Origin of the sequence: Kribbella sp. NPDC050820 (assembly GCF_040653975.1) — a bacterium.
In the GTDB taxonomy this organism is placed as follows: Bacteria; Actinomycetota; Actinomycetes; order Propionibacteriales; family Kribbellaceae; genus Kribbella.
Genome location: NZ_JBFAHB010000058.1, coordinates 1 through 56964, shown reverse-complemented (window position 1 = coordinate 56964; position 56964 = coordinate 1). Strand labels below are relative to the sequence as shown.

General features: G+C 69.8%; 54 protein-coding genes (1 of these 54 only partly in view). 43 read left to right on the top strand and 11 right to left on the bottom strand.

Annotated features, from left to right (window positions below):
• Both AB0H36_RS35385 and AB0H36_RS35380 read right to left on the bottom strand, forming a co-directional pair.
• A protein-coding gene (locus tag AB0H36_RS35385) for a GxGYxYP domain-containing protein (RefSeq protein WP_360533990.1) crosses the window boundary here: on the bottom strand, positions 1-1237 show its 5' portion. 350 nt of this gene lie to the left of the window's left edge; the window shows 1237 of its 1587 coding nt (coding positions 1-1237); its start codon is at positions 1235-1237; the stop codon falls past the left edge of the window.
• A gap of 76 nt (positions 1238-1313) precedes the next feature.
• A complete protein-coding gene (locus tag AB0H36_RS35380; protein WP_360533987.1) occupies positions 1314-1913 on the bottom strand; it encodes an HAD-IA family hydrolase in 600 nt (199 codons plus the stop codon).
• A gap of 160 nt (positions 1914-2073) precedes the next feature.
• Between AB0H36_RS35380 and AB0H36_RS35375 the strand changes: the two genes are divergently transcribed.
• From AB0H36_RS35375 to rpmB, 5 genes are all read left to right on the top strand, one after another.
• Positions 2074-3351, top strand: a complete 1278-nt coding sequence (locus AB0H36_RS35375; protein ID WP_360533984.1) for an extracellular solute-binding protein — start codon at positions 2074-2076, stop codon at positions 3349-3351.
• Position 3352: 1 nt separating this feature from the next.
• On the top strand, positions 3353-4345 hold the full coding sequence (locus AB0H36_RS35370; protein WP_360533981.1) for a sugar ABC transporter permease: 993 nt from the start codon (positions 3353-3355) through the stop codon (positions 4343-4345).
• On the top strand, positions 4335-5162 hold the full coding sequence (locus AB0H36_RS35365; RefSeq protein WP_360533978.1) for a carbohydrate ABC transporter permease: 828 nt from the start codon (positions 4335-4337) through the stop codon (positions 5160-5162). The genes AB0H36_RS35370 and AB0H36_RS35365 overlap by 11 nt, the downstream gene beginning before the upstream one ends.
• Before the next feature lie 24 nt (positions 5163-5186).
• Positions 5187-7169 carry an aldo/keto reductase gene (locus AB0H36_RS35360; protein WP_360533975.1) on the top strand — a complete coding sequence of 661 codons (1983 nt, stop codon included), beginning with the start codon at positions 5187-5189 and terminating at the stop codon, positions 7167-7169.
• 95 nt (positions 7170-7264) lie between these two features.
• Complete coding sequence (rpmB, locus tag AB0H36_RS35355; RefSeq protein WP_131355194.1) at positions 7265-7486, top strand: 50S ribosomal protein L28; 222 nt, start codon at positions 7265-7267, stop codon at positions 7484-7486.
• A 56-nt stretch (positions 7487-7542) separates the two neighbouring features.
• On the opposite strand, the gene AB0H36_RS35350 is transcribed toward rpmB, so the two are convergent.
• Positions 7543-8538 (bottom strand): SAM-dependent methyltransferase, encoded by a 996-nt coding sequence (locus AB0H36_RS35350; protein ID WP_360533972.1) that lies wholly within the window; start codon positions 8536-8538, stop codon positions 7543-7545.
• A gap of 35 nt (positions 8539-8573) precedes the next feature.
• On the opposite strand from AB0H36_RS35350, the gene AB0H36_RS35345 reads away from it, so the two are divergent.
• The 10 genes from AB0H36_RS35345 (at position 8574) to smc (ending at position 20163) form a co-directional block, all read left to right on the top strand.
• Entirely contained in the window at positions 8574-10196 is a 1623-nt protein-coding gene (locus AB0H36_RS35345) for a DAK2 domain-containing protein (protein ID WP_360533969.1), read from the top strand.
• A complete protein-coding gene (gene recG / locus AB0H36_RS35340; RefSeq protein ID WP_360533966.1) occupies positions 10193-12439 on the top strand; it encodes an ATP-dependent DNA helicase RecG in 2247 nt (748 codons plus the stop codon). The genes AB0H36_RS35345 and recG overlap by 4 nt, the downstream gene beginning before the upstream one ends.
• Complete coding sequence (gene rsmD, locus AB0H36_RS35335; protein ID WP_360533964.1) at positions 12436-13020, top strand: 16S rRNA (guanine(966)-N(2))-methyltransferase RsmD; 585 nt, start codon at positions 12436-12438, stop codon at positions 13018-13020. The genes recG and rsmD overlap by 4 nt, the downstream gene beginning before the upstream one ends.
• On the top strand, positions 12989-13459 hold the full coding sequence (gene coaD, locus AB0H36_RS35330) for a pantetheine-phosphate adenylyltransferase (RefSeq protein WP_360533962.1): 471 nt from the start codon (positions 12989-12991) through the stop codon (positions 13457-13459). The genes rsmD and coaD overlap by 32 nt, the downstream gene beginning before the upstream one ends.
• 130 nt (positions 13460-13589) lie before the next feature.
• Positions 13590-14111 carry a YceD family protein gene (locus AB0H36_RS35325; RefSeq protein WP_360533959.1) on the top strand — a complete coding sequence of 174 codons (522 nt, stop codon included), beginning with the start codon at positions 13590-13592 and terminating at the stop codon, positions 14109-14111.
• Positions 14112-14179: 68 nt separating this feature from the next.
• On the top strand, positions 14180-14371 hold the full coding sequence (rpmF, locus tag AB0H36_RS35320) for a 50S ribosomal protein L32 (RefSeq protein ID WP_360533956.1): 192 nt from the start codon (positions 14180-14182) through the stop codon (positions 14369-14371).
• 14 nt (positions 14372-14385) lie between these two features.
• Positions 14386-15114: a ribonuclease III gene (gene rnc, locus AB0H36_RS35315; RefSeq protein ID WP_360533953.1), complete on the top strand. Its 729-nt coding sequence runs from the start codon at positions 14386-14388 to the stop codon at positions 15112-15114.
• A 1-nt stretch (position 15115) separates the two neighbouring features.
• Positions 15116-15970, top strand: a complete 855-nt coding sequence (mutM, locus tag AB0H36_RS35310; RefSeq protein ID WP_360533950.1) for a bifunctional DNA-formamidopyrimidine glycosylase/DNA-(apurinic or apyrimidinic site) lyase — start codon at positions 15116-15118, stop codon at positions 15968-15970.
• Positions 15971-16156: 186 nt separating this feature from the next.
• Positions 16157-16312 (top strand): hypothetical protein, encoded by a 156-nt coding sequence (locus AB0H36_RS35305; RefSeq protein WP_233712037.1) that lies wholly within the window; start codon positions 16157-16159, stop codon positions 16310-16312.
• Between the two features lie 290 nt (positions 16313-16602).
• A complete protein-coding gene (gene smc / locus AB0H36_RS35300; RefSeq protein ID WP_360533996.1) occupies positions 16603-20163 on the top strand; it encodes a chromosome segregation protein SMC in 3561 nt (1186 codons plus the stop codon).
• Between the two features lie 11 nt (positions 20164-20174).
• On the opposite strand, the gene AB0H36_RS35295 is transcribed toward smc, so the two are convergent.
• Both AB0H36_RS35295 and AB0H36_RS35290 read right to left on the bottom strand, forming a co-directional pair.
• Positions 20175-21032: a hypothetical protein gene (locus AB0H36_RS35295; protein ID WP_360533947.1), complete on the bottom strand. Its 858-nt coding sequence runs from the start codon at positions 21030-21032 to the stop codon at positions 20175-20177.
• A gap of 46 nt (positions 21033-21078) precedes the next feature.
• Positions 21079-21402, bottom strand: coding sequence for a nuclear transport factor 2 family protein (locus AB0H36_RS35290; RefSeq protein ID WP_360533944.1), 324 nt, complete (start codon positions 21400-21402; stop codon positions 21079-21081).
• An 87-nt stretch (positions 21403-21489) separates the two neighbouring features.
• Between AB0H36_RS35290 and AB0H36_RS35285 the strand changes: the two genes are divergently transcribed.
• The 5 genes from AB0H36_RS35285 (at position 21490) to AB0H36_RS35265 (ending at position 25093) form a co-directional block, all read left to right on the top strand.
• Entirely contained in the window at positions 21490-21996 is a 507-nt protein-coding gene (locus tag AB0H36_RS35285) for a hypothetical protein (RefSeq protein WP_360533941.1), read from the top strand.
• Between the two features lie 46 nt (positions 21997-22042).
• Positions 22043-22576, top strand: a complete 534-nt coding sequence (locus AB0H36_RS35280) for a sigma-70 family RNA polymerase sigma factor (RefSeq protein ID WP_360533938.1) — start codon at positions 22043-22045, stop codon at positions 22574-22576.
• Positions 22573-23256 carry a zf-HC2 domain-containing protein gene (locus AB0H36_RS35275; RefSeq protein ID WP_360533935.1) on the top strand — a complete coding sequence of 228 codons (684 nt, stop codon included), beginning with the start codon at positions 22573-22575 and terminating at the stop codon, positions 23254-23256. Before AB0H36_RS35280 ends, AB0H36_RS35275 begins: the two co-directional genes overlap by 4 nt.
• Positions 23257-23287: 31 nt before the next feature.
• Positions 23288-24376: a beta-eliminating lyase-related protein gene (locus tag AB0H36_RS35270; protein ID WP_360533932.1), complete on the top strand. Its 1089-nt coding sequence runs from the start codon at positions 23288-23290 to the stop codon at positions 24374-24376.
• Positions 24377-24532: 156 nt separating this feature from the next.
• Positions 24533-25093: a dihydrofolate reductase family protein gene (locus AB0H36_RS35265; RefSeq protein ID WP_360533929.1), complete on the top strand. Its 561-nt coding sequence runs from the start codon at positions 24533-24535 to the stop codon at positions 25091-25093.
• Here AB0H36_RS35265 and AB0H36_RS35260 read toward each other — a convergent pair.
• Positions 25086-25991 (bottom strand): M56 family metallopeptidase, encoded by a 906-nt coding sequence (locus AB0H36_RS35260; RefSeq protein ID WP_360533926.1) that lies wholly within the window; start codon positions 25989-25991, stop codon positions 25086-25088. The genes AB0H36_RS35265 and AB0H36_RS35260 overlap by 8 nt on opposite strands.
• Positions 25988-26374: a BlaI/MecI/CopY family transcriptional regulator gene (locus AB0H36_RS35255; protein WP_360533923.1), complete on the bottom strand. Its 387-nt coding sequence runs from the start codon at positions 26372-26374 to the stop codon at positions 25988-25990. Before AB0H36_RS35255 ends, AB0H36_RS35260 begins: the two co-directional genes overlap by 4 nt.
• An 83-nt stretch (positions 26375-26457) precedes the next feature.
• Here AB0H36_RS35255 and AB0H36_RS35250 point away from each other — a divergent pair, with 83 nt between their 5' ends.
• From AB0H36_RS35250 to AB0H36_RS35215, 8 genes are read left to right on the top strand one after another with little or no spacing between them, the layout of a single operon-like run.
• Positions 26458-27879, top strand: coding sequence for a cytochrome ubiquinol oxidase subunit I (locus AB0H36_RS35250; protein WP_360533920.1), 1422 nt, complete (start codon positions 26458-26460; stop codon positions 27877-27879).
• Positions 27880-27892: 13 nt separating this feature from the next.
• On the top strand, positions 27893-28903 hold the full coding sequence (cydB, locus tag AB0H36_RS35245; RefSeq protein ID WP_360533917.1) for a cytochrome d ubiquinol oxidase subunit II: 1011 nt from the start codon (positions 27893-27895) through the stop codon (positions 28901-28903).
• The gene (gene cydD, locus AB0H36_RS35240; protein WP_360533914.1) at positions 28900-30525 is read left to right on the top strand and encodes a thiol reductant ABC exporter subunit CydD; all 1626 of its coding nucleotides are present in this window, start codon (positions 28900-28902) and stop codon (positions 30523-30525) included. The genes cydB and cydD overlap by 4 nt, the downstream gene beginning before the upstream one ends.
• A complete protein-coding gene (gene cydC, locus AB0H36_RS35235; protein WP_360533911.1) occupies positions 30522-32144 on the top strand; it encodes a thiol reductant ABC exporter subunit CydC in 1623 nt (540 codons plus the stop codon). Before cydD ends, cydC begins: the two co-directional genes overlap by 4 nt.
• A 43-nt stretch (positions 32145-32187) precedes the next feature.
• Positions 32188-33372 (top strand): signal recognition particle-docking protein FtsY, encoded by a 1185-nt coding sequence (gene ftsY, locus AB0H36_RS35230; protein ID WP_360533908.1) that lies wholly within the window; start codon positions 32188-32190, stop codon positions 33370-33372.
• 40 nt (positions 33373-33412) lie between these two features.
• Entirely contained in the window at positions 33413-34714 is a 1302-nt protein-coding gene (locus AB0H36_RS35225) for an NAD(P)/FAD-dependent oxidoreductase (RefSeq protein ID WP_360533905.1), read from the top strand.
• Between the two features lie 33 nt (positions 34715-34747).
• Complete coding sequence (locus AB0H36_RS35220) at positions 34748-35158, top strand: YciI family protein (protein ID WP_360533902.1); 411 nt, start codon at positions 34748-34750, stop codon at positions 35156-35158.
• Positions 35155-36366, top strand: a complete 1212-nt coding sequence (locus AB0H36_RS35215; protein WP_360533899.1) for a sigma-70 family RNA polymerase sigma factor — start codon at positions 35155-35157, stop codon at positions 36364-36366. The genes AB0H36_RS35220 and AB0H36_RS35215 overlap by 4 nt, the downstream gene beginning before the upstream one ends.
• On the opposite strand, the gene AB0H36_RS35210 is transcribed toward AB0H36_RS35215, so the two are convergent.
• Positions 36338-37297 (bottom strand): asparaginase, encoded by a 960-nt coding sequence (locus AB0H36_RS35210; RefSeq protein WP_360533896.1) that lies wholly within the window; start codon positions 37295-37297, stop codon positions 36338-36340. The genes AB0H36_RS35215 and AB0H36_RS35210 overlap by 29 nt on opposite strands.
• Positions 37298-37335: 38 nt before the next feature.
• Positions 37336-37911, bottom strand: a complete 576-nt coding sequence (locus AB0H36_RS35205; protein WP_360533893.1) for an XRE family transcriptional regulator — start codon at positions 37909-37911, stop codon at positions 37336-37338.
• 80 nt (positions 37912-37991) lie between these two features.
• Here AB0H36_RS35205 and AB0H36_RS35200 point away from each other — a divergent pair, with 80 nt between their 5' ends.
• Genes AB0H36_RS35200 through AB0H36_RS35190 form a run of 3 tightly spaced genes read left to right on the top strand, consistent with a single transcriptional unit; the run spans position 37992 to position 40644 of the window.
• Positions 37992-38936, top strand: a complete 945-nt coding sequence (locus tag AB0H36_RS35200; RefSeq protein ID WP_360533890.1) for an NAD(P)/FAD-dependent oxidoreductase — start codon at positions 37992-37994, stop codon at positions 38934-38936.
• Between the two features lie 26 nt (positions 38937-38962).
• Entirely contained in the window at positions 38963-39415 is a 453-nt protein-coding gene (locus AB0H36_RS35195; protein ID WP_360533887.1) for a sigma factor-like helix-turn-helix DNA-binding protein, read from the top strand.
• Positions 39412-40644 (top strand): hypothetical protein, encoded by a 1233-nt coding sequence (locus tag AB0H36_RS35190; protein ID WP_360533884.1) that lies wholly within the window; start codon positions 39412-39414, stop codon positions 40642-40644. The genes AB0H36_RS35195 and AB0H36_RS35190 overlap by 4 nt, the downstream gene beginning before the upstream one ends.
• Here the strand turns inward: AB0H36_RS35190 and AB0H36_RS35185 are convergent, their stop codons facing one another.
• Entirely contained in the window at positions 40645-41244 is a 600-nt protein-coding gene (locus tag AB0H36_RS35185; protein ID WP_360533881.1) for a TetR/AcrR family transcriptional regulator, read from the bottom strand.
• A gap of 256 nt (positions 41245-41500) precedes the next feature.
• Between AB0H36_RS35185 and AB0H36_RS35180 the strand changes: the two genes are divergently transcribed.
• The 4 genes from AB0H36_RS35180 to AB0H36_RS35165 are packed head-to-tail and all read left to right on the top strand — an operon-like array spanning position 41501 to position 46520.
• Positions 41501-42847: an ammonium transporter gene (locus AB0H36_RS35180; protein ID WP_360533878.1), complete on the top strand. Its 1347-nt coding sequence runs from the start codon at positions 41501-41503 to the stop codon at positions 42845-42847.
• Positions 42844-43182, top strand: coding sequence for a P-II family nitrogen regulator (locus AB0H36_RS35175; RefSeq protein ID WP_360486332.1), 339 nt, complete (start codon positions 42844-42846; stop codon positions 43180-43182). The genes AB0H36_RS35180 and AB0H36_RS35175 overlap by 4 nt, the downstream gene beginning before the upstream one ends.
• A 13-nt stretch (positions 43183-43195) precedes the next feature.
• Positions 43196-45463 (top strand): [protein-PII] uridylyltransferase, encoded by a 2268-nt coding sequence (locus tag AB0H36_RS35170; protein WP_360533875.1) that lies wholly within the window; start codon positions 43196-43198, stop codon positions 45461-45463.
• 10 nt (positions 45464-45473) lie between these two features.
• Positions 45474-46520 (top strand): DUF2332 domain-containing protein, encoded by a 1047-nt coding sequence (locus tag AB0H36_RS35165; protein ID WP_360533872.1) that lies wholly within the window; start codon positions 45474-45476, stop codon positions 46518-46520.
• 10 nt (positions 46521-46530) lie between these two features.
• Here the strand turns inward: AB0H36_RS35165 and AB0H36_RS35160 are convergent, their stop codons facing one another.
• Positions 46531-47415: an arginase family protein gene (locus AB0H36_RS35160; RefSeq protein ID WP_360533869.1), complete on the bottom strand. Its 885-nt coding sequence runs from the start codon at positions 47413-47415 to the stop codon at positions 46531-46533.
• Positions 47416-47545: 130 nt separating this feature from the next.
• Here AB0H36_RS35160 and ffh point away from each other — a divergent pair, with 130 nt between their 5' ends.
• From ffh to AB0H36_RS35120, 8 genes are all read left to right on the top strand, one after another.
• Complete coding sequence (gene ffh / locus AB0H36_RS35155) at positions 47546-49111, top strand: signal recognition particle protein (RefSeq protein WP_360533866.1); 1566 nt, start codon at positions 47546-47548, stop codon at positions 49109-49111.
• 128 nt (positions 49112-49239) lie between these two features.
• Positions 49240-50589, top strand: a complete 1350-nt coding sequence (locus AB0H36_RS35150; protein WP_360533863.1) for a lytic murein transglycosylase — start codon at positions 49240-49242, stop codon at positions 50587-50589.
• Positions 50590-50850: 261 nt separating this feature from the next.
• The gene (locus AB0H36_RS35145; protein ID WP_360533860.1) at positions 50851-52008 is read left to right on the top strand and encodes a lytic transglycosylase domain-containing protein; all 1158 of its coding nucleotides are present in this window, start codon (positions 50851-50853) and stop codon (positions 52006-52008) included.
• Positions 52009-52032: 24 nt separating this feature from the next.
• Positions 52033-53136, top strand: coding sequence for an amidohydrolase family protein (locus tag AB0H36_RS35140; RefSeq protein ID WP_360533857.1), 1104 nt, complete (start codon positions 52033-52035; stop codon positions 53134-53136).
• 324 nt (positions 53137-53460) lie between these two features.
• Positions 53461-53739, top strand: coding sequence for an SH3 domain-containing protein (locus AB0H36_RS35135; protein ID WP_360533854.1), 279 nt, complete (start codon positions 53461-53463; stop codon positions 53737-53739).
• Positions 53740-53799: 60 nt separating this feature from the next.
• On the top strand, positions 53800-55035 hold the full coding sequence (locus tag AB0H36_RS35130) for a histidine kinase (protein WP_360533851.1): 1236 nt from the start codon (positions 53800-53802) through the stop codon (positions 55033-55035).
• On the top strand, positions 55023-55661 hold the full coding sequence (locus AB0H36_RS35125; RefSeq protein ID WP_360533848.1) for a response regulator transcription factor: 639 nt from the start codon (positions 55023-55025) through the stop codon (positions 55659-55661). The genes AB0H36_RS35130 and AB0H36_RS35125 overlap by 13 nt, the downstream gene beginning before the upstream one ends.
• Before the next feature lie 86 nt (positions 55662-55747).
• Complete coding sequence (locus AB0H36_RS35120) at positions 55748-56863, top strand: S1 family peptidase (protein WP_360533845.1); 1116 nt, start codon at positions 55748-55750, stop codon at positions 56861-56863.
• Positions 56864-56964: the final 101 nt, after the last annotated feature.

Sequence of the window (56964 nt, the reverse complement as noted above, 5' to 3'; positions counted from 1 at the left end):
AGAGTCGCTTGTCGTGGAAGGAGTCGAAGTCGATGATCTGGACGGCCGACAGGTCCGCACGTTCCATGGACTTCGCCAAGGTGGCTGTGTGCTTGGTCAGCGCAGCGGTGGGGTAACGGCTCGGGTACATGTAGCCGCCGCCGGAGGGGCCTACGACCCAGCGGTCCTTGGCGGATTGGTCGTAGTACCAGCGCATGACCGAGGGTGCGAGGTCGATCAGGGACGGGGAGATTCCCCAGCCGAGGTCGACCTGGCCGCGCAACGGGCTGCCGAACCAGCGTTTGTCGGTGGGGAAGTCGCCGAGCATCCACTGGATGTTGTCGCCGTCGGTGATCAGAAAGGTCACGTAGTGGGCGTTCGGATCCGGTTCGGGGACCCTCCCCCCACCCCCTCCGCCCTGACTCAACCGGTCTTCGCGGATCCCGGACAACACCGACAGGTTCCGGGCATGGTCGGCAGGGATCGCCTTGGCGCCCGCGTCGGAGTTCGGCCCGATGAACTTGTCCTCGCCCTGGGCAGCATCGCCCCAGCCGATCACCGTCGCGTCGTCGTCGAGCGCGCCGACCACCTCGGCCCGGAAGTCCGAGTTGCCGTCGAAGAAGGCGAGCGTCCCCGCCATCGTGACGTAGTCCCGCAGTCGTTCCGCAATGTCTGCTCGCTGCTCGATCGCGACGTCGTGCCGCAACCGGGACCAGTAGTTGTCCAGCACCCAGCGGTCGTCCTTGTCCCGCAAGTCCAGGACCTTGCGCAACCCGTTCTGGATCGCGAGTGCCTCCAAGCTCTCCTCGATAGCCACGGCACCTGTCAGCCCGGCGAGCGTGGTCGCGACGTTGACCGACGGGGTGCCTGTTCGAAAGAGAACATATCCGCCGATGCGCGACCGGGTGACGGTTTTCCACAGGTCGCCGGGGCGCACCTCCACGCCGTACCGGGAGACGAGGTCGTCGAGCCAGAACTGGTAGCCCAGCGAGGGGATGTTCAGGTAGAGCGTCTCGCTGCCGCGCCGGGCCAGCAGCCCCTGCAGCGTGGTCGCGAGCGTGCGCTCGGGCAGGCTCAGGGCCGACTCGTCCAGGACGTTCAGCAGCCGTGGCCGCTGACCTTTGGGGTACGCCGAGACCGTGCCGGCGAAGGCCGGAGGAACGAAGGAAGGTGCGATGGAAGGAGCGAGAGAGCCGAGGCCCACGCCGGCGGTCAGGCCGAGGGCATGGCGGCGGGTGAGACGTCGTCGATCGGACATGCGGTGCCTCCAGGAGCGGCTGGTGACTGTCCTACGTTGTCATCTGCCGGGCGACGATGCCACAACCGTGCAGACATCACAAGAGTTCGTACTGGCGAAGCAGCGCAATCAACGTGTCGACGCCGGACGAGAGGTCGTAAACCTCGGCGTGCAACCCGACGCTCCGGGCGCCCGCCACGTTGCTTTCGTTGTCGTCGATAAACAGCACCGAGGAGGCGGGCACGTCCAGCGTGCCCAGGATGGCCCGGAAGTACGCCGGATCCGGCTTGGCCAGCCCGAGATCGCACGAGTAGAAGGTCTGGTCGAACCACTCGCCGTACCCGCGCTCGTCCTGCATGATCGCGCGCCGGTACGCCTGCTGGTTGGTGGCGAGGTGGCAACCCACCCCCGAAGCGCGCAGCTCGGCGATCAACGACACCACCGCCGGCTCGGCCGCGAACGAGTGCCACGGCTCCAGCGCCTCCTCCAGCGACACCGGCGAGTCCCACCGCCGAAGGACCTCGGCGACCGCGTCCCGGAAGTCGCCCTTCCCGACCAGGCTCGGCTTCTCGGCCGCCATCAGGTCGGCGACGAACGCGGAGCCGTCGGAGGGGACGAACGACGTCAGCCGGGACCACCAGTCGATGGTCGGGCGCTGGATGACGCCGTCGGCGTCGAAGAGCACGGCGGAGATCATGCCGCCATCCTGTCAGGCCCCCGAACCTGGCCGGGTTGGCCGGAGGCGTCAAGGGTGGGCCCTTGACCGGTTCAGCGGTATGCGCTTACCTAGTCGGTGCCTGAACAATTATGGACAACTTCCGGCGGAAATGAACACAGAAAGCGCCAGGTGAAGGCGTATGACAGTGAGCAGAAGGAAGTTCCTGGCGCTGGGCGCCGCCACGACCGCGGCCGGCCTCACCGGCTGCGGGTCCCGAAGTTCGCTCGGCGGGTCCGACGAGCTCAGCATGTGGACCTGGGTCGGCTCGGTGAACGACGACCTGATCGGCCAGGCCGAGAAAGGCATCCCCGGGTACGACGACATGCGCCTGGCGATGACCCGGATCGGCACCAGCTACAAGACCAAGGTGCTCACCTCGCTGGCCGGCAAGTCGCTGGTCCCGGACATCGTCGCGATCAACGACGACGTCGCGACGTACTTCCCGAACGCCGACCAGTTCGTCGACCTCAAGAGCCTCGGCGCCGGCGACCACGAGTCCGACTTCCTCGCCTGGAAGTGGAAGCTCGGCATCACGCCCGAGGGCAAGATGATGGCCTACCCGATGGACACCGGGCCGACCGCGTTGTTCTACCGCACGGACATGCTCCAGAAGGCCGGCATCGACACCGATCCCGCCGCGGTCGCGGAGCTGGCGCCGACCTGGGACGCCTACATCGAGCTGGGCAAGAAGCTGAAGGCCGCGGTGCCGGGCTCGGCGATCACCGACAACATCACCGGCATCTACAGCTACGCGCTGGCGCAGCAGTCCAAGCGCTACATGACCGAGGACGGCCAGTACATCGGCGACCAGGACCACATCCGCGCACAGTTCGACCTCGCGATCCGGGTGGTCAAGGAAGGGCTGTCCGCCAACGCGCAGCAGGACACCACCGACGCCGACGCCGTCGTCACCAACGGCAAGCTCGTCGCCTACAACGCGGCCGTCTGGTGGGCCCAGCTCGGGCCGAAGAACGCCGCGCCCAAGACCAAGGGACTCTGGCGAGTGACGGCAGCTCCTGGTGGGGCCGGCAACCGGGGCGGGTCCTTCCTGGCGATCACGAAGTACTGCAAGAACCCCGAGGCCGCCTTCGCCTTCATCAGCTGGCTGGAGTCGTCCAAGAACCAGGCCCAGGCCTTCCTGGACCCGGTGCTGTTCCCGTCCACGCCGGCCAGCTACACCGACGAGCGGATGACGGCGCCGGACCCGTTCTTCGGCGGTCAGCGGATCGTCGACGTCTTCGGCGCGTCCGCCAAGAAGTACCCGGGCGCCTACTTCAGCCCGTACGACTCGATCATCGGCTCGCCGATCGCCGCCGAACTCGTCAACGTCGAGACCGCCGGCAAGTCGCCCGACCAGGCGTGGGCCGATGCGCAGCGGCAGGTCGAGCGCGAACTCACCCGAGCGGGGGCGATCTGAGATGGCAGTGACCAGCAAGACACTCCCGGCCACGATCAGCACCACCAATGACCCCGGCCAGAAACCACCCGGCAAGTACCGCCAGGCACTGCCGCAGTACGCCGCGATCTCGCCGTTCTTCATCCTGTTCGCGGTGTTCGGCGCCTTCCCGGTGCTGTTCTCGATCTGGATCTCGTTCCACTCCTGGGACGGCATCGGCCAGATGACGTGGGTCGGGCTGGAGCAGTACAACTACCTGCTCGGCGACCCGAAGTTCTGGCAGTCGATCGGCAACACTCTGATCATCTGGGTGCTCTCGACCGTGCCGATGCTGCTGCTGGCGCTGGTGATCGCCAACGCGCTGCACAACGCGACCCGGTTCCGCAGCTTCTACCGGATCGCGTACTTCGTCCCGAACGTCACCTCGATCGTCGCTGTCACGATGGTGTTCGGCTCGATCTTCAGCAACAACTTCGGCCTGCTGAACGCCTTCCTGCAGTCCATCGGGCTGACCAAGATCGAGTGGCTCACCCAGCCGTGGGGGATCAAGATCGCGATCGCCACCATCGTCACCTGGCGCTGGGTCGGCTACAACGCGATCATCTTCCTGGCCGGCCTGCAGGCGATCTCGAACGACGTCTACGAGGCCGCCAAGGTCGACGGCGCCTCACCACGGCAGACGTTCTGGCGGATCACGGTTCCGCTGCTGCGCCCGGTGATCCTGTTCACCGCGGTCACCTCGACCATCGGCGGCCTGCAGATCTTCACCGAGTCCCAGGTGCTGCTGGGTGACACCGGCGGCCCGGGCGGAGCCGGGACGACGATCGTGTCGTACCTGTACGAGAGCGCGTTCCTGGACAACCAGTTCGGGTACGGCGCCGCGATCGGCTGGGCGCTGTTCATCCTGATCGTGCTGTTCAGCATCATCAACTGGCGGCTGATCGGCGGTGGCGAGGACCGGATCGGCCGGCGCGTCGCCCGCCGCAACGCGAAGGAGAACGCCGATGCGAGCTGACCGGACCCGCAACATCGTCAGCCACGTCGTGCTGATGTTCGGCGTCGTGCTGTCGATCTTCCCGTTCTACTGGATGGTCGTGATGGCCTCCAACACCACACCGGACATCTTCAGCTACCCGCCGAAACTCGTGATCGGCTCGCACCTGTTCGAGAACATGGGCAAGGTGCTCGACAACATCGACTTCTTCGGCTCGATGCTGATCACGCTGATCGTCTCGCTGGCGGTCACCGTGCTGGTGCTGTTCTTCGACTCGCTGGCCGCCTTCGCGTTCGCCAAGTACGAGTTCCCCGGCCGCAACTGGCTGTTCGGGTTGCTGCTGGCAACGTTCATGATCCCGGCCCAGCTGTCGCTGGTGCCGCAGTTCGTGACGCTGGCCGAGTTCGGCTGGATCGGGTCGCTGAAGGCGCTCATCATCCCCGGCGCGGCGAACGCGTTCGGCATCTTCTGGATGCGCCAGTACGCCAAGGGCGCCATCCCCGACGAGCTCATCTCGGCCGCCAAGGTCGACGGCGCCGGCTTCTTCCGCCAGTACCTCACCGTCGGCATCCCGGTCCTGCGCCCCGGCCTGGCGTTCCTGGGCATCTTCACCTTCATCAACGTCTGGAACGACTACCTGTGGCCGTTGATCGTGATGACCGACCCGAACAAGCTGCCGCTCCAGGTCGCCCTGCAGCAGCTGAACGGGATCTACGGAACCGACTACTCCATGGTGATGGCGGGTGCTTTGATGAGTGTGATCCCACTCATCGGCGTCTTCATCATCGGTGGACGCCACTTCATCGCCGACATCGCCGCCGGCGCCATGAAGTTCTGACCCCTCAACCGAACGGGACACCTCTTGACTGACACCACCCTCCGCTGGGGAATCATCGGGACCGGGAACATCGCGTCCCGGTTCGCGAGCCAGGTGCCGACGTCGGCGGCCAACACGGTCGTCGCCGTCGGCAGCCGCTCCATCGACTCGGCAGGAGCCTTCGCGGACAAGTACGACATCCAGAACCGGCACGGCTCGTACGACGACCTGCTCGCCGACGAGACCGTGGACGCGGTGTACATCGCCACGCCGCACCCGATGCACCCGGAGTGGGCGATCAAGGCCGCCGAGGCCGGCAAGCACGTGCTGTGCGAGAAGCCGCTGGCGATCAACAAGGCCTGGGCCGAGGCGATGATCGAGGCCGCGGTCGCCAACGACGTCTTCCTGATGGAGGCGTACATGTACCGCTGCCTGCCGCAGACCAAGCTGATCGCCCAGCTGGTCCGCGACGGCGAGCTCGGCACCGTCCACCAGATCCAGGCCACCTTCGCGTTCGCCTCGTCGTACCGGCCGGAGAGCCGGATCTTCGCCGACGAGCTGGCCGGCGGCGGCATCCTCGACGTCGGCGGCTACCCGGTCTCGATGGCCCGGCTGATCGCCGGCGCCGCCACCGGGCAGCCGTTCGCCGACCCGGCCGCGGTGACCGCGGTCGGGCACGTCGGCGAGACCGGCGCCGACGAGTGGTCGGTCGCCACGCTGTTCTTCGAGGGCGGCGTGACCGCCCAGGTGAGCACCGGCGTCCGGCTCCGCGACGCCAACCAGATCCGGATCTACGGCAGCGAGGGCTACCTCGTCGTCGAGGACCCGTGGTTCGGCGGCGACGGCGAGCCGACCCACGTCACCCTGCACAAGGTGGGGGAGGAGCCGCGCGAGATCTCCGCCGACCCCGCCCTCATCTACGCCGCCGAGGCCGAGGCGGTCGCGGCCGCGATCGAGCTCCGGCAGGCGCCCGAGATGAGCTGGGCCGACACGCTCGGCAACCTGACCGTCCAGGACGAGTGGCGCAAGGCGATCGGGCAGCAGTACGCGAGCGAGCGGGACGACGCGATCATCCCGACCGCGACCGGACGGCCGCTCGCCAGACGCGCCGACGCCCCGATGAAGTACGGCCGCGTGCCCGGCCTGGACAAGGACGTGTCCAGGCTCGTCATGGGCGTGGACAACCAGCAGACGCTGACCCACGCCGCGGCGATGTTCGACGACTTCGTCGAGCGCGGCGGTACGACGTTCGACACCGCCTACATCTACGGCGGCGGACGCGGCGAGAAGCTGCTCGGCCAGTGGATCACCTCGCGCGGCAACCGCGACCAGGTCGTTGTCATCGGCAAGGGCGCGCACACCCCGCACTGCGACCCCGAGTCGATCACCCGGCAGTTGCACGAGAGCCTCGAGCGGCTGCAGACCGACCACGTCGACCTCTACCTGATGCACCGCGACAACGAGCAGATCGCGGTCGGCGAGTTCGTCGACGTCCTGGACGAGCACTTCAAGGCCGGCCGGATCAAGGCGTACGGCGGTTCCAACTGGTCCACCGCGCGGTTCGACGAGGCCAACGCGTATGCCGAGGCGAACGGCAAGCAGCCGTTCACCCTGCTGAGCAACCACCTCAGCCTCGCCCGGGCGTACGACGTACCGTGGAAGGGCTGCCGGCACGTCGCCGACGACGAGTCGCAGGCGTGGCTGCGGGACCGGCAGGTCGCGCTGTTCCCGTGGTCCAGCCAGGCCCGCGGGTTCTTCACCGGACGGGCCAAGCCCGAGGACCGCTCGGACGAGGAACTGGTCCGCTGCTTCTACTCCGACGAGAACTTCCAGCGGCTCGACCGCGCCCGCGAGCTCGCCGCCGCCAAGGGCGTTGAGCCGACCGCGATCGCGCTAGCCTGGTTGCTGCACCAGCCGTACCCGGTGTTCCCGCTGATCGGGCCGCGGCACATCAGCGAGACCAGGACCTCGATGCCGGGGTTGTCGGTGGACCTCACCGACGAGGAAGTGGCTTGGCTCACAGCCTGAACCAGCAGCCGAACTACGTCCTGAGCCGAATTGGTCGTGCGCAGACGCCCATGTAACATGGTCTGTCGGTGTCACGACCCTGAACACGGAGAATCATGTCTAAGAAGTGCGATGTCTGCGGCAAGCAGCCGACGTTCGGCAACAACGTTGCCCGCCTGGGTAAGGGCGCGATGATCCGCCGGGTCAAGGCTCGCACGCCCCGGCGGTTCAACCCCAACATCCAGCCGGTCCGGGCGCTCATCAAGGGCACCCCGACCCGCCTGAAGGTCTGCACGTCCTGCATCAAGGCCGGCAAGGTCCAGCGCGTCGTCGGCTGACCCCCAGCTTTCTCCGTTGTAGGGCCTGAACAGGCGCCCGGGATCATCCCGGGCGCCTATTCGTGTCTGGCCACCACCGTGATCTCGTTGCGGTTGTGATGCAGCTGCCGAGCATGCAGTACGGCGTACTCCTGCCGCAGCACGTCCATCCCACGCCTCGCCCCGTCCAGCGGGTTCTTCCCGCCACCCTTCAGCGTGACCACCGCGAGCCCGCCCCGGCGCAGGTGCGCCGCCGCGTCGACCATCATCCGGGCGCTCATCACCTGATCCATCCGCATGTCGTTGACCACGACGTCGAAGCGGACCCGGTTCTCCGCGAAGAACCGCCCGGCCGTCGTCGCCGCATGGTGGATCCGGCGGTCGCCGCGCAGCCGCGGGTCCAGCGCGCCGGGGTCCACCGACCACACCTCCTGCCCGTGCAGCCGCAGAATCCGGGTCCAGCCGCCCGGCGAGGCGCCCAGATCCACCGCCTTCCCGCCGGCCGGCAGCTCCAGCCCGAAGGTGGCGATCGCCTCCTCCAGCTTGAACTCCGAGCGCGATACCCGGTCGTCCGAGCGAGCCAGCCGCATCCGGCCACCCGGCCAGTCCGACAGGCTGTGCTCGAGGCGATTGACGCCCAGCAGAATGCCCCGGCGGCCCGCGAAGCAGGAGATGACCACCTCCTGACCGGATCGGGTGACCGTCACCCCACGGTCCGCGAGCGCGTCGTGCAGCCGGTGGTAGTAGGAGCCGCCGGTGCCCGATCCGTCGGTCCAGGCCTGAACGGCCAGCGCCTTCGGGTAGTCGGGCAGCTCGCCCAGCACCAGGTCGGCGAGCTCGTAGTCGGGCGGCAGCTCCTCGAAGCTCGCGACCTCCGTGGTCAGGTGCCGGACGAAGATGATCCGGCCGGCGTCGCACGCCGCGGCCAGCTCCGCGACCGGCGGTCCGGCGACCCGCCCGAGGTCGCCGCTGACCCGCTCGATCCGCACCTCCCGGCCGAACTCGGCCCGGATCTCCCGCACCGCCCACTCGTAACTGTCAGCGGCAACCGAGAACAAGATCGGGGAGAGCACAGCACATGGTAAGGCGACCGGTTAGCCTTCCGGGCGTGGAGGAACTGAGCGTCGAGGTGTTGCGGGCCTGGGCTCGGACCGCGCTGGCCGAGCTGGGCCGGGCGCGGACCGAGATCGACGAGCTGAACGTGTACCCGGTCCCGGACGGTGACACCGGGACGAACCTCTACCTCACCTGGGAGGCCGCCTGCGACGCGCTGCCCGCCGGTGAGCTGACCTTCGTCGAGGCGGTCCAGGCCTTCGGCCGCGGCGCCCTGCTCGGCGCCCGCGGGAACTCCGGCGTCATCACCTCCCAGCTCGTCCGCGCCTTCGGCCTCCGGCTGGCCGAGAACCTGCCGCGACACCCGGACGCCGACGGGAACGCCGTACTGGCAGATCCGCGGATGATCGAGGCCGTCGCCTTCGCCGACGCGCTGCGGTACGCCGCAGACGCCGCGTACGGCGCGGTCGCACAGCCGGTCGAGGGCACCATGCTCACCGTCGCCCGGGCCGGCGCAAGCGGGGCGATGACGGCTGCCAACGACGGCAAGAGCCTGGCCGACGTCTGCCTGGCCGCGGTCGCCTCCGCCCGGCAGGCGCTCACCAGGACGACCGAACAGCTCGACGTACTGCGGCGTGCGGGCGTCGTGGACGCCGGGGGCGCCGGCCTGGTCGTCATTCTCGGCGCGATGGAGTCGGTGCTGACTGGGCGACACGTGCGGGTCGACGTACCGGCGCGGGTGGAGCCGCAGGGGGAGGGCGCCGAGAGCCAGGACGGGCCGGCGTACGAGGTGATGTATTTGCTGGACGCGCCGGACGACAAGGTCGGCGACTTCCGGCAGCTCCTGGCCGGGCTGGGCGACTCCGTCGTGGTCGTCGGCGGCGACGGGCTGTGGAACGTGCACGTCCACACCGACGACGTGGGCGCCGCGATCGAGCAGGGCATCGACATCGGCCGGCCGCACCGGATCCGGGTCACCCACTTCGCCGACCAGGCCCACCACCACGAGCCGGCCCCGGGCCGCGCGGTGATCGCCGTCGTGGCCGGCGAAGGGTTGGCCGCGCTGTTTACCGAGGCGGGCGCGCACACCATCATGGGCGGCCCGGGCCGGCGCTGCTCGACCGGTGAGCTGCTCCAGGCGATCGAGACGTCGCAGGCGCCCGAGATCGTGCTGCTGCCGAACGACAAGGACTCGATCGCGGTCGCCGAAGCCGCCGCCACCGCGGCCCGGCAGGGCGGGATCCGGGTCGCCGTGATCCCGACCCGGGCGCAGGTCCAGGGGCTGGCGGCGATCGCCGTACACGATCCCGAGCGCAGCTTCGACGACGACGTCGTGCACCAGTCCGCGGCGGCCGGCCAGACCCGGCACGGCGCGGTCACGATCGCGGTGAAGGACGCCTGGACGATGGCCGGGATGTGCCGGACCGGCGACGCGCTGGGCGTCGTCGACGGCGACTTCGCGCTGATCACCGAGGATCTCGAGGACGCCGCGATCGGCGTGGTCGACCGGCTGCTCGGCGGCGGCGGCGAGCTGCTCACGATCGTCACCGGGCGGGACGCCCAGCCCGGACTGGTGGTCGCGGTGGAGCGGCACGTCCGGCGGAACCGCAAAGATGTCGATGTCGTGGTGTACGACGGAGGTCAGGACAGGTACCCGCTGCTGATCGGGGTGGAATGAAGACGGACATGGAGCGGAAGCTCCGCGACTTCCTCGGCGCCAGGACGGCCAAGACCTTCGCGGAGGTGCTCGGCCTGGAGACGGTCGGGGAGCTGCTGCGGCACTACCCGCGCCGCTACCTGAAGAAGGGCGAGCTGACTCCGTTCGACGAGCTCGAGGTCGGCGACCAGGCCACCGTGAACGGCCGGGTCAAGAAGGTCACCGTCCGGTCGCTCGACACCAAGGCCGAGATCCCGCTCACCGACGTCCAGAAGTGGGCCCGGCGCCGGACGCTGACCAAGGTCGTCGTCACCGACGGCCGCCGCGACCTGGAGCTGGCCTTCTTCAACCAGCCATGGCTGGCGACCAAGCTGACACCAGGCACCGCCGCCCTGTTCTGGGGCGAGGTGACGATGTTCCGCGACATCATGCAGCTGAAGAGCCCGGGCACCGAGATCCTCGACGACGAGGACCTGACCGAGGCCGAGATCGAACGCCGGGCCCGGCCGTTCCGGCCGCTCTACCCGGCCACCGCCAAGTTGCCGACTGCAACGATCGAGCGGTCGATCAAGATCGTCCTGGACAGCCTGGACGACGCTGTGGACGACCCGATCCCGGACCTGATCCTGCGCAACGAGAAGCTGCTCGGGCTGCGCGAGGCGCTGCAGAAGGTGCACCTGCCGGACACCGAGAAGGACATCCGCGACGCCCAGCACCGGTTCCGGTTCGAGGAAGCGCTGGTGATGCAGACGATCCTGGCCCAGCGCCGGGCGGTCACCGACGCGCTGAACGCAGTACCGCGGCCGCGGACCGAGGGCGGCATGCTGGACGAGTTCGACCAGCGGCTGCCGTTCACGCTCACCGAGGGGCAGTCCGAGGTGTGCGAGGAGATCTTCGCGGACCTGGCCCGGCCGCACCCGATGCACCGGCTGCTGCAGGGTGAGGTCGGCTCCGGCAAGACCGTGGTCGCGCTGCGGGCGATGCTGTCCGTGGTGGACTCCGGCGGCCAGGCCGTCCTGCTCGCCCCGACCGAGGTCCTCGCCACCCAGCACCACAAGACGCTCACCAAGATGCTCGGCGACCTGGCCGAGGAGGGCATGCTCGGCGGCGCGGAGCGGGCGACGCGGGTCGGCCTGCTGACCGGGTCGCTCGGCGCGGCAGCCCGCCGTACGGCGATGCTCGACGCGGCCAGCGGAGCCGCGGGGATCGTGGTCGGCACGCATGCGCTGCTCGAGGACAAGGTGCAGTTCGCGGACCTCGGGCTCGTGGTCGTGGACGAGCAGCACCGGTTCGGAGTGGAGCAGCGGGCCGCGCTGAGCACCAAGTCGGGCGACAACACCCCGCACGTGCTGGTGATGACCGCGACCCCGATCCCGCGGACCGTGGCGATGACCGTGTTCGGCGACCTCGCCGTGTCGACCCTGACCGAGCTGCCCGCCGGGCGATCGCCGATCCAGTCGTCCGTGGTGCCGGCCAAGGAGAAGCCGGACTGGCTGCAGCGGGCCTGGCAGCGGGTCCGCGAAGAGGTCGGCAAGGGCCACCAGGCGTACGTCGTCTGCCCGCGGATCGGCGACGACGTGAAAAACGCCGCTGACGAGGAGGGCGAGTTCGTCGCCGGTGACGACGATGGCGACGGGCCGAAGAAGCAGGCCCGGCCGCCGATCTCGGTGCTGCAGGTGTCCGAGGCGCTGGCCGAGATCCTGCACGACCTGCGGGTGGAGATCCTGCACGGCCGGCTGCTGGCCGACGAGAAGGACGCGGTGATGTCGCGGTTCGCGGCAGGCGAGGTCGACGTGCTGATCGCGACCACGGTGATCGAGGTCGGCGTCGACGTACCGAACGCCTCGACGATGGTGATCATGGACGCCGACCGGTTCGGCATCTCGCAGCTGCACCAGCTGCGCGGGCGGGTCGGCCGGGGCCGGGTGCCGGGGCTGTGCCTGCTGGTGACCGACCAGTGGGCCGGATCGAAGTCGTACGGGCGCCTGGACGCCGTCGCGTCCACGACCGACGGGTTCGAGCTGTCCCGGATCGACCTCGAGACCCGGCGCGAGGGCGACGTACTGGGCGTCGCGCAGTCCGGGCGGCGGAGCAGCCTGAAGCTGCTCAGCGTGCTGCGGGACGAGGACGTCATCTTCGCCGCGCGGCACGTGGCCAACTCGATCGTCTCGGTGGACGCGGAGCTGGCCGAGTACCCGGCGCTCAGGTCGTTCGTCCGGAGCGCGCTGGAGTCGGAGACGACTGAGTACCTGGAGAAGACGTGACGCGGATTGTCGGGGGAGCGGCCCGCGGGCGGCGGATCGCCGTGCCTCCGGGGACGGGGACGCGGCCGACCGCGGACCGGGTCCGGGAGGCGCTGTTCTCGTCGCTGGAGTCGGAGTTCGGCAGCTTCGACGGGCTCGCGGTGCTCGACCTGTACGCGGGGTCCGGGGCGATCGGGCTCGAGGCACTGTCCCGGGGAGCCGCGCGGGTCGTCCTGGTCGAGTCGGACCGGCGGGCCGCCGAGGTGATCACGGCGAACGTCCGCGTCGTCGGCCTGCCCGGGGCAACCGTGCTCACGCGTCCGGTCGAGAAAGTCGCGGCAGGTGGGGCCCAGGGACCCTTCGATCTCGTCTACGCCGACCCGCCGTACCAGCTGGAGACGGCCGAGGTGCAGGACGTGCTGACCTCGCTGGCCGAGGGCGGCTGGCTGGCCGAGGACGCGGTGGTCGTGGTCGAGCGCGGGAAGCGCGAGCCGTGGGAATGGCCGGACGGGTTCGCCGCGCTGCGGGACCGCAAGTACGGCGAGGCCCGGCTTTGGTACGGTCACCGCCATGAGCACGGCGGTCTTTCCGGGGACATTTGACCCGCCCACCAACGGGCATCTCGACATCATCGCCCGGGCGTCGGCCGCGTTCGGCGAGGTGATCGTGGCCGCCGGGGTGAACCAGTCGAAGAACCGGCTGTTCAGCCCGGAGGAACGGCTGGAGATGCTCACCGAGCTGACCGCGCCGTTCGGCAACGTCCGGGTCGGCAGCTTCGAGGGCCTGCTGGTCGACTACTGCCGGGCCGAGGGCGCCGGCGTGATCGTCAAGGGCCTGCGTTCGGCCGCGGACTACGACTACGAGCTGCAGATGGCGCAGCTGAACCACGCCATGACCGGAGTGGACACCGCTTTCCTGCCGACCCGGTCGGAGAACGCGTTCATCTCCTCGAGTTGGGTCAAGGAGATCGCCAGGCTGGGTGGTGACGTCGTCGCCTTCGTGCCGCCGTCCGTTCACGCTCGGTTACTGAAGAAACTCTAAAATCACCCCGAATTGGGCGACGGGCCGCGGAGTTGGTAATGTTGACCACCGGTCTCGACGAGACCGAGATCTTGCCTGCCCACGCCTTGAAAGGGATGTCCTGAGCGTCTTGGACCCGCGGTCCCCACTCGTGATCGACACGCACGAGCTGACACGCCGCGCCGGGTCCCAGCGCGAAGTCACCTTCACGGCACCGGCGCCGGCAGATCTCGGAATCGACGTGATCGGCGTCCCCGAAGGCGATCCGATCCAGTTCGATCTACGGCTGGAGTCGGTTGTCGAAGGGGTGCTCGTCACCGGAACGGCCCGCGGTCGTCTGGTCGGGGAGTGCGCGCGGTGCCTGGTCGATATCGAGGACGAGTTCCTCGCTGACGTCCAGGAGCTGTACGTCTACCCGGAGAGCGAAGCCGAACCGGACGAGGCCAGCCGGATGGAGGGCGATCTGATCGACCTCGAGCCGGTGCTGAGGGACCAGGTGGTGCTCGCGCTGCCCTTCCAGCCCTTGTGTACGGACGACTGTCCGGGACTGTGCCCCGACTGCGGGGTGCGCCTGGCGGACGAGCCCGGCCACAAGCACGAGGAGGCGGTCGACCCGCGCTGGGCCGCGCTCAGCGGCCTGCTCCAGCAGGACGAACGACCGCAGGACAACTAGATACCGATCATCACGTCAGCCAGCCGGCCGGGTCCACCAGCCCCCGGCCGAACCGAGGAGTCATAACCGTGGCCGTTCCGAAGCGGAAGATGTCGCGCAGCAACACCCGCAGCCGCCGGGCCCAGTGGAAGACCACTGCCCCGTCGCTGGTCACCTGCGTGAACCCCGCCTGCCGCGCGAAGCACCTGCCGCACACCGTTTGCCCGACCTGCGGCCAGTACGGCGCCAAGGGCGAGCGTCGCCAGGTCGTCGAGAGCTAAACGGCACCAACCCAGTGAACTCTGCCAACGAAACGGGGCTCTACGCCGAGCTGAACCAGCGGCTCGGCGTATCGCTGGCTGACAACTTACTGGAGCACGCCTTCACCCACCGCTCGTACGCGTACGAGAACGGCGGGCTGCCGACGAACGAGCGACTGGAGTTCCTGGGGGACTCCGTCCTCGGCGTCATCGTCACGGAGTCGTTGTTCCGCAACCATCCGGACCTGTCCGAGGGCCGGCTGGCCAAGCTGCGTGCCGCCGTGGTCAACATGCGCGCGCTGGCCGGGGTCGCCCGTGAGCTCAAGCTGGGCAAGTACCTGCGGCTCGGCCGGGGCGAGGAAGCGACCGGCGGGCGGGACAAGTCGTCGATCCTGGCGGACTGCGTCGAGGCGCTGATCGGCGCCGTCTACCTGGACCGCGGGTTCGAGACCGCCGGCCAGGTCGTGCACAAGCTGTTCGACGACCTGATGGAGTCCTCGGCCCGGCTCGGCGCCGGCCTGGACTGGAAGACCTCGCTGCAGGAGCTGGTCGCCCAGCTCGGCGTCGGCGTCCCGGAGTACGTGATCGCCGAGTCCGGCCCGGACCACGCCAAGACGTTCGAGGCGCGGGTCCGGATCGGCTCCGACACCTACGGCCACGGCATCGGCCGGAGCAAGAAGGAAGCCGAGCAGCAGGCCGCCGAGACCGCCTGGAAGGCGCTGCGCGCCGCGCACCCCGACAGCACGGACCCCTCGCAAGCCTGAGGTGCCCGAGCTTCCGGAGGTAGAGGTCGTTCGCCGCGGGCTGGCGCAGTTCACCACCGGCCGGACCATCGACGCCGTCGAGGTCCTGCACCCCCGCCCGGTACGGCGTCATGCCGCCGGGCCGGACGACTTCGTGGCCCGGCTCAAGGGCCAGGTGTTCGCCGAGCCGGCCCGCCGCGGCAAGTACCTGTGGCTGCCGCTGGAGTCCGGGGACGCGGTGCTCACCCACCTCGGAATGAGCGGCCAGTTCCGGGTCCAGCCGGTCGGCGCGCCGGACGAGCCGCACCTGCGGGTCCGGTTCCGGTTCGCCGACGACGGCGGAGAGGTCCGGTTTGTGGACCAGCGGATGTTCGGTGGTCTGTCGTACTCCGACGGTGGCGCTGAGTTACCCCCCGAGATCGCCCACATCGCCCGGGACCCGTTCGATCCTCTGTTCGACCTGGACGCCGCGGGGGCCGCGATCCGGCGCCGCAGGACCGGCCTGAAACGGGCGCTGCTGGATCAGAACGTGGTCAGCGGGATCGGCAACATCTACGCCGACGAAGCGTTGTGGCGCGCCAAGTTGCACTACGCGCGCGCCACCGAAACGCTGAAACCCGTTCAGGCAAAGGAGATTCTCCGGCACGCGCACGAGGTGATGGCCGCGGCGCTCGACGTCGGCGGGACCAGCTTCGACGCCCTGTACGTCAACGTGAACGGAGAGTCCGGCTACTTCGAACGCGGCCTGAACGTCTACGGGCAAGAGGGTTCGCCGTGCCCGCGCGACGGCCGGCCGATCCGGCGCGAGCCGTTCATGAACCGTTCGTCGTACCGCTGCCCGAAGTGCCAGCCGGTCCCGCGGCACGTCCGCTGGTAGAGAGGTATCGTTAAAGAGTGTGGGCCTAGGTTGACCGTCGGGCCCACCGGTGTCACCCTGAAAGACGGCACACATTATTTGTTTCGGCGCTCCGTGGACCAGGGGCGCTCACAGGCCAGAACCCTTCCGGAGGACAGCACAATGGCCAAGGCTCTTCTAGGGCACCTTGGAGGCACTGACCCGCGCATGCTGGAGCAGGTTCGACTGCTCAACCGGCGTGTCGCCGATCTGGAGGCGCACGTGATGCGCCTGCAGGCAGAGAACGACCACCTCGTCGCACAGGTCCACGAAGGCCGACTGCTCACTGTCGACGAGGCTCTGCGCGCCCCCGCTTCGGTCTGAGGACCCGAGCCGCAGACACAGAGTTCCATCTCTACCGTCCGCACAACCACGGCGGTGGCCCCCGTCCGGGCCTCCGCCGCCTTTTTTGCCTGAAGTACACCGTATGTTCATGGAATGTTGAGCGCCCACGCCATTGCCGGCCATTCTGTCGGTCGGCCTCCACCGGTTCGCGAGAATGTCTTTGTAGACTGCGAAGCGGAACTACTTCCCCCGGGTAGCGGCAGCGTCACGAGCAGTTACGACGGTTCCCCAGGTATCGTCTGTCCTTTCACGGGTTGGAGAGCTTCGCTTTGTACCTGAAGAGCATGACGCTCCGAGGCTTCAAGTCGTTCGCGTCGGCCACGACGATGAACTTCGAACCGGGCATCACCTGCATCGTCGGCCCGAACGGCTCCGGCAAGTCCAACGTCGTCGACGCCCTCGCCTGGGTGATGGGCGAGCAGGGCGCGAAGTCGCTGCGCGGCGGCAAGATGGAGGACGTCATCTTCGCCGGCACCTCCGGCCGCGCCCCGCTGGGCCGCGCCGAGGTGGTGCTGACCATCGACAACACCGACGGCGCGCTGCCGATCGAGTACGCCGAGGTGACGATCAGCCGGACGATGTTCCGCAACGGCGGGTCCGACTACCAGATCAACGGCCAGAGCTGCCGGCTGCTCGACGTCCAGGAACTGCTCAGCGACTCCGGTATCGGCCGCGAGATGCACGTCATCGTCGGCCAGGGCCAGCTCGACTCGATCCTGCGCGCCACGCCGGAGGGCCGGCGCGGGTTCGTCGAGGAGGCGGCCGGGGTCCTGAAGCACCGCAAGCGCAAGGAGAAGGCGATCCGGAAGCTGGAGGCCACCGAGGGCAACCTGCACCGGCTCGGGGACCTGATCACCGAGATCCGCCGCCAGCTCAAGCCGCTCGGGCGCCAGGCGGAGGTGGCGCGCCGCGCGGTGACGATCCAGGCGGAGGTCCGCGACGGCCGGGCCCGGCTGCTCGCCGACGACATCGTCCAGGCGCAGTCCGCGCTGGAGGCCGAGCTCAAGGACGAGGCACGGCTGACCGAGCGCCGGACCGAGACCGAGGCCCGGCTGCGAGAGGCCCGGGAGCTCGAGGCCGAGCTGGAGGACGCGCTGCGCGAGGACGCGCCGGCCCTGCAGGCGGCCCAGGACACCTGGTACCAGCTGTCCGGCTTCAGCGAGAAGATCAAAGGTACGGCGCGGATCGCCGCGGACCGGATCCGGTCGCTGAACGACGAGGCCGAGGAGCCGCGCGCCGGGCGGGACCCCGACGAGCTCGAGCTGGAGGCGGCGCGGGTCCGCGAGACCGAGGCGCAGATCGAGGCCGAGGTCGAGGCGCACTCGGAGCTGCTCGCCGAGGCGGTCGAGCGCCGCCAGCAGCTGGAGTCGCAGGAGGCCGAGGAGGAGCGCCGGATCGCGGCGCTGATCCGGGCCGCGGCGGACCGCCGCGAGGGTCTGGCCCGGCTGACCGGTCAGGTGAACGCGCTGAAGAGCCGCGCCTCGGCGGCCGAGTCCGAGATCGGCCGGCTCGCCAGCAACATGCGGGAGGCGGAGGCCCGGGCGGCCAAGGCCCAGCACGACTTCACCGCGCTCGAGACCCAGGTGGCCGGCCTCGACGCCGGCGAGCGGGGTCTCGACGAGGAGTACGAGGCAGCCCAGGCGGTTCTCGACGAGATGGACGAGCGGCTCGCCAAGGTGCGTGCCGAGGAGCGCGACGCCGAGCGCGAGCGCACGGGCCTGGCAGCGCGCAAGGAAGCCCTCGAGCTCGGTCTGAACCGCAAGGACGGCGCCGGCGCCCTGCTGGCCGCCTCCGAGCAGATCAACGGACTCATGGGCTCGGTGGCGGCGCTGCTGAGCGTGCGCACCGGCTACGAGACGGCGATCGCGGCTGCCCTCGGCGAGGCCGCAGACGCCGTCGCAGTCACCCACACCGACGCTGCACTCGAGGCGGTCGGCCACCTGAAGCAGCACGATCTCGGCCGCGCCGGGATGCTGCTGGGCGACGCGCCAACCGACGACTACACGTCCTGGCCTCAGCTGCCGTACGGAGCGTCGTACGCCGTTGATGTCGTGGACTGCCCGGACGGCCTGCGGCCCGCGCTGCGGCGACTGCTGCGGAAGGTGGCCGTGGTCGACGACGTACCGGCGGCTCAGTCGCTGGTCCGGCACCTGCCCGACGTCACCTGCACCACCCGCGCGGGCGACGTACTGGGAGCGCACTTCGCGTACGGCGGTTCGGACGCGGCGCCCAGCCTGATCGAGGTGCAGTCCGCGGTCGACGAGGCCGCGGAGAAGCTGACCGAGGCGACGGCGCGCAGCGAGCGGCTGCGGTTCGAACTGCAGGCTCTCGAGGACGAGCGGACGCGGCAGAAGGACACCGTCGAGATCACGCTGGCCCGGCTGCACGAGTCGGACGCGGCGATGGCCGCAGTGGCCGAGCAGCTCGCGCACTTCGGATCGCTGGCCAAGGCGTCCCGCGGCGAGGCGCAGCGGATGGCCGAGGCGATCGCGGCGGCCGAGGAGGAGCGCGATCGGAACCTGTCCGGCCTGGCCGAGCTGGAGGAGCGCCTCACCGACGCCGAGCAGTTCGACGAGGACGGCGACGAGCCGGACACCAGCGAGCGCGACCGCCTGGCCGACGCGGCCAAGGCGGGACGGGCGGCCGAGATGGAGGCGCGGCTGGCGCTGCGGACCACCGAGGAGCGTGCGCGGGCGCTGGCCGGCCGTGCGGACTCGCTGGAGCGCGCAGCGCGGCAGGAGCGCGAGGCTCGGGCGCGGGCGGTCGCACGGGCTGCACGCAGGGCCAGGCAGGCGGAGGCGGCCCAGGCTGTGCACCTGGCTGCCGGTCACGTGCTGGCTCGACTGGAGTCGTCCCTGCAGATGGCCGCGTCGGAGCGAGCCGCGATCCAGGCCCAGCGAGCGGACCGTGAGCAGGCGCTGGCGCAGGCCCGGTCCGCGACGCGGAACCTGAGCTCCGAGCTGGAGCAGCTGACCAACACCGTGCACCGGGACGCGCTGGCGCGGGCCGAGCAGAAGATGCGGCTGGAGGCGCTGTACGAGAAGGCGCTGGGCGAGCTCGGCATCGAGGTCGACGCGCTGGTCGCGGAGTACGGCCCGGACCACCTGGTGCCGCCGCTGCCGAAGGACGGCGAGGAAAACACCCTCGAGCTCGAGGGCGAGCCGTTCAACCGGACCAAGGTGGAGAAGCGGCTCAAGCAGGCCGAGCGGGCACTGAACCAGCTCGGGCGGATCAACCCGCTCGCGCTGGAGGAGTTCGAGGCGATGGAGGAGCGGCACCGCTTCCTGTCCGAGCAGCTCGACGACCTGAAGAAGTCCCGGCGCGACCTGATGGACATCGTCAAGGAGGTCGACGAGCGGGTCGAGCAGGTCTTCACCGAGGCCTACCGGGACGTCGAGGTCGCCTTCCAGCACGTGTTCAGCCGGCTGTTCCCCGGCGGTGAGGGCCGGCTGGTGCTCACCGACCCGGATGACATGCTTGCCACCGGCATCGATGTCGAGGCGCGCCCGCCGGGCAAGAAGGTGAAGCGGCTGTCGCTGCTGTCCGGTGGTGAGCGGTCGCTGGTCGCGGTCGCCTTCCTGGTCGCGCTGTTCAAGGCCCGGCCGTCGCCGTTCTACATCCTCGACGAGGTCGAGGCGGCGCTGGACGACACCAACCTCGGCCGGTTGCTGGAGATCTACGAGGAGCTGCGGGAGAACAGCCAGCTGCTCGTCATCACCCACCAGAAGCGCACCATGGAGGTCGCCGACGCGCTGTACGGCGTGACCATGCGCGGAGACGGTGTGTCGTCGGTGATCTCCCAGCGCATCCGCGAGCCCGAGCGGGTCTAGCTATCAGCCGTTCACCAGTTGTTGTCGCCGCCACCGCTGGCGTCGAAGCCGCTGCCACCGGACGGGCCGGAGTCGAAGAACCCGTCGTTGTCGCCAGGACCGTAGTCGTAGAGCCCGTAGTAGTACTTCGTGTCCCGGGCCGCACGGTCCGTCGCGGCGGCGTCGAAGGCCGCTAGACCACGCCGGAACGGGCCGAGCCGGAACATCCCGGTGGCGCTCCACCAGCTCACCGGCTCGTCGTCGTCAACGGGGAGGCCGGCTGCGAGCTGCTCCCAGCGATGGTGCAACCCCAGCATGAGCGCCCAGGGCAGCAGGCGGATCAGCTCGGCCTGCCGGATCTCGCCGGGCTCGAGCGTGGCGACGTACCGCCGGAAGCCGAGCACCTGGTCCACCATTGCGTGGCCGGCCGGCGTGAGGATGCCCCAGCCGAGCAGCCGGGTCCGGCGCAGGAGCCTCCCGGCGCGGCCCGGGACCGGCGTCCGGTAGTACCAGTCGGCCTCGCTGACCCGCGCCTCGACCGCCCGCCCCAGCTTGTCGTGCGCACCAAGCATCCGGACGTTGTCCTTCCGGCCGCGGCGCAACATCCGGCTGTCGCCCGGCTTGAGCAGCGGGAACATGCCTTTGAGCAGCACCCGGTGATGCTCCTCGACGGCCGCGCCCGGATCCACCAGGACCACGGTCTGCGCCGAGTGCTCGACCGGTCCCTCGTCGATCCGTACGGCGCCGAGCTGAGCGAGCTCGAGGATCGTGCCGCCGGTGGCTGCCGGGCCGACCTCGCCGAAGACGAGCAGGGCTGCCTCCGCGACCGACAGGTCCGGTGGGGTCGCGCGCTTCGGTAGCCGCCGGTAGCGGCGCGCTGACAACCTCATGGGACCGAGAATAGGTCCAGACCGGATCTGTCGAACGTTTGACCGGTCAGGCGGTGATCGTCATCGAGGCGATCAGGTCGCCCCGGACGTCGAAGGTGAAGTGCGACGGGCCGTTGAAGCCGTCGCCGCCGACCTGGGTGACGATCGTCAGCGGGTTGCCCGGGGTGGACACCTGGGTGCCGGTGAAGGTGGCGCGCTTGCCGATCAGCTCGTTCTCGCTCCAGGAGCGGATCCGGTCCGGGCCACGGAACTGCCGGCCCCAGTCGTCGACGTAGCCGTCGGTGGCGAACGCCGCGACGAAGGCGTCGTTGTCCTGCTCGTCGATCGCGGTAAGGGCGCGCTGCACCGCGGCCGGGATCTCTTGGCTCATGGGCCCGACGATAGCGCCCGCGTTTGAACCGGTCCGGGACCGCGGACGTGTGGGGGGTGTCGATCACCGACTTCGAGGGGAACCATCATGAAGCGTCTGGGCAGTGTCGTCGCTGCGCTCGGTCTCGGCCTGGCCGGGCTCACCGCCTGCGGCGACGAGAGTGACACGCCGGCGAGCGGGCCGGCCGCCAGCGAGGCGAGCAGCGCGACGAAACTGGCCACCGCGGAGGTCGGCGATCTCGGCAAGGTCGTTGTCGACGGCAATGGACGGACCGTGTACGTGTTCGACAAGGACACCTCCGGCAAGTCCAACTGCGAGGGCGACTGCCTGGCCAAGTGGCCGGTGGTACCCGCCGGTGAGGGCACCCCGCAGCTCGAGGGCATCGCCGCCTCCCTGGTCGGCACGGTCACCCGAAGCGACGGCAGCAAGCAGCTGTCGATCGATGGACTGCCGATCTACCTGTTCGCCAGTGACACCAAGTCCGGTGAGGCCAAGGGCCAGGCGGTCGGCGGTGTCTGGTGGGTCGTGGGCCCGGACGGCAAGAAGATCACCAAGCAGCCGTCCTCCGACAGCGGCAATGGTTACGGCTACTGATGTCGTCCCGGTGTGGTCGCCCACTGTTCCCGGTATCGTGCGGACGGTGGGTGACAACCGCGGTCCGGAGACCGGCGAGGCGCTGGTCCGTTCCTTGTACGCCGAACACGGCCGCAGCCTGCTCGCGTACGCGACCCGGCTCACCGGTGACCGTGCTGCCGCGGAGGACGTCGTTCAGGAGACGCTGCTGCGGGCGTGGAAGCATGCAGACGACCTGACCGCAGGCACGGGGTCCGTGCGTGGCTGGCTGCTCACCGTGGCCCGCAACATCGTCACCGACCGGGCCCGGGCGCGGGCGGTCCGGCCGACCGAGGTGGGGGACGTCGAGGACCGGCCGCCGGTCGAGGCGGACCACTCCGAGTCGGTGGTGAACACCATGGTGGTGCTGGACGCGCTGGACCGGGTGTCACCGGAGCATCGTGAGGTGTTGGTGCAGCTGTACTACCGCGGCCGGTCGGTGGCCGAGGCGGCGAAGGAGCTGGGCGTGCCGCCCGGTACCGTGAAATCGAGATCGTATTACGCCCTCCGAGCACTGCGCGCGGTGATGGCGCCCGGACAAGGAGCGGAGGTGGCCCGATGACCGAGCACGACCGCTCGCAGCTAGGCGCCTACGCCCTTGGCGCCCTGGAACCCGATGAGGCTCGCGAGATCGACCAGCACCTGGCGACCTGTGCGGAGTGCCGCACGGAGCTGGCCGAGTTGGAGGAGATGAAGGAGTTCCTCGGCGAGGTGCCGCCCGAGGCGTTCCTGGAGGGTCCACCGCCGGACGGCGACCTGCTGCTGCAGCGCACCCTGCGCGAGGTGCGGACTGCTGAGGCGGCGGCTCCGCCTGCTGCCAAGCGGCGCTCGCCCTGGCTGCTGGTCGCTGCTGCGGTTGTCGTAGTGGCCGGCGCGCTCGGTGGCGGTGTGCTGATCGGCAGGCAGAGTGCCGGCCAGGCCGATCAGCCAGTGGCCGGGTCGAAGCACGTGACGGCGACCGACAGCACCACAGGCACGAGGATGGCGACCACAGTGGAGCCACGCGCCGGGTGGAGCTGGATTCAGGTACAGGTCACCGGTCTGAAGGCGGGAGCCGAGTGCGAGATGGTCGTGATTGACAAGGCCGGCAAGACTTGGGTGGCGGGCACATGGCTGATCTCCGAGAAGGCGGCACGCGAAGGCAGCCGGTTCGGCGGCGGTGTGCTGGTGCCGATCGACCAGGTGAAGTCGGTGGAGGTCAGGACGCTGCAGGGCCAGCATGTGGTGACCACCACCATCTGACTCGCTTGCAGTCGCACGAGAGGATGGAGGTGTGGCTACCTCCGACGACCTCCGGGCCCGCCGTAAGGCAGCGGCCGATAACTGCAACCGTTGGCTGTCCGTGCGTTGGTTGCCGACCGCGGACAGCCTGCGGCGTCTGGCGGACGTTGCCGGCGAGGAGAAGGCCGACATGTACGGCGACGGCGGTCACGTCGCCGCACTGGAGCAGGAGGTGGCCGAGCTGCTCGGCAAACCGGCGGCTGTGTTCATGCCAACCGGGATCATGGCCCAGCAGAGCGTCCTTCGGGTGTACGCCGACCGCGCCGGGACCAGTCGGGTCGCCGTACACGGGCAGTCGCACCTCCTGCAGCACGAGCTGAACGCGTTGGAGGAAGTGCACGGTCTGCGGATCGAACGGCTCACCTACGAGCCGCGGCAGCCCCGGCCGGACGAGCTGGCCGCAATCCCTGGCAAGCTGGCCGCAGTGACACTGGAGCTGCCGTTGCGCGAGGCCGGGTTCGTTCTGCCGACGTGGGACGAGCTGGTGGTGTTCGCCGAGTCCTGTACGGAGCGCGGCGTACCGCTGCATCTCGATGGCGCTCGCTTGTGGGAGAGCACGCCGTACCTGGAGCACAGCCTGGCCGAGGTGGCTGCGCTGGCCTCGAGCGTCTACGTGTCCTTCTACAAGGTGTTGGGCGGGCTGAGTGGTGCTGCGCTCGCCGGGCCGGAGGACGTGATCGCCGAGGTACGGCGTTGGCAGCGCCGACTGGGTGGCAACCTCTTCACGCTGTTCCCGTACGCCGTGTCCGCGCGCGAGGGACTCAGGACGGTGCTGCCGCAGATGGGGGAGTTGTACGAACGGTCCGTCGAGCTCTCGATGGCCTTGCAGAGCGAGGGTTTCCGCGTGTTCCCCGACCCGCCGCACACCAACTCGTTCCGGATCTACGCGCCGCGTCCGGCCGAGGCGATCGACCGGGCGGCGATCGCGCGGATGGAGCGGACCCGCGAGGCGATCTGCTTCACCTGGCACCCGGCCGACGTGCCGGGCTGGTCGTGGGTGGAGCTGGTGGTGACTCCGAACACGTTGGGCTGGGAGATCGACGAAGTGGCCAAGGCGTACGGGGAACTTCTGGAACAATGAGCGCGTAGGAAGCTCAGTGAGGCAAGGCGTGGGGATACGGGGAGAGAAGTGCTGACATTCGTTGTCACGATGGTTGTTCTGCTGGTCCTGTCCGGACTGGTGCTGCTCGCAGTCGCGCGGGGGGAAGGCAAGCATTTCGGGTAGTACCTTGCGGGAATGAGACGGCTGATTTTCCAGGAGTACGTGACGCTCGACCTGTACGCCGCCGACTCGGACGGCGGGCTGGACTTCTCCAGCACGATCGCCGAGGAGGCCGACGTCGACAACCTGGCGTTGCTCGACACCGTGGACACCATGCTGCTCGGGGCGGAGACGTACCGGCTGTTCGCAGCGTTCTGGCCGACCGAGGCAGCGGCGGACGACCCGATCGCGCCGAAGCTCAACGCCCTGCGCAAGGTGGTCGTGTCGCGGACGCTCGACAGCGCGCCCTGGGGTGCGGACGACTCGGCGCTGGTGGTCCGGGACGCGGTCGAGGACGTGCGCGAGCTGAAGAGCGAGGAAGGCAAGGACATCATCTTGTGGGGCAGTATCTCGCTGTTCCACACGTTGCTGATCGCCGGACTCGTCGACGAGGTGCAGCTGCGTGTCTGCCCGGTGCTGATCGGCGCCGGGAAGAGCGTGTTCCCCGGTGGCGGCGAGACGCGGGTGCTGGAGCTGATCGAGGCCCGGGCGTGGGCGAACGGCGGAGCGCTGCTGCGCTACCAGCCGGCTAGCTGACCGCGTCGACGATCGCCTTCACGATCGGCGCTGCCACGGTGACGGTCGGCAGGACGAGCAGTCCGACGGCGGCGGCGTACGTCGCTGCTGCGAGCAAGGGGTAGCGCGGTTCGGGGTCGGCCAGTCGCTGGACGCGCAGCACGGTGGCTGACCTGGCTGCGGCCAGTCCGGCCTCTGGTGCGGGTGCACCGGCTAGTGCGACGAGTGCGCGGGCCAGTGGCCGCGGGCCGTTCCGGCGACGCGCGTCGTCATCGGCCAAGAGCTCCACCAACGTGCGCGCCTGCTCCAGCGCCACCTCGCTACGCACCCACCGCGGGAAGGCCTGATGCAGCGCAGTGAACGCCTCCAGCACCAGGTCATGCCGTGCCCGCAGGTGCGCCTGCTCATGCGCGAGTACGGCGTGCAGCTCGCTCTCATCGAGTCGTTCCAGCGCACCGACCGACACGACGACCCGTGCGCCGCGCAGTGCCGGCAGGCAGTAGGCGAGCGGCGTCTCCTCGGACAGCACTCGCAATCCGGGGATCAGGCCGTCCGGTGTGGCCAGTACGTCGACCAGGTCGCGGTGTCGCTTGCGACGGGCGCGCGTACCGACGGCTACTCGTCCGGCAACCCAGACGAGCTTCACCAGGACCAGTGCGGTCATGGCCAGGATCGCTGCTGCCAGGAGGTCCCGGGGCGACGACGGGTTGAAGCTGGGCTCACCCGGTTGACCGGCGGTCGAGTAGGACAGGGAGATCCCGGCGCCGAGTGCTGCCAGCACCGCCGCGATGGCGATCGCTTGCCAGAGCGCCACAGCGGCCCGGGGGATCCGGTAGGGCCACTGCGAGCGTGCCAGGAGCGCCGGCGCAGGTCCGGTCAGCACCAGGGCCAGAGCAGCGAGGAGGACGGGGGTGATCACCCCGCCCGCTCCTCCAGCCGCGCGAGCGCCTCGCGCAGGAGCTCGGCTTCCTCGTCGCTGACCTGGCCGACGAAGCGGACCAGCGCCTCGCGGCGGTCGCCGGCCCGGTCGAGGGCGTCGCGCATCAGGTCGGCGGCGAGCTCCTCGCGGGGCGCCGCGGCCCGGTAGCGCCAGGCCTTCCCGTCCCGCTCGCGTTCGGTCAGCTTCTTCTTGGCTAGCCGGTCCAGCACCGTCATCACGGTGGTGTAGGCGAGCTCACGGGTGGTCGACAGCTGTTCGTGGACCTCGCGGACGGTCAGCGCTCCCGGCGCCGCCCAGAGCTGCTCCATGACCACTCGCTCCAGGTCCCCCAAGGGCCTCGGTGCCTTCTCGTCGCTCGCCACGTGACCAGTATAACTACGCGTTGTAGTAGATCCACGCTACGATCTACTACGTCATGTCGTAGATGGCTGGGAGGACCGGCGCCGTGGAGACCCTGGATCTGGCCCGATGGCAGTTCGCGATCACCACCGTGTACCACTTCTTCTTCGTGCCGGTGACGATCTCGCTGGTCGCGATCACGGCCGGGCTGCAGACCGCGTGGTACCGCACCGGCAAGGAGAAGTACCTGCGGCTGACCAAGTTCTACGGGAAGCTGTTCTTGATCAACATCGCGATGGGGGTCGTCACCGGCATCGTGCAGGAGTTCCAGTTCGGGATGAACTGGAGCGACTACTCGCGCTTCGTCGGGGATGTGTTCGGCGCGCCGTTGGCGCTGGAGGGCCTGCTCGCGTTCTTCCTCGAGTCGACGTTCATCGGGTTGTGGATCTTCGGCTGGGACCGGCTGCCCAGGCTCGTCCACCTGGCCTGCATCTGGATGGTGGTGCTCGGCACGCAACTGTCGGCGTACTTCATCCTGGCGGCCAACTCCTGGATGCAGAACCCGGTCGGTTTCCGCTACAACGCCGACCGTGGCCGGGCCGAGCTGACCGATCTGTGGGCGGTGCTGACCAACAAGGTCGTGCTGGTCACCTATCCGCACACGATCTTCGCGGCGTTCCTGGTCGGCGGTGGGTTCGTCGCCGGCGTGGCCCTGTGGCACCTGCTGCGGCGTCCGGACGTCGATCGGGACGTGTTTCGTACGGCGCTGCGGCTGGGCGCGGTGATCGTGCTCGCGTCCGGGGTCGGGGTGGCGCTGACCGGGGACCAGCAGGGCAAGGTGATGACCGAGGTGCAGCCGATGAAGATGGCCGCGGCCGAGGCGCTCTACGAGACCGAGAAGCCGGCCTCGTTCTCGGTCTTCACCGTCGGTACCCTGGACGGGTCGCGCGAGGTCTTCTCGGTCAAGCTGCCGTACCTGCTGTCGTTCCTGGCCACCGGTGACTTCCAGGGCGAGGTCAAGGGCATCAACTCGCTGCAGGACGCCTACGAGCGGCTGTACGGGCCGGGGTCGTACAAGCCGAACATCCCGCTGACCTACTGGACCTTCCGGCTGATGATCGGGGTCGGGATGACGTCGGTGGCGATCGCGGCGTGGTTGCTGTGGACGACGCGGCGGGGCCGGGCGCCGAACCGGCGGCTGATCTGGCTGGCGCTGCCGCTGCCGCTGCTGCCGATGGCCGCGAACGCCTTCGGCTGGATCTTCACCGAGACCGGACGGCAGCCCTGGCTGGTGTTCGGGTTGTTGCCGACGGCATCGGGTGTGTCACCGGGCACGACCAGCGGCGAGGTGATCACCTCGCTGGCCGGGTTCACCGTGCTGTACGGCGTGCTGGCCGTCGTCGAGGCCAAGCTGATGTTCCGCACCATCCGGGGCGGCCTGGCCGGGACCGACGGGCCGAAGTCCGGGCCGGAGCCGCCGGACGATTCGCAGGACGAGGCGGACAAGCCGTTGTCGTTCGCCTACTGAGAGGGCTGGGGAGATGGAGCTCACGACTGTTTGGTTCCTCGCCATCGCGGCGTTGTGGGTCGGGTACTTCGTGCTCGAAGGCTTCGACTTCGGGGTCGGCATGCTGCTGCGGGTGCTCGGCCGCAACGAGCCCGAGCGGCGGGCGGTGGTCACCACGATCGGTCCGGTCTGGGACGGCAACGAGGTGTGGCTGATCGTGGCCGGCGGCGCGACGTTCGCCGCCTTCCCGGAGTGGTACGCGACGCTGTTCAGCGGGTTCTACCTACCGCTGTTCGCGATCCTGGTGTCGCTGATCCTGCGCGGCGTGGCGCTGGAGTACCGCGGGAAGCGCGACGACCTGGAGTGGCGCGGGCGGATGGACACGATGATCCTGATCGGGTCGGTCGTCCCCGCGTTCCTGTGGGGGCTCACGTTTGCGAACCTGGTCCGCGGGGTGCCGCTGGACGCCTCGTTCGAGTACGTCGGCAACCTCGGCGACCTGCTCAGCCCATTCGCCCTGCTCGGCGCCGTCGCCTTCACCGCCGTCTTCGTCGCGCACGGCGCGATCTTCCTGGCGCTGCGAACCACCGACGACCTTCGCCACCGCGCCAACCAGTTGGCGTCCCGCGCGGGTCTGGTCGCAGCGGTTCTGGTGATCGCCTTCCTCGCCTGGGCGCAGGGGATCCGCGGCGACACCGGCTCGGTGATCGTCGCGGCCGCCGCGGTGCTCGCCTTCGCCGGCGGCCTGCTGGCGAACCGGCTCCGCCGCGAGGGCTGGGCCTTCCTGGGGACGGCGCTCGCGATCGGGCTGGCAGTGACCTCGCTGTTCGCCGCGATGTTCCCGGCCGTCATGCCGTCAACACTTGATCCGGGATCAACATTGACAACAGTCAATGCCGCGTCAACGCCGTACACGTTGAAGGTGTTGACGATCATCGCCGCGATCTTCCTGCCGCTCGTGCTGCTGTATCAGGGGTGGACGTACTGGGTGTTCCGGAAGCGCATCACGGTCGAGCCGGTTCCAGTGTCGGCGCCAACCTCATGAAGCCGGTCGACCCGCGGCTGCTGCGCCGGGCGCGCGCGGCTCGGGTCTTCCTGGCCGCGTCGGTGGTGATCGGCGTTGCCAGCGGGCTGCTGATCATCGTGCAGGCCGTCTTGCTGGCGCGCGGTATCGCCGGCGTCGTCCTGCACGGTGACCCGGTCGCAGAGATCGCGTTGGGACTGGGCGTCGTCATCGCGGCTCGTGCGCTGCTGGTGTGGGCCCAGGAGGTGGTCGCGCAGCGGGCCGCGGCGGCGGTCAAGTCGACGCTGCGCAGGCAGGTGCTGGAGCATTCGCTGAAGCTCGGACCGGTCTGGTTGAGTGGTGAGCGCAGCAGCGCGCTGACAACCCTGCTGACCAAGGGCCTCGACGACCTGGACCCGTACTTCGCCCGCTACCTCCCGCAGTTGGTGCTGGCGGCAACTGTCCCCGCTGCGGTGATCGGCTGGATGGCGACCGGCGACCTGATCGCCGCAGGGACTGTGGTCGTCACCCTGCCGCTGATCCCGATCTTCATGGCTCTGATCGGCTGGGCGACTCAGGCCCACAGCAGGCGTCGTCAGCGCGCGCTGTCCGTCCTGGCGCACCACTTCGCGGACGTCGTCGGCGGACTGCCCACGCTGAAGCTGTTCGGTCGCGCGAAGGCTCAGGAGAGCGCCGTACGGCGGGTGACTGACAAGCACCGGGCTGCGTCGATGAGCAGTCTGCGGCTGGCGTTCCTGTCGTCGTTCGCGCTGGAGTTGCTGGCCAGCATCTCGGTCGCCCTGGTCGCGGTCGGCGTCGGGCTCCGGCTGGTCGAGGGACGGATGGGACTCGAGACGGCGTTGATGGTCCTGATCCTCGCGCCCGAGGCCTACCTGCCGCTCCGGCAGGTCGGCATGCACTTCCACGCCAGCGCCGACGGGGTGGCCGCCAGCGAAGAGGTGTTCCGCGTCCTGGAGACCCCACTGCCCGAGCGAGGCGACCGCACCGACGTACCGGACCTGCGAGACACCACACTGCACCTGTACGACGTGACAGTGCGATACCCGGGTCGCGACGAGCCGGCGCTGGACGGCTTCGACCTGGAGGTCCAGCCGGGCGAGGTGGTCGCCATCACTGGGCCGAGCGGTGCGGGCAAGTCGACCGTGTTCGCTGTGCTGCTTGGGTTTGTCGAGCCCGAGCGCGGGGTCGTCATTGCCGGTGGGAGTGCGGCGGACGAGTTCGAGCCGGCAGCCTGGCGGCGGCAGTTCGCCTGGGTTCCGCAGCGGCCAGGCCTGCGGATGGGCACGGTCGCGGACAACGTGCGGCTGGGGCGGCCCGCTGCGTCGGATGACGACGTGCGGTTGGCGTTGCTGGCAGCCGGGGCGAGTGAGCTCGAGCTGGCCAAGACAGTGGGGGAGCAGGGGCAGCTGCTGTCCGGCGGCCAGCAACGCCGGGTGGCGCTGGCCCGGGCGCTGATCACGGACGCGCCAGTGCTGCTGCTGGACGAGCCGACCGCCGGCCTGGACGCCGACACCGAGGCAGACGTCGTCGCAGGCCTGCGGGCCAGCGGACGGACCGTCCTGATGATCGCGCACCGGCCGGCGCTCATCGCCGCCGCCGACCGAACAGTCACCGTAGGCGCGAGAGAGCTGGTGAACGCATGACGACCGTCTGGCAGTTGGTGATGCCGGAGCGACGGATCTGGTGGCGGCTCGGGTTGGCGCTGTTGGCTGGAGTGCTGGCGGCGGGGTCGGCGGTGGCCTTGCTGGCGACCTCGGCCTGGTTGATCACGACGGCGGCGGCACAGCCCCCGGTGCTGATCCTGATGGTGGCGATCGTGGCCGTGCGGGCGTTCGGCGTCGGCCGGGGCGTGTTCCGGTACGTCGAGCGGTTGGTCGGCCACGATGCGGCGTACCGGGTGCTCGGCGAGACCCGGGCCCGCATCACGCGCCGCCTGGAGAAGCTGGCACCGGGTGGTCTCACGTCCCAACGTAAGGGCGACCTGCTGGCACGGCTCGTGCTCGACGTCGACGCAGTCCTCGACCTGTGGCTGCGGGTAGTCCTCCCTGTGGCAGCCGCCGCCGTGACTGCAACGGCAACGGTTGCCCTGCTGACTCTCCTGCTTCCGGCAGCGGGTGCAGCTGTCGCGCTGGCAGTCCTGATCGCGTGCACCGTCGTACCGCGGCTGACCGCCCAAACGGCGGCGAGAGCGGAGCGGAAGATCGCTGGGTCGCGTGGCGAGGTGGCGGCTGCGGCGACCGAGACGCTGCTGACTGCAGGCGACGTGGTGGCGTTCAACGCGGTCGACGACGTACTCGACTCCTTCAGCGCAAGCGACGCGAAGCTTGCCAACGCGGAACGACGGTCGGCCTGGAGTGCAGGGCTCGGCGGCGCGCTGCTCATGCTGTGTGTCGGCGGCGCGAGTGTGGCCGGGCTGATTCTCGGCAACACGGCGAACATCACCGGCGCGGTGTTCGCCGTACTCGTCCTGACCCCGCTCGCGCTCGCTGACGTACTCGGCGGCATCCCAGCCGCCGCACAGCTCGCTATCCGGGTACGCGCCTCCCTAGGCCGCGTGCAGGAGCTCCTGGACAGCCCGGAGCCGGTGACCGAGCCCGCAACCCCACAGCCGCTGCCGACCGGGCGTGACCTGGAGGTGAAGCTCCTGCGAGTCGGGTACGACGGTGCCGACGTACTGGACGGGTTGAGCCTGGACATGCCGGCCGCGAGCCGAGTGGTCATCACTGGCCCGAGTGGCTCGGGCAAGAGCACACTGGCCGCCGTGCTGCTGCGCTTCCTGGAGCCGCGGGCCGGTGAGGTCCTGTTGGACGGCGTGGACCTGTCCCTGCTCGAAGGTGATCAGGTGCGGACTGTGGTCGGATTGCTGACGCAGGAGAGCCACGTGTTCGACACGACCATCCGGGAGAACCTGCTGCTCGCGAAACCGGGCGCCAGCGACCTGATGCTGTGGAAGGCGCTCTACCGGGCCCGGCTCGGAGTGTTCGTCGAGAAGCTGCCGGACGGGCTGGACACGATGGTGGGCGAGCACGGCGCGCGCCTGTCCGGCGGCGAGCGGCAGCGGCTCGCCTTCGCCCGGTTGCTGCTGGCCGATCGCGACGTACTCGTGCTCGACGAGCCGACGGAGCACCTCGACGAGGAGACCGGCCGGGCCCTGCTGGACGACCTGTTCGCGGCCGCCGGTCGCCGTACCGTGGTCCTCCTCACACACCGGCCCGAGTTGGTGCCTGCTCACGTACCGCGACAGCTGGTGAGCCTGACGTGACGGATGCGGGTGGCAGGCTGGGTGTCTGTCAAGATGGGGAACCGTGTTGACTCCCCAGCTCGTTCCCCAGCTCGCCGACTCGGTTCTGATCGCCATCATCGTGGCTGCCGTGGTCCTGGTCGCCGGTACCGCCGGCCTGGTCGTCACGCGCCGCCGCCGGTCGGAGCTGCCGTCGCCCACCCCGCCCGCGCCGCTCGAGACCGCCGAGCCGAAGGTCGGTGAGGACGCCGAGGAGCCGCGCGACACGCCGACCCGGACGCTGGAGGACACCGAGCTTCCCGAGGAGCCGGTGGCGACGATCGAGAAACCCGAGTCCGCCCAGGGCCGGCTGGTCCGGCTGCGGGCCCGGCTGGCGCGGTCCCAGGGTTCGCTGGGCAAGGGCCTGCTCGCGCTGCTGTCCCGGGACAAGCTGGACGAGGAGGCGTGGGAGGACATCGAGACCACGCTGATCACCGCTGACGTCGGCGTGACGCCCACGCAGGAGCTGGTCGAGCGGCTGCGGACCCGGATGCGGGTCGAGGGCGTCGGCGGTGAGGAGGCCCGGCAGATCCTTCGCGAGGAGCTGGTCGAGCTGGTCAACCCTTCGCTGGACCGGTCGCTCAAGGTGAGCCGTAAGGAGACCCAGCCGGCCGTCGTCCTGGTGGTCGGGGTGAACGGCACCGGCAAGACCACCACAGTGGGCAAGCTGGCGCGAGTACTGGTCGCCGAGGACAAGCACGTCGTACTGGGCGCTGCGGACACCTTCCGCGCGGCCGCTGCGGACCAGCTGCAGACGTGGGGTGAGCGGGTCGGTGTGCGGACCGTGCGCGGTCCCGAGGGCGGCGACCCGGCGAGCATCGCGTTCGACTCCGTGAAGCAGGGCATCGAGGAGGAGGCGGACGTCGTCCTGGTCGACACCGCCGGCCGGCTCCACACCAAGACCGGCCTGATGGACGAGCTGGGCAAGGTCAAGCGGGTGATCGAGAAGTCCGCCGAGGTGGACGAGGTGCTGCTCGTCATCGACGCGACCACCGGCCAGAACGGCCTCACCCAGGCCCGCGTGTTCGCCGAGGTCATCGACGTCACCGGCCTGGTGCTGACCAAGCTCGACGGTACGGCGAAGGGCGGCATCGTGATCGCGGTCCAGCGCGAGTTGGGCGTCCCGGTCAAGCTGGTCGGCCTCGGCGAGGGCCCGGACGACCTGGCGCCGTTCGATCCCGAGCAGTTCGTCGACGCGCTGCTGGACTGAGCTCTCGTTCGACCTGGGCCTGATCTGATACCCAGGAGGGATGAAGCGACCGAGGATCGTCATCGTCGGAGCCGGGTTCGCGGGGTACAACGCGGCGCGCACGCTGTGCCGGCTGGCCCGTGGGCGCGCCGACATCGTGGTGGTGAACCCGACGGACTACTTCCTGTACGTCCCGCTGCTGCCCGAAGTGGCAGCCGGGATCCTCGAGCCCCGGCGGCTGACCGTGTCCCTGGCGGACACGCTGCCCGACGTCCGGCTGGTCCTCGGGGAGGTGGACGGCCTCGACCTGGACCGCCGGAAGGTCCGCTACGCCGATCCACTCGACCGGCGCGAGGAGATCGGCTACGACCGCCTGATCATCGCCGCGGGCAGCGTGAACAAGCTGCTGCCCATCCCCGGCGTCACGGAGTACGCGCACGGCTTCCGCGGCATCCCCGAGGCGGTGTTCCTGCGCGACCACCTGACCCAGCAGATCGAGCTGGCCGACGCCAGCGACAACCCTGCCGATCGGAACGCGCTGTGCACGTTCGTGGTCGTCGGAGCGGGCTACACCGGTACCGAGGTCGCTGCACACGGCGTGCTCTACACCGAGCTGCTCAAGAAGCGCCGGCCGCGCCTGCGGCACCAGCGGATGCGCTGGATGCTGCTGGACATCGCCGACCGCGTTCTGCCCGAGCTGGACGAGCGGCTCTCGCGTACGGCGGACAAGGTGCTGCGTGACCGTGATGTCGACGTACTGATGGGCACGTCGGTCGAGGAGGCCATGCACAACGGCGTCCAGCTCACCGACAAGTCGTTCGTCCCGACCCACACGCTCGTCTGGTGCGTCGGCGTACGGCCGGACCCGATGGTCGACGGGCTGGGGCTGAAGACCGAGAGGGGCCGGCTGCTCGTCGACGAGTACCTGAACGTCCCGGACCACCCCGATGTGTACGCCTGCGGCGACGCGGCCGCCGTGCCGGACCTGACCATGCCGGGCCAGTTCACCCCCACGACAGCACAGCACGCCCAGCGGCAGGGCAAGCGGGCAGCCAAGAACGTGGCGGCCGACTTCGGGACCGGTGAGCGGCAGCCGTACGTTCACCACGACCTCGGCTTCGTGGTGGACCTCGGGGGCACGCAGGCAGCCGCGAACCCGCTGCACTTCCCGCTGGCCGGCTTCCCGGCGAAGGTGGTGACGCGCGGCTACCACCTGCTCTCCATGCCCGGCAACCGGATCCGGACCGCCACCGACTGGGTGTACGACGCGGTGCTGCGCCGCCAGACCACGCAACTCGGAGTCATCCCCGCGGCCGACGTACCGCTCGAGACTGCCAGTCCGGAGCGGACCAGAAGACACTGACCTCTGCCAAGATGTGCCGGTGGAGGAGATGACATGACCAGGTTCTTGCTGCTGGTGAACATGGACGGCGGGAACGTCGACACCCCGATGCTGGAGTGGGACGAGCCGGACATGCAGGCGCACATGCAGTACCTGAGGGACCACCTGGATCGGCTGCGGGACAGCGGTGAACTGGTGGACCACCAGGCGCTGACGTGGCCCAAGCACGCCAAGGTGGTCCGCGCGGCGAGTGTGAATGCGCCGGTGGTCACCGACGGGCCGTACGCCGAGGCCAAGGAGATCCTGGCCGGCTGGGAGCTGATCGACGTCGAGTCCGAGGAGCGGGCGCTCGAGATCGCCGCCGACCTGTCCTGCGTGCCGGGACCGGATGGGGTGCCGACGCAGCAGCCGATCGAGGTCCGCCGGGTGATGGACGGCGGCGACACCGACCTCTACGACGTGTGACCAGCCGGGACCTCGAGGACCTGCTGCGTGCGCTGACGCCGCAGGTCGTCGGCGCGGTCGTCCGGTGGTCCGGTGACTTCGCCGCGGCCGAGGACGCCGTGCAGGAGGCGCTGCTGGCTGCGGCGACCACCTGGCCGCGGGACGGCACACCGGACAACCCGAAGGCGTGGCTGATCCAGGCCGCGTCGCGACGCCTGATCGACGAGGTCAGGCAGGAGCAGGCCCGGCGGCGGCGCGAGGAGCGGGCCGCGTTGCGTGAGGTGCCGCCGGACGATGTCGAGGAGCAGGACGACACCCTGCGGCTGCTGTTCCTGTGCTGCCATCCGACGCTCACGCCGGCCTCGGCGATCGCGTTGACGCTGCGCGCGGTCGGCGGTCTCACCACTGCGGAGATCGCCACCGCGTACCTGGTGCCTGAGGCAACGATGGCGCAGCGGATCAGCCGGGCCAAGCAGAAGCTCAAGGGCGCGACGTTCGAGCTGGACGCCAGCGACGAGCGGCTGCACAACGTGCTGCACGTGCTCTACCTGATGTTCAACGAGGGCTACGCGACCAGCAGCGGTCCAGAGCTGCAACGGAATGACCTGTCCAACGAGGCGATCCGCCTGACTCGGACTGTGCACGCGCTGCTTCCTGAGAACGGTCAGGTGACCGGTCTGCTCGCCTTGATGCTGCTCAGTGACGCGCGTCGGGCGGCCCGCACTGGCAAGGCGGGTGAGCTGATCCCGCTGGCGGAGCAGGACCGCACGCTGTGGAACAAGGACTACATCACCGAAGGCCTTGCGCTTGCAGTGGAAGGCTTCAGTACGCCGCCGCTGGGCGAGTACCAGTTGCAGGCCGCTATAGCCGCCCTGCACGACGAGGTGGATCGCCCGGAGGACACGGACTGGCCGCAGATCCTGGCGTTGTACGGCCTGCTGGAGGAGCTGTCCGGCAACCCGATGGTGAAGCTCAACAGGGCCATCGCAGCAGCCATGGTGCAAGGCCCTGACGCCGGGCTAGAGCTCCTGCAACCGCTGGACAAGGAGTTGGCCGGCCACTACCGCCTGGACGCCGTACGTGGGCATCTGTACGAGATGCGCGGTGACCCCGAACTCGCTGCCCACCACTTCCGCGAGGCAGCCCGCCGTACGACGAGCAAGCCGGAGCGGGACTACTTGAGCACCAAGGCGGCTGCGATTACTGGTACTGCGCGAAAGCAGCGGTGATGTCGTCGTCGGTTGCCAGCAGCAACCGGAGCAGCACGCGCGCCTTGTACGGGTCCAGGAACCCACCGTCGATCAGTCCACGCTGCAACAGGTCGGTCTCCGACCCCACCGACTTGTAGGTGTTCCGCAGTACCGAACCACCACCAGTCCGCGACGTCAGCACGACAGGCATCGCTGCAGCGAGCTCGCCCAGCACAGGAGCGAGTGCCGCGGGCGCGTGGCCGACACCGAACCCGGCGACGACCAAACCCTGGTGAGTGTTCGCCAACCCCTGCAGCAGCAGGCCGTCGTCGTCCATCGTCACTGTGTAGAGCGCTACCCGCGTCGCGTCGAGCTGGTCCGGCTCTGCCATTCCGTGTACGCCGTCCAGCCGCATCGGACGCGTGAGGACGCGGACCCGGTCCTCCACCACGTGGCCGATCGGACCGGTGTTGGGCGACACGAACGTCGCCGTACTGGTGCTGTGGGTCTTGCGCACCCACCGGGCCGCGTGGATCTCCTCCTTGAACACCACCAGGGCACCGAGGTCACGGGCAGCAGGGGAGCAGGCAACACGGGCCGCGGCCAGCAAGTTGGCCGGACCGTCCGGACCGGCGAGGGTCGGGTTGCGCATCGCGCCGGTCATGACGAATGGCTGCGGGTGCGGCCACACCTGGTCGACCAGGAAGGCCGTCTCCTCGAGGTTGTCCGTGCCCTGGGTGACCACGACGCCGGTGGCGCCGTCTGCCACCGCCTTGGACGCGGCGTCGACCAATTCGAGCATCTTCGAGGCAGTCAGGTTGGCGCTGGGCACCTTCTCGACGTCCTGGATCTCGACCGGATGACCGAGCTCGGCCAGCCCCGGTACGGCGGCGGTCAGGTCGTCTCCGGTGAGCCGGTGCGTGCCGGCCATCGAGATGGTGCCGCCCAGGGTGAACAACGCGACGCTCACAACCAGCTCCTCAGCGCTACGGACCGAACTGGCGCAGGCTACCGGGTGCGGGCCCGGACGTGCATCCGCTCGCCCTGCGGTCCGTACAGGCACAGCACCTCGGTCGGCCCGGGCCCGGGGTTGCAGAACCAGTGCGGCACCCGGCAGTCGAACTCCGCCACCTCACCCTCGCCCAGCACGAAGTCCTGGTCGCCGAGCACCAGCCGGATCCGCCCCGACAGGATGTACACCCAGTCGTAGCCCTCATGCGTCCGCTGGCTCACCTCACCGCCCGGCCAGCCCTCCGGCAGGATCTGCTTGAACGCCTGCAGCCCGCCGGGCCGCCTGGACAGCGGGATGTGCACCGTCCCGTGCCGCTTGATCGGCTTGGCGTGGATCCGTGGGTCGCCGGTCGGCGGTGCATCCACCAACTCGTCCAGCTGCACCTGGTGCGCCCGGGCGAGAGGCAGCAGCAGCTCCAGCGTCGGTCTGCGCTGACCGGACTCCAGCCGGGACAGCGTACTCACCGAGATCCCGGTGGACTCGGACAGCTGGGCCAGTGTGGTGCCCCGCTCGGCCCGCAGGCTCTTCAGCCGCGGCCCGACCGCCTCGAGTACCTCGTCGAAAGCCTCCATGCTTGCCATTCTGGCAAAGAAAGTTGTCGAAAACGAAAACCATCGCGGATCCTCGGGGGACCGAGAGAGGAGTCCAGGAGATGAAGAAGTACGACGTGATCGTGGTCGGCGGGGGCGCAGCCGGGCTGAGCGGGGCGCTGGCACTGGTGCGGTCGCGCCGGTCGGTGCTGGTCGTCGACGACGGCACCCCGCGGAACGCACCGGCCGACGGCGTGCACAACTACCTGACCCGCGACGGCGTCCCGCCGGCCGAGCTGTACGCACTCGGCCGCGACGAGGTCGCCGGGTACGGCGGTGAGTTCGCGACTGGCACCGTGACCCGGGTGCGGCGCGACGACCTGTTCACGGTCGAGCTGGCCGACGGTACGACGTACCAGGGCCGGCGGCTGCTGGTGACGACCGGGCTGACCGATGTGCTGCCCGACGTTGGTGGACTGGCCGAGCGGTGGGGACGCGACGTGCTGCACTGCCCGTACTGCCACGGGTGGGAGGTGCGCGACCAGGCGATCGGCATTCTGGCCACCACTGGGATGGCGGCGTTCCAGGCCTTGCTGTTCCGGCAACTGAGTGACGACGTCACGCTGTTCATGCACACCGCGCCGGAGCTGACCGACGAGCAGTGGGAGCAGCTCGCTGCCCGCGGAATCTCCGTAGTACAAGGGAAAGTCGAGCAGCTGGAGGTGGAGAACGACAAGCTCACCGGCGTCCGGCTGGAGGGTGGCAAGGTGATCCCGCGGGACGCGCTGGCGGTGCAGACCAGCATGCGGGCCCGTGCGGACTTCCTGGCCGATCTGGGCCTGGACATCGTCGTACAGGAGGCCAACGGCCTGGAGGTCGGCACAATCGTCGCCGCCGACCCGCAGGGCGCGACGGCCGTGCCCGGCGTCTTCGTGGCCGGCAACGTGACCGACGCGCGGGCGACCGTCATGCCGGCGGCCGCCTCCGGCCTGACGGCGGCCGGCGGCCTCAATGCGGACCTGATCACCGAAGAGACTCGCTTGGCTGTGGCCGCGCGCAGTAGTTGAGGAGTTGAATAGAGGCGGGAGGGTGGATGCAGGAATCGGTCGACCCGGACTTCGCCTCGTACGTCGACGCGCGGCAGGGCAGATGGCTCCGTACGTCGTACCTCGTGTACGGCGACCTGGAGCGAGCAGAGGATGCACTGCTGCGCGCCTTCACCCGGTTGTCGACGCGCTGGGACCGGGTGGACGACCCGGACGTGTTCGTCCAGCGGTTGCTCTACCAACCGGCCCTGGTGCGCTGGAACCGGGTGAAGGCGTTCCCGAACGAGGACGACCCCGTCAAGCTCGCGCTGGCCGAGCTGACACCCGCACAACGCGCCGTGTTCGTGCTGCTGCACCTCGAGGAGCTCACCGAGTTCGAGGTGGCCGACGTGCTCGGGATGTCCAACACCTCCGTGCACAGTCATGGCCTCACCGCCTTCAGCCGCTTCCGTTCGGCACTCGGTGCCGGTGACTGGCGAGACGCGGGAGAACCGCGATGAGGCGCGAGGAGATCCAGCCGCTGCTCTACAACGCGTCGGACCTGCTGCCGGAGCCGGACCTGGCCGACGCCGCCTGGGCCGATGGCCTCGCCACGCGCCGTCGGCGGCGACGCAACGTGCTGATCGGCTTGCTGGCCGCGCTGCTCGTCGCTGTGGCCGCCGCGATCGGCACCGCGGTCGGCGGGAGCCAGAGCACCGAGCTCGTCCCGCCGCCGACCACACCGACGCACCCACCCGGCTACGTCCCGCCGGCCGGGCAGATCTCCGGGATCGACTTCTGGATCGCCCCACCGGCCGGCAGCGAGCGCTTCCTCGACCGGGTCTACACCCCGCTCGGCGATCGCCTCAGCCTGCCGGACGACCCCGAACCGCTGAGTGAGCACCCGATCGAGAACATCGCCGCCGTGGTGCTCGAGGAGCGCGACGGCCGGTACGACGCACTGCTGCTGGGCTCCGACGCGAGCTGGGCCCGCGCCGACCTGCAACTGCAGCCGATCCGCATCGGTTCGCCGCTGAGTTCCGGAGCGATCTCGCCGGACGGCCGGTTCGCTGCGTTCCCGCAGCCGGGTGAAGTGGTCGTCGTCGACGCGACGACCAGTGAGGTCTACCGCTACGCCTTGCCCAGCAGGGATGTGAGCAGTGTGTCCTGGCTGCCGAACGCCGCACGCGTCCTGGTCAGCGGGCCGGGCGTGGCCTATCGAGTTCTCGTCGGCCAGAACGACGGTGACCGGGATCCGGTCATCCCGATCACCGCGGCCGCGAACCCGGCGTCGATCACTGCGCCGTACCGGATCGACAGCGGCGCCGTGCTGCGCTACGGCGTCACCGGCCGGTGGTCCGTGGACAGCCGGCTGGAGCTGCCGGTGCAGGCCTGGGTAGGGCAGACGTTCTCGACGTTCACCATGGCGGCGCGACTGTTCATCTCCGAGGACCTCCAGCAGGTGCCCACCAGACACTCGCAACCACAGGTGGTAGCGGCCATCTCGACGCTGCGTGCAATGCCCAGTCACCTGCTGGTGCTGGGGGAGTCGGACCGGACCACACCCGCGGCGGACCCGCAGGGAGTGCGTGAGCCCGGCTGCTGCGCCGTACTGGGCTGGTACGGCGACCGGCCGCTGATCCAGGTCAGCGGCTGGGTGCTTGCCTGGGACATCGACACCGGCCAGGTACAGCGCGTGACCGAGCTGGCCGTGAACGCAGTTGCCCTCGGCCCCGGTCTGCAGCCCTGACTACTCCTCCAGGATGCAACGCATCGTGAACTTCAGCAGCCGGTCGGCGTCGTCCGGTGTCGGCATCGACTCACCGGTCAGCGCCCGGATCACGAACACCCCGGCCAGCCACTGCACCATCAGCGTCGTGTCCACGTTGTCACGGACCGGCTCACCGCGAGCCCTGGCCCGGTCCAGCGCGGCTTCGGTCAGCTGGATCCGTCGCTCCAGGAAGCCCCGGTAGATCGCGGCGGACCGCTCGTCGCGGTTCGCCTCCGACACCGCCAGGCGAATCAGTGCCAGCCCTTCCTCGCTGTTCACGAACGCCAGGGCGTCGCTGTAGACCTGGCGCAGGTCGCCTGCGATCGACCCGGTGTCGGCATCGGGGATCTCGATGTCGAACAGGTCGGCCAAGGCGTCGTTGGCCAGGTGGTCCTTGCTCGCCCAGCGCCGGTAGATCGTCGCCTTGCCGACTCCCGCGGCCTCGGCGACGTCGTCCACCGTCATTCCGTCGAATCCTCGCTCCAGCAGCAGCTGCACGGCGTACCGGCGGATCCTCGGCTCCGCGTCCGGGTCCCGTGGCCTGCCGCGGCGCGGCCTCACCCCGTGGTTGGTCCCCATCTCGTGTTCCCCAGCTCGGACGGGCGCAGTGGCGCGGCTGCGGACCCGTGTGGTCCAGGCCAGAGTGCCACAACTTCGCCGATGTCACGTCGATGTCACCTGAAAGCCCTCTTTGTCACATGCCTGAAACAAATGGACCGATCGGCTGAAACGGCGCGCCGACACCGTGTGCGGTGTGGCCGTGCGCGGGCTCCCCGGTGATGTGGAGTTCTGCCCGACTGAGGACGGGCGGTCACCCCCCAGATCGATGGAAGGGATGACGTTGATGGAGATCAACGCCGGCGATACCGCCTGGGTCTTGGTCAGTGCCGCCCTGGTGATGCTGATGACACCGGGCCTGGCTTTCTTCTACGGCGGCATGGTGCGCGTCAAGAGCGTGCTGAACATGATGATGATGAGTGCCATCACCATCGCCGTCGTCACCGTGTTGTGGGTGCTGGTCGGCTACTCGCTGACGTTCGCCGGTGACACCGGGCACGTGATCGGGAACTTCTCCGAGGTCGGCCTGAAGGGTCTGATGGCGCCGGAGGCGGTCAGCGGCACCATTCCGACGCTCGCGTTCGTCGCCTTCCAGCTGATGTTCGCGATCATCACCCCGGCGCTGATCTCGGGCGCCATCGCCGACCGCGCCACGTTCCGGGGCTGGATCGCGTTCGTGGTCGGCTGGACGACGCTGGTGTACTTCCCGGTCGCGCACTCGGTCTGGTTCCTCGACGAGGGCAACGGCGGCTGGATCGGCGACAAGCTGGGCGCGATCGACTTCGCCGGCGGTACTGCGGTGCACGTCAACGCCGGCGCCGCCGCCCTGGCCCTGGCGATCGTGCTGGGCAAGCGGATCGGCTGGCGCAAGGACCCGATGCGGCCGCACAGCCTGCCGCTGGTCGTCCTCGGCGCCGCGCTGCTGTGGTTCGGCTGGTTCGGCTTCAACGCCGGCTCGGCGCTGAGCGCCGGCACCACCGCCGCGATCACCTTCGTCAACACCCAGGTCGCCACCGCCGCCGCCGTGATCGGCTGGCTGATCGTGGAGCGGATCCGGCACGGCAAGGCCACCACGCTGGGCATGGCGTCCGGTGCGGTCGCCGGTCTGGTCGCGATCACCCCGGCCTGTGGCGCGCTCACCCCGGTCGGCTCGCTCATCCTCGGTGTCATCGCCGGTGGTATCTGCGCCTTCGCGGTGTCGCTGAAGTACAAGCTCGGCTTCGACGACTCGCTCGACGTGGTCGGCGTGCACCTGGTCGGCGGTCTGGTCGGCTCGCTGGCGATCGGCTTCCTGGGCACGGCGGCGGCGCCGTCGGCCGTGGACGGCCTGTTCTACGGCGGCGGTGTCTCGCAGCTGGGCAAGCAGGCGCTGGCCAACGTGGTCGTCGCGCTGTACTCCTTCGCGGTCGCCTTCCTGCTCGGCAAGCTGATCGACAAGACCATCGGCTTCCGGCTCAAGGAGGACGACGAGGTCACCGGTGTCGACCAGGTCGAGCACGCGGAGACGGCGTACGACTTCCTCGGCGCGGCCGGGCTGCGCGGGCACACCGCTCTCGCCCGTCCGCAGGCCGGCACGGAGAATGAGTCCACCGAGGCTTCCGAGAAGGAAGGTGCCAACGCATGAAGCTGATCACCGCCGTGGTCAAGCCGCACAAGCTGGAGGACGTCCGGGCCGCGCTGGAGACGTTCGGCGTCACCGGCATGACGGTGACCGAGGCGAGCGGCTACGGCCGGCAGAAGGGCCACACCGAGGTCTACCGCGGCGCCGAGTACGAGGTGGACCTGGTCCCCAAGGTCCGGGTCGAGGTCGTCGTCGAGGACGGCGACAGCGCGGACGTGGTGGACGTGATCGTCAAGGCCGCGCAGACCGGCAAGATCGGCGACGGCAAGGTCTGGGTCACCCCGGTCGAGACGATCGTCCGGGTCCGCACCGGCGAGCTCGACGGCGATGCACTCTAGGGACGCGCTGTAGATGGTTGACCGAGCAGAACAGCGGCGCGGGCGTGCCGAGGAGGCCGACGCGCTGCTGTACCTGCTCCTCTCGAAAGCCTGTGACGCCCTCGGTGTGCCCACCGAGGGCGTCGCGCTGGTCGCCGTCGGCGGCTACGGCCGGGAGGAGCTGTCGCCGTACAGCGACCTCGACGTGATGCTCGTGCACGCCGAGGGGTACCCACGGGTGGACGAGCTGGCCGCACAGATCTGGTACCCGCTGTGGGACTCGCGGACGAAGCTGGACCACAGCGTCCGGACCGTCGACGAGGCCCGCAAGGCGGCTGCCGACGACATCCGGGTCGCCCTCGGCCTGCTCGACGCACGGCACGTCGCGGGGGACTCGCACCTCACACTGCAGCTGCGGTCCGTGCTGATGGCGGACTGGCGCCGTACGGCGAAGGAGCGGCTGCCTGCGTTGGCTCAGGCGTGCAAGGAACGCGCGTCGACGGTCGGTGAGCTCGCACACCTCGCTGAGCCCGACCTCAAGGAGGCGTACGGCGGTCTGCGCGACGCCGTCGTACTGCGTGGCTTGGTGGCGTCGTGGCTGGTCGACGTACCGCATCCGGTGGTGGAGCGGGCGCGGCTGGACCTGCTGAACATCCGGGACGAGTTGCACACGGTTGCGGGGCGTTCCACCGACCGGCTGGTCGCTGACGTGGCCGGTGAGGTCGCGGCCGGGCTGGGCATGACCGGTGGCCGGGACGAGCTGCTGCGGCACGTGTACTCGACCGGCCGGACGCTCGCGCACGTCTGCGACGTGTCCTGGCGACGGATCGAGAGCCTGATGACCCGGCCGCCTCGGTCCCGGCGCCGTCAGCGGACCGGGGGACCGTTGCTGCTGGCACTCGATGAGGGAGTCGGCCAGCACGAAGGCGAAGTCGTACTGATGCCGGACGCCCGGCCCGAGCGCGACGCAGTGCTGGGTCTGCGCGCTGCCGCTGTGGCTGCGGACCGAGAGTTGGTGCTCTCACCTGCTGTCTGCGCACGGCTGGCCAATCGCGGTCTGGCGTTGCCTGAGCCGTGGCCTGGTGAGGCGCGGCGACTGCTGTGTGCCCTGCTGGGTGCAGGCAGCGGTCTGCTCGAGGTGTGGGAGGCGCTGGACCAGGCCGGCTACGTCTCCCGGATCCTGCCGGAGTGGGACGCGGTCCGGTTCCGGCCGCCGCAGTCGGCCATCCACCGGTTCACCGTCGACCGGCACCTGCTGGAGACCTGTGTCGAGGCCGCCAAGATGGTCCGCGACGTACGACGGCCCGACCTGCTGCTCGTGTCCGCCTTGCTGCACGACCTGGGCAAGGCAGTCGAGGGCGACCACAGCGTCACGGGTGCGGCGATCGCAGCGACTGTGGCCCGCCGGCTCGGCTTCGACGAGGCGGACGCGGACACGATCACGCTGCTGGTCCGGCAGCACCTGATGCTTGCCCAGGTCGCCACCCGGCGGGACCTGGACGACCCGATGACCGTTGAACTGGTGGCCGGGATCGTCCGCACCACCGAGACTCTGGACCTCCTGGAAGCCCTCACGTACGCCGACGCGCGCGCCGCCGGTCCCGCGGCCGCGTCACCCTGGCGGATGCGCCTGGTCGGTGAGCTGTGCCGCCGCGTGCGCGGTGAGCTGTCCGGCGGCGGCGAGAGCATGTGGACCGATGCTCCGCCGATCCCGGTGCCCACGCTGCACCAGGTCGTCGGTGTGGGGCGGCTTGGCGTGACGGTGTCCGAGCATCTCGGTGACCTGCGGGTGAATGTCGCCGTACCCGATCAAGTGGGCACGTTGTCGACGGTCGCGGCCGTGCTGGCCGTCGAGCGGCTCGCCGTACGGTCTGCAGTCATCACGTCGGTCGAGGGGCTCGGCATCTCGCAGTGGACCGTGGCCGGCTCGCCACCGGACCCAGTCCGGCTGCGCGACCGTCTTGCTGTGGCCCTGCGCGACCCCACTGACCTCGTACGGCGCTTGGCCGCGCGGGACTCGTCCGCACTCAAGGCACGGGTCGCCAGCCGGGTGGACCTGTTGCCCGATGCGTCGGAGACGGCCACCGTGCTGCAGGTGCGCGCCCACGACCGCCCGGGCCTGCTGTACGACGTGACCTCGGCCATCGCGTCCACGGGCGCCGACATCCGCTCGGCGCACGTGAGCACGCTCGGCGCCGAGTGTGTGGACGCCTTCTACCTCACCGACAGCCACGGCTCGCCGCTGGACGAGGAAGACGCGCGCACGACGGCAAAGACGGTCCTGGATCGCCTGACCTTCTAGGGTCTGCTGTGTGCACGTTGTAGAGACTCTTCAGCGTCAAGCTGTCGCCTGCGAGGAACTCGGCTCCCCGATGTACGCCGAGCTGTGCCGGCTCATCGTGGACGACTACGAGGTCGGCGGCGTGTCCACCGGCGTACTGGCCGGCTACGAGGACCGTCCGTTCGGTGACGCGATCGCACTGCGCTTGCTGGGCTCGGTGCACCGGCTGGTGCTGGCGGGAGAGCTGCCGGAGCTTGCTGCGTTCTACCCGAGCGTGGGCGGGACGTGGGACCCGGTGCTCGGCTGGGAGGCGTTCGAGCAGGTGCTGCAGTCCCGGTCGGCCGAGCTGCGGTCGCTGCTGACCCAGCCACCGCAGACGAACGAGGTGGGCCGGGCCGCCGCGCTGTACGGCGGCCTGCTGCAGTTGGTCGAGGACGTGCCGCTGCCGGTGCGGCTGTTCGAGATCGGCGCGAGCGGCGGACTCAACCTGCGGGCGGACCAGTTCCGGTACAACCTGGCGGACGGGACCGGGTTCGGCCCGGCCGAGAGCCCGGTGGTGTTTGACGAGGCGTGGTCGGGCCGGGCGTTGAAGCCGATGCCGCTGCGGATCGCCGAGCGGGTCGGCAGCGACATCGCGCCGGTGAACCCGCTGACGGAAGAGGGTGCCCGCACGCTCACGTCGTACGTCTGGCCGGACATGCCGGTGCGGCTGGGCCGGTTGCGTGGCGCGTTGGCGATCGCTCGCCAGGTGCCGGCCGACGTGCACCGGGAGGACGCGGTTTCGTTCGTGCATGGGCTGGAGCTGTCGCGCGGCCACGTGACTGTGCTGTGGCACTCGATCATGTGGCAGTACCTGACGCGGGACGACCGGGCTGCAGTCGACGACCGGCTCGCCGAGCTCGGGGCGCAAGCCGACGAGCACTCCCCACTGGCCCGGCTTCGCCTGGAACCGCTGCGCCGAACACCCGACGGTCCGTTCGACTTCCTCGTCGCCCTCGAGCGCTGGCCGGGCGGCCGGCGCCAGATCCTCGGACGCGCCGAACCTCACGGACAGGGCCTGGTCTGGAACAACCGGTGAGCCCTAGCCCTCAGTCGAGGGCCGCCACCAGGGTGTCGGCCAGTGCGGCCGCGTAGCTGCCGTCCGGGTCCAGGTCCGGGTCGAAGATGCCGATGTCGATCCCCACGCACTTCGGTGCCGAGAGCAACGGCCGGAGCAGCTCGACGAGCTGGGCGTGGTCGATCCCGCCCGGGTCCGGGCTGTCCACCGCCGGCATGATCGCGGCGTCGAGGATGTCCACGTCGAGGTGCACCCAGAAGCCGTCGAGCTCCTGCAGGTGCTCGAGGACGCCGGCCGCCGCCTTGCCCGGGTCCTCGGCGATCGCGAGGGCCGGCCAGACCGGGATCCCAGCCGCGCGCACGTCGTCGACGTACTCGTCGTCCGCCCGGATCCCGAGCAGCACCGCATCGCTGTCCCTCGTGTACGGCGCGAGTCCTTCGAGGTCGGTCAGATCGGCCTGGCCGCGGCCCGTGGTCAGCGCGAGTGCCTCGCCGCCGGCGGCTCCGACGTACGGGGAGTTGTCGACCGTCCGGAAGTCCGAGTGACCGTCGAGGTAGACGACGCCGTACCTGCCGCGTCGCTTCAACGCCAGCGCCGGTCCGAGCAGGATGCTGCACTCACCGCCGAGCAGCACCACGAATCGGTCCTCGTCGAACAGCTTCGTCAGCCGGTCCGCCAGCTTGACCGTGTACGACGCCATTGCCGCCGCGTTGAACACGCCGTCGCCCGGCTTCCAGCCCGCCCGGTCGTACCGCGGCGGCGTCACGTATCCCGCGTCGACGGCCCCGATCCGCTGCACGAACCCCTGGTCCCGGATCGCCCCTGCGAGCTTGTAGCAACCCGGCACAGTCCCGTCCACCGGCGGTCGCAACCCCAGGTTGGATGGCCCGTCCAGCACGACCCGGCTCCGGCTCACAGGTGTCTCCTAACCATTGGATCATCATTTACCGGTTAGATCGTGAAGGTCCGGCGGACACCCTGTCAATCACCGTCGGTAGACTCGGTGAGGTTGTACCTGGGTTGTCTCTGGAGAAACGGACTGTTTCGTGTTCGATACGCTTTCCGATCGGTTGTCGGCCACCTTCAAGAACCTGCGCGGTAAGGGCAAGCTGACCGATGCGGACATCGACGCGACCGCGCGGGAGATCCGGATCGCGCTGCTGGAGGCCGATGTCGCGCTGCCGGTGGTGAAGGAGTTCATCGCCGCGGTCCGGGAGCGGGCCGGCGGGTCCGAGGTGCGCGGCGGGCTGAACCCGGCGCAGCAGGTGATCAAGATCGTCAACGAGGAGCTCGTCACGATCCTCGGCGGCGAGACGCGCGAGCTGCGGATGGCCAAGCGGCCGCCGACGGTGATCATGCTCGCCGGTCTGCAGGGGGCCGGTAAGACCACCCTGGCCGGGAAGCTGGCCAAGTGGCTGAAGGAGACCAAGCACCAGACCCCGATGCTGGTCGCGGCCGACCTGCAGCGGCCGAACGCCGTGACCCAGCTCCAGGTGGTCGGCGACCGGGCCGGCGTGCCGGTGTTCGCGCCCGAGCCCGGCAACGGCGTCGGCGACCCGGTGGACGTCGCCCGGAAGGCGATGGACGAGGCGCGCACCAAGCAGCACAGCGTGGTGATCGTCGACACGGCCGGCCGGCTGGGTGTCGACGAGGAGCTGATGAAGCAGGCCGCGGACATCCGCGACGCGGTCACGCCGGACGAGATCCTGTTCGTGGTCGACGCGATGATCGGCCAGGACGCGGTCACCACCGCCCAGGCCTTCCTGGATGGGGTCGGCTTCGACGGCGTCGTGCTGGCCAAGCTGGACGGCGACGCCCGCGGTGGCGCCGCGCTGTCGATCGCGCAGGTCACCGGCCGCCAGGTGATGTTCGCCTCGAACGGCGAGAAGCTCGAGGACTTCGACGTCTTCCACCCCGAGCGGATGGCCTCGCGCATCCTCGGCATGGGCGACATCATGACCCTGATCGAGCAGGCCGAGCGCACCTTCGACGCCGAGCAGGCCGCCAAGACCGCCGCCAAGCTGCAGAAGAAGGGCGGCAAGGACTTCACCCTGGACGACTTCCTCGCCCAGATGCAGTCGGTGCGCAAGATGGGCCCGCTGACCAAGATCTTCGGCATGCTGCCCGGCGCCGCGCAGTTCAAGGACCAGCTGGAGAACTTCGACGAGCGCGAGATCGACCGGATCGAGGCGGTCATCCACTCGATGACCCCGGCCGAGCGGGCCGACCCGAACATCATCAACGGCTCCCGCCGGGCCCGGATCGCGAAGGGCTCCGGGACCGAGGTCGCCACCGTCAGCGGGCTGGTCGAGCGGTTCTTCGAGGCCCGCAAGATGATGAACGCGATGGCGACCGGCAAGGGCCTGCCAGGGATGCCGGGCATGCCCGGGATGCCGGGGATGGCCGGTGGCGGCGGCGCCCGGAAGGCCAAGCAGCAGGCCAAGAAGGGCAAGAAGCGTGGCTCCGGGAACCCGGCCAAGCGGGCCAACCAGGGCAACCAGCAGCCGTCCGCGCCGCAGCCGGGCCAGCTGCCGGCCGCGTTCGGCGGCGGCCAGAACGGCGGCGACTTCGAGCTGCCGGACGACCTGAAGAAGATGCTCGGCGGCCAGTAGGGCCCGAGAGGCACTCGGTCACTGTGTGAAGTGGCGCACCGTTACCGGTTGTCCACGACCCTGTGGCGACTAAGATCGTGCCTACGCCCGATGCACCACGTACTGCGAAGACGTCGAAGGACGGTCGGATGAGGCAGCAGTTCAAGAACCTGGACACGTGGCGGGGCAAGCTGACCGCCACCTGGGTCATCTTGGCTCCCCCCACCGCCATGGTCGCCGTGTTCGTGGCCGGCGGCGTCACCTCCAACACGTTCATCGTCGACGCGCACGCGCTGGCCCAGCCGCGCCAGGACGCCCAGTTCGACGAGCTGGCCAACAACCTGCCGACCCAGCCGGGCGCCGACGGCAGCCTGCCGACCCAGGCGAAGTCGCAGATCCAGGTCCCGGTGACCGGTGCGGTCGACGGCCCGGTGCAGCCGATCCAGGGCATCACCGGCAACCCGTCCGGCATCCCGGGCACGGTCCTGGCCGCGTACCAGAAGGCAGCCAACGAGCTGGCCGTGGCGATGCCGGGCTGCAAGCTCACCTGGCCGCTGCTGGCCGGCATCGGGAAGGTCGAGTCCGCGCACGCCAGCGGCGGGCGCGTCGAGCCGAACGGGACCACCCGCGGCAAGATCCTCGGCCCGGTCCTCGACGGCGGCCCCGGCATGGCCGCGATCACCGACACCGACCAGGGCCTGTACGACGGCAACACCTCGTGGGACCGCGCGGTCGGGCCGATGCAGTTCATCCCGGGCACCTGGAACACGTTCGGCGCGGACGGCAACGGCGACGGGGTCAAGGACCCGCACAACGTGTTCGACGCCGCTCGGGCGGCCGGCGACTACCTGTGCTCCGGCGGGGCGAACCTGTCCGACCCACAGGGCCTGGTGCAGGCGGTGCTTCGCTACAACCACTCGATGGACTACGTGTCCACGGTGCTGCGCTGGATGCAGTCCTACGCGAACCAGACGGTGACGATCCCGGACACCGAGGGCGTGATCAACCCGCCGACCGACGACAGCGGCAACGTGGACACGTCGAACGACCCGACCCGGACCGAGACGACCACCACGCCGCCGACCACCCCGACTCCCGCGGTGACCCCGACGACGGCCCAGCCGAGCACGCCGGTCCCGACCACGCCGAGGCCGACGACCAAGCCGCCGACGACCTCCAAGCCGCCGACGACGACGAAGCCGCCGACGACGGCCACGCCGACGCCGACGGCGTCGCCCACGCCGACGAACACCCAGGGCACGCCGTCGGAGACGCCGACGACCACGACGCCGACTCCGACGCCCACCCCGACGCCGACGCCGACGCCCACCCCCACGCCGACGCCGACCCCCACGCCGACGCCGACGCCGGACCCGACCTGCACGACGCCGACCGAGACCCCGACGGCCACTCCGACGCCGGAGCCGTGCGCGACGACGCCGCAGGGCGAACCGACCTCGGAGTCCACGCCGGACCAGGCCCCGCAGTCCGGTAGCTGATCAGGGGTTTCGACCCCGGGGTAACCGGGGAGATTACCTGCGGTCCCGCGCCCGTCCAGGCCCGGATTTCACGCTTGGCGCAGCCGGTGGTGGTGCCAGTTGTCGGGGTGTTGGCGGGTCAGGTAACTTTGCGTCGACTTGATGTAACTTTCTGGCGTATGGATCGTTGAGGGGACTATGCGCCTAACCCGTAGTGGTAACCGTCGGGTCAAAATCATCATCGCTTCACTGTGCACAGCCCCGCTCCTGGTCGGGGCCATCGTGACAGTCGCCTCGGGCGGAGCCGGTGCCTCCGGCCAGCTCGCGGCGGACAGCCCGGTCGCTCCGTCGCCTGGAGCCGGGCTGAACAGCGGTGAGTTCGACGAGCTGACGATGATCGTCCCGCAGCGTCCCGGAGTGGACGGCCGGCTCGGTTCCGACCAGCCCGCCCGCGCCGACGTGCCCGTGCAGGGTGCGACCGACGGGCGGTCCGTGGTCCGGCCGGGGCGGCCCGATGCCGTCAACGGCATCCCGCGCGGGGTGTTCCCCGCCTACCGCCGCGCCACCGCGAACCTCGCCGTGGTCCGGCCGAACTGTGGGCTCACCTGGCCGCTGCTGGCCGGGATCGGCAAGGTCGAGTCCGACCACGCCAGCGGTGGCCGGGTCGACGTGGCCGGCACCACCCGCGGCAAGATCCTCGGCCCGGTGCTGAACGGGCGCCGCGGCAACGGCCGGATCACCGACAGCGACCAGGGCCGGTACGACGGCGACCTGACCTGGGACCGTGCGGTCGGCCCGATGCAGATCATCCCGCAGGTGTGGACCGACTTCGGCGCCGACGGCAACGGCGACGGCTTCCGCAACCCGAACAACGTGTACGACGCGGTCACCACGGTCGCGGTGTACCTGTGCTCGGAGGGCGACGACCTGAAGCGGCCACGGGACCTGGTCTCGGCCCTGCTGCGCTACCAGCACTCCAAGGACTTCGTCGCCACCGTGCTGAGGTGGATGCGGGTCTACAGCAAGAACGCGGTGCTGATCCCGAACGAGAAGGGCAGCCTGTCGGTGCCGAAGGCGACCGGTAACGCCGAGCGCAAGGTCGACCCGCGCGAGGTTCCGGATGTTCCGGACGACTCCAAGCCGTCCACGAGCACGTCCGCCACCCCGACGACGAAGCCGACCGCGCCGGCCACGACCGACGAGCCCTCGGTGCCGGACCCGGCCGACACGCCGACCAAGTCGCCGACGCACAAGCCGACCAAGCCGACGCCCAAGCCGACGCCGACCCCGACGCCGACTCCCATGCCGACCCCGACGCCGACTCCGACCCCCACCCCGACGCCGACGCCGACCCCGACGGACACGCCGACCAGCTCGCCGTGCTCGTCGACCGACCCGACCACACCCACCTGCACCCCGGGCGGCGGCTCGCACGGCTGACGCCGGGCCGGTTAACGTCGCGGTATGACGGACAGTGCACTGACAGACAGGGGCGTACTCAGGCTCGTCGGCACGGTGTTGCCGGCCGGCGAGCAGCAGGAGATCCATCTCAGCGGTGGGCTGGTCGTGGACCGGCCCGCCGCTGCCGATGTCAGCACCGTGCACACCGGCGGATGGATCGTGCCCGGCCTGGTCGACGCGCACTGCCACATCGGGCTGGACCAGCACGGCGCCGTCGACCGCGACACCCAGGAGGAGCAGGCGGTCGCCGACCGGGCGGCCGGTGCGCTGCTGGTCCGGGACGCGGGGTCGGCCGCCGACACCCGGTGGATCGACGATCGCGAGGACCTGCCGAAGATCATCCGGGCCGGCCGGCACATCGCCCGGTCGAAGCGCTATATCCGCAACTACGGCTGGGAGATCGAGCCGGACGAACTGGTCGCGTACGTCGAGCAGGAGGCGCGGCGTGGTGACGGCTGGGTCAAGCTGGTCGGCGACTGGATCGACCGCGACGCGGGCGACCTGACGCCCTGCTGGCCCGCCGAGGCGCTGAACGCGGCGATCGCCCGCGCGCACGAGTTGGGCGCCCGGGTCACCGCCCACGTCTTCGGCGAGCACTGCCTGCCGGACCTGCTTGCCGCCGGCATCGACTGCCTCGAGCACGGCACCGGCCTGCTCCCGGACATGCTCGACGCGATGGCCGAGCGCGGGGTTGCTGTCGTCCCGACGCTGATCCAGCTCGAGAACTTCCCGCAGTACGCCGACGCCGCCGCCGCGAAGTTCCCGGTCTACTCGGCCCACATGCGCGACCTGTACGAACGCCGCCTGGTCCGGCTCCGGGACGCTTACGAGGCCGGCGTACCCGTGTATGCCGGGACCGACGCGGGTGGGGTGCTCGGGCATGGCCTGGTGGCGCAGGAGATCCAGGCGCTGACGTCGATCGGCCTGTCGGGCGAGCAGGCGCTGGCCGCCGGGTCGTGGGCGGCCCGCGAGTGGCTGGGGGCTCCGAGCAACCTTCAGCCGGGCGACCCGGCCGACCTGGTCGTGTACGACGAGGATCCGCGCGCGAACCCCGCCGTACTGAGTCATCCGCGGGTGATCGTGCTGCGTGGCAGGGTGCTGACTTGACCGCAAAATGTTTCCCGAATCACTGGTCGGGGCGGAAGATCTTGGCCTAGCGTGACCTCCCGGGACCGCCGACGCCGCGGGCCGAACAGGGAAGGAACCGCCCCATGGGTCCAGAAATCCGCCATCTGGCCGCCCGAGTACCCGTATCCAGACTCTCCGAGAGGTGCTGGTCGGCGTCGGGTACGCCGAGTCGCATCTCGACGGCCACAACGGCCAGCCCAGCCAGGCCAACGGGTACGGCGTGATGCACCTGGTCAGCAACACAACGAGATCCCTGGCAACGACCACACCGACCCGGCTCCGCATTGGAACTGGACCTACTACATGCAGTTGGTGAACGACGGCAACCCGCCGCAGTACAACTTCACCACCTACGGCACCGGCGTCCGGGTCCGCTCGGCCCCAAGCCTGTCCGCGTCGGTCGTCACCACGCTGCCCGGCCCGACCCAGGTCTTCGTCGAGTGCCAGGTCAAGGGTGACCCCGTGACCGCCGAGGGCACCACCAACGACTGGTGGGCCAAGCTGCGCGACCAGGGCGGCTACATGACCAACATCTACATCGACCACCCCGACCCGAAGCTCCCCGGCATACCCGAGTGCTAGAGCCTGAAAGGTAGAGCCTGCTGTACCGACGCAGGCCGGGCCGTGCCGGAGGATTGAGGCATGTTGACCAAGATCCTGTCGCGGGGTGGCCCGGCCTGCGGATACCTGTTCGTGCGGTACCTGAAGGCTGTGGTGCTGCTGGCGGCCTTGCCGATCAGCCTGCTGCTTGCGTGGGTCATCCCGGGTGCCACCGCGGGGCTGGTGAAGCTGGCCAACAGTGAGCGGTACCGGGCGACGAAGTACCTCGGTCTGTCGCAGGATCCGCCGCTGCCGCCGGCCGCGCCACGGCGGCCGGGTGATGTCGTCACGCTGTTCCGGGACAAGTCCTTCACCCGCAGCCTGCGGCTCCTGCTCGGGCCGCTGGTGATGATCCCGGAGCTGCTCGTCGCGGTGATCGCGGTGGTGGGAGCGCCGTCGGCGATCCTCAGCATGCTGCTGTGGAGGCTTGATCCGGGCAACTTCAGCCTGATGGGTCTGGACGTCGACAGCTGGCTCGAGGCGCTGACGCTCGGCCCGCTGCAGGTCCTGGTGAGCCTGTGGTTCCTCGGCTGGGTCGCCCCGGCCGTGGCCGGCGGGCACGCTCGCGCCGTACGGCGTCTCCTCGCACCGAGTGAGGCGGAGCTGGAGACCGCCAGGCTGGCCCAGCGCGTGGAGGAGCTGACCAAGAGCCGTGCAGGCGCAGTGGACTCGCACGGATCCGAGCTGCGACGCATCGAGCGCGACCTGCACGACGGCACGCAGGCACAGCTGGTGTCGCTGGCCATGCGCATCGGCGTCGCGAAGCAGATGATGGCCGACGACCCGGAGAAGGCCGCCAAGCTGCTCGACGACGCCCGTGACGGCGCAGAGCAGGCCATGAACGAGCTGCGCGGCGTACTGCGGACCATGTACCCGCCGATCCTGGCCGACCGCGGCCTGGCTGGAGCCGTGTCCGCACTTTGCGCCCGCTGCCCGCTGCCCGTGGACCTCAGGCTGGGCGAGCTGGGTGCCGTGCCGGCCGCAGTGGAGGCGGCTGCCTACTTCGTGGTCGCCGAGTCGCTCACCAACGTCACCAAGCACTCCGCCGCCGGGCATGTCGACGTACTGATGGAACGGCGGGGCGCCGACCTGTACCTGGCGATCACGGACGACGGGATCGGCGGTGCGCGGATCAGCGAGCAGGCTGACCTGCTGGGTCGGGGGAGTGGCCTGCATGGCATGCTCCACCGCGTGGAGGCGATCGACGGACGGCTGGAGCTGCAGAGCCCGATCGGCGGCCCGACCACGGTCGAGGTGGTGCTGCCGTGCGGGTCGTGATCCTGGAGGACAACCCGATCCTGGCCGAGGGGCTCGGCCTGTTGCTCGGCAACTCCGGCTTCGAGGTGGCCGCCGTGGCCCGGGACGCGGACGAGTTCGCGAAGGTGATGGCCGACCACGCCCCTGACATCGCGATCGTCGACGTACGGCTGCCGCCCACCTTCACCGACGAGGGGCTGCGCGCCGCCATCGACGCCCGCCGCGCCCGCCCGGGTCTCCCGGTCCTGGTCTTCTCCCAGTACGTCGAGGAGGTGTACGCCGCCGAGCTCCTGGCCGCCGGAAGCGAAGGCGTCGGCTACCTGCTCAAGGACCGGGTCTCCCGCGTGGACGAGTTCCTGGAAGCGGTACGGCGAGTGGCCGCCGGAGGCACCGTGCTCGACCCGGAAGTGGTCAGCCAGCTGATGGTGAGGCGCAGCAGCCCGCTGGACCGGCTGACCCCGCGGGAGCGCGAGGTGCTCGCGCTGATGGCCGAGGGCCTGGGCAACGCCGCGATCGCGGAGAAGCTGGTCATCTCCGAGGGCGCGGTGCACAAGCACGTCGGCAACGTCTTCCTCAAGCTCGACCTGCCGCCGACCGACTCCGGGCACCGCCGAGTCCTCGCCGTGCTCGCCCATCTCGGCCTCTGACCCTTGACGAGCTGTGCTCAGTAGGACACTCTCAGGTGCGAGAGCGCTCTCACGCACCGATCCGCCCCTAGGTGAGGAGAGTCCGGATGAAGGTCCTACTAGCGGCCGTGCTCGTGGTGAGCGCGGTGACGGTACCCAGCCAAGCGGTCGCGGCCGAGCCGCTCGCTGTGCCCGGCCAGGCCGCGGCCATGCAACGAGACTTCGGTCTGACCGAAGCACAGGTGCGCCAGCGGCTGGCAGCCGAGACGTCGGCCGCCAAGCTGTTGCCCGCGGCCCAGAAAGCCGCCGGTGCCCACTTCGGCGGCGCCTGGTACGACGAGAGCACGCAGAAGCTCGTGATCGGCCTCAGCCGGCCGGACCACGCGGCTGCTGTCCAGGCCACGGGCGCCGCGACGACCGCCGTACCTGTGACTGCTGCTGCGCTCGACAAGCGGAAGGCTCTGGTCGACAAGCTGGCCGGCAAGGCTGTGCCCGACGCGGTCAGCGGGTGGGCCGCCGACCCCCGGACGGGGACTGTCGTCGTCAACGTGCAAGCAGGTAAGCAGTCGAAGCTCGTGGACGCCTTCGTGGCGCGGGTAGCCCGGGCGGGTGCGGTGACGGTCCGCGAGGTGGCTGCCCAGGCGCCCCGGACGTACGCGGCCGGCACGGTCGGCGGCGACCCGTATTACGTCAGCAACATCCGCTGCTCGATCGGGTTCTCCGTGCACGGCGGCTTCGTCACCGCCGGCCACTGTGGTCGCGGCGGCACGGTCCGCGGCTGGGACGGCTCAGACATCGGCAGCTTCCGCGGCTGGTCGTTCCCGGACAACGACTACGGCTGGGTGTCGGTCGGCAACGGCTGGTGGACCGTGCCCGTGGTGCTCGGCTGGGGACAGACGAGCGACAAGCTGGTCCGCGGCTCCTGGGAGGCGCCGATCGGCTCGTCGGTGTGCCGGAGCGGGTCGACCACGCACTGGCACTGCGGCCAGATCCTGGCGAAGAACGAGACGGTGAACTACGGCAACGGCCAGCTCTTCCACGGCGCGACCAAGACCAGCGTGTGCGCCGAGGGCGGTGACTCCGGTGGCTCGTACATCACCGGCGACCAGGCCCAGGGCGTGACGTCCGGCGGCTGGGGCAACTGCAGCAGCGGCGGCGAGACCTGGTTCCAGCCGGTCAACGAGATCCTGTCGGCCTACGGCCTCACCCTGCACACCGCCTGACAAACGGCGCGGCTCCCCTTGCGCACAAGGGGAGCCGCCCCCCCGTGGTTAGTGAGGCCGACACGGTGGGCACCCGCACCAGGGGCGGGGTGTGGCCGGTG

Coding starts and splice junctions, on each gene's coding strand:
- AB0H36_RS35175 (WP_360486332.1), top strand. CDS start 42,844: ATGAAGCTGATCACCGCCGTGGTCAAGCCGCACAAGCTGGAGGACGTC.
- AB0H36_RS35205 (WP_360533893.1), bottom strand. CDS start 37,911: ATGGAGGCTTTCGACGAGGTACTCGAGGCGGTCGGGCCGCGGCTGAAG.
- cydD (WP_360533914.1), top strand. CDS start 28,900: ATGAAGCCGGTCGACCCGCGGCTGCTGCGCCGGGCGCGCGCGGCTCGG.
- AB0H36_RS35135 (WP_360533854.1), top strand. CDS start 53,461: ATGCAGTTGGTGAACGACGGCAACCCGCCGCAGTACAACTTCACCACC.
- AB0H36_RS35150 (WP_360533863.1), top strand. CDS start 49,240: ATGAGGCAGCAGTTCAAGAACCTGGACACGTGGCGGGGCAAGCTGACC.
- AB0H36_RS35225 (WP_360533905.1), top strand. CDS start 33,413: ATGAAGCGACCGAGGATCGTCATCGTCGGAGCCGGGTTCGCGGGGTAC.
- AB0H36_RS35375 (WP_360533984.1), top strand. CDS start 2,074: ATGACAGTGAGCAGAAGGAAGTTCCTGGCGCTGGGCGCCGCCACGACC.
- AB0H36_RS35285 (WP_360533941.1), top strand. CDS start 21,490: ATGAAGCGTCTGGGCAGTGTCGTCGCTGCGCTCGGTCTCGGCCTGGCC.
- AB0H36_RS35295 (WP_360533947.1), bottom strand. CDS start 21,032: ATGAGGTTGTCAGCGCGCCGCTACCGGCGGCTACCGAAGCGCGCGACC.
- AB0H36_RS35200 (WP_360533890.1), top strand. CDS start 37,992: ATGAAGAAGTACGACGTGATCGTGGTCGGCGGGGGCGCAGCCGGGCTG.
- AB0H36_RS35120 (WP_360533845.1), top strand. CDS start 55,748: ATGAAGGTCCTACTAGCGGCCGTGCTCGTGGTGAGCGCGGTGACGGTA.
- recG (WP_360533966.1), top strand. CDS start 10,193: ATGAAGACGGACATGGAGCGGAAGCTCCGCGACTTCCTCGGCGCCAGG.
- rpmB (WP_131355194.1), top strand. CDS start 7,265: ATGTCTAAGAAGTGCGATGTCTGCGGCAAGCAGCCGACGTTCGGCAAC.
- coaD (WP_360533962.1), top strand. CDS start 12,989: ATGAGCACGGCGGTCTTTCCGGGGACATTTGACCCGCCCACCAACGGG.
- AB0H36_RS35140 (WP_360533857.1), top strand. CDS start 52,033: ATGACGGACAGTGCACTGACAGACAGGGGCGTACTCAGGCTCGTCGGC.
- AB0H36_RS35195 (WP_360533887.1), top strand. CDS start 38,963: ATGCAGGAATCGGTCGACCCGGACTTCGCCTCGTACGTCGACGCGCGG.
- AB0H36_RS35180 (WP_360533878.1), top strand. CDS start 41,501: ATGACGTTGATGGAGATCAACGCCGGCGATACCGCCTGGGTCTTGGTC.
- cydB (WP_360533917.1), top strand. CDS start 27,893: ATGGAGCTCACGACTGTTTGGTTCCTCGCCATCGCGGCGTTGTGGGTC.
- AB0H36_RS35305 (WP_233712037.1), top strand. CDS start 16,157: ATGCTGGAGCAGGTTCGACTGCTCAACCGGCGTGTCGCCGATCTGGAG.
- AB0H36_RS35380 (WP_360533987.1), bottom strand. CDS start 1,913: ATGATCTCCGCCGTGCTCTTCGACGCCGACGGCGTCATCCAGCGCCCG.
- AB0H36_RS35365 (WP_360533978.1), top strand. CDS start 4,335: ATGCGAGCTGACCGGACCCGCAACATCGTCAGCCACGTCGTGCTGATG.
- AB0H36_RS35220 (WP_360533902.1), top strand. CDS start 34,748: ATGACCAGGTTCTTGCTGCTGGTGAACATGGACGGCGGGAACGTCGAC.
- AB0H36_RS35265 (WP_360533929.1), top strand. CDS start 24,533: ATGAGACGGCTGATTTTCCAGGAGTACGTGACGCTCGACCTGTACGCC.
- AB0H36_RS35370 (WP_360533981.1), top strand. CDS start 3,353: ATGGCAGTGACCAGCAAGACACTCCCGGCCACGATCAGCACCACCAAT.
- AB0H36_RS35185 (WP_360533881.1), bottom strand. CDS start 41,244: ATGGGGACCAACCACGGGGTGAGGCCGCGCCGCGGCAGGCCACGGGAC.
- AB0H36_RS35130 (WP_360533851.1), top strand. CDS start 53,800: ATGTTGACCAAGATCCTGTCGCGGGGTGGCCCGGCCTGCGGATACCTG.
- AB0H36_RS35275 (WP_360533935.1), top strand. CDS start 22,573: ATGACCGAGCACGACCGCTCGCAGCTAGGCGCCTACGCCCTTGGCGCC.
- AB0H36_RS35290 (WP_360533944.1), bottom strand. CDS start 21,402: ATGAGCCAAGAGATCCCGGCCGCGGTGCAGCGCGCCCTTACCGCGATC.
- AB0H36_RS35170 (WP_360533875.1), top strand. CDS start 43,196: ATGGTTGACCGAGCAGAACAGCGGCGCGGGCGTGCCGAGGAGGCCGAC.
- cydC (WP_360533911.1), top strand. CDS start 30,522: ATGACGACCGTCTGGCAGTTGGTGATGCCGGAGCGACGGATCTGGTGG.
- AB0H36_RS35190 (WP_360533884.1), top strand. CDS start 39,412: ATGAGGCGCGAGGAGATCCAGCCGCTGCTCTACAACGCGTCGGACCTG.